The 56,972-nt window shown below is 43.6% G+C and carries 58 protein-coding genes, 11 tRNA genes and 4 rRNA genes (2 of these 73 cut by a window edge); 17 read left to right on the top strand and 56 right to left on the bottom strand.

Annotated features, from left to right (window positions below; genetic code table 11):
* The 24 genes from rpsE to J5X96_RS01980 form a co-directional block, all read right to left on the bottom strand.
* Positions 1–436: the 5' portion of a 30S ribosomal protein S5 gene (rpsE, locus tag J5X96_RS02095; RefSeq protein ID WP_021615545.1), read on the bottom strand. It extends 65 nt beyond the left edge of the window; 436 of the gene's 501 nt are visible here — the first part of the coding sequence; the start codon lies at positions 434–436; its stop codon lies beyond the left edge, outside the window.
* 15 nt (positions 437–451) lie between these two features.
* Positions 452–805 (bottom strand): 50S ribosomal protein L18, encoded by a 354-nt coding sequence (gene rplR / locus J5X96_RS02090; RefSeq protein WP_021615546.1) that lies wholly within the window; start codon positions 803–805, stop codon positions 452–454.
* A gap of 13 nt (positions 806–818) precedes the next feature.
* Positions 819–1,352, bottom strand: coding sequence for a 50S ribosomal protein L6 (gene rplF, locus J5X96_RS02085; RefSeq protein WP_005548778.1), 534 nt, complete (start codon positions 1,350–1,352; stop codon positions 819–821).
* Between the two features lie 15 nt (positions 1,353–1,367).
* Entirely contained in the window at positions 1,368–1,760 is a 393-nt protein-coding gene (gene rpsH, locus J5X96_RS02080; RefSeq protein ID WP_021615547.1) for a 30S ribosomal protein S8, read from the bottom strand.
* 36 nt (positions 1,761–1,796) lie between these two features.
* Entirely contained in the window at positions 1,797–2,102 is a 306-nt protein-coding gene (rpsN, locus tag J5X96_RS02075; RefSeq protein ID WP_005701877.1) for a 30S ribosomal protein S14, read from the bottom strand.
* 12 nt (positions 2,103–2,114) lie between these two features.
* Positions 2,115–2,654, bottom strand: a complete 540-nt coding sequence (rplE, locus tag J5X96_RS02070; RefSeq protein ID WP_021615548.1) for a 50S ribosomal protein L5 — start codon at positions 2,652–2,654, stop codon at positions 2,115–2,117.
* Positions 2,655–2,674: 20 nt separating this feature from the next.
* Positions 2,675–2,986, bottom strand: coding sequence for a 50S ribosomal protein L24 (gene rplX / locus J5X96_RS02065; protein ID WP_021615549.1), 312 nt, complete (start codon positions 2,984–2,986; stop codon positions 2,675–2,677).
* A 10-nt stretch (positions 2,987–2,996) separates the two neighbouring features.
* Positions 2,997–3,368: a 50S ribosomal protein L14 gene (rplN, locus tag J5X96_RS02060; protein ID WP_005619403.1), complete on the bottom strand. Its 372-nt coding sequence runs from the start codon at positions 3,366–3,368 to the stop codon at positions 2,997–2,999.
* Between the two features lie 244 nt (positions 3,369–3,612).
* Positions 3,613–4,296 carry a hypothetical protein gene (locus J5X96_RS02055; RefSeq protein ID WP_209364041.1) on the bottom strand — a complete coding sequence of 228 codons (684 nt, stop codon included), beginning with the start codon at positions 4,294–4,296 and terminating at the stop codon, positions 3,613–3,615.
* A 16-nt stretch (positions 4,297–4,312) separates the two neighbouring features.
* Entirely contained in the window at positions 4,313–5,245 is a 933-nt protein-coding gene (locus J5X96_RS02050) for a hypothetical protein (RefSeq protein ID WP_209364039.1), read from the bottom strand.
* Between the two features lie 214 nt (positions 5,246–5,459).
* Positions 5,460–5,717: a 30S ribosomal protein S17 gene (gene rpsQ, locus J5X96_RS02045; protein ID WP_005539352.1), complete on the bottom strand. Its 258-nt coding sequence runs from the start codon at positions 5,715–5,717 to the stop codon at positions 5,460–5,462.
* Positions 5,717–5,908, bottom strand: a complete 192-nt coding sequence (gene rpmC / locus J5X96_RS02040; RefSeq protein ID WP_005539356.1) for a 50S ribosomal protein L29 — start codon at positions 5,906–5,908, stop codon at positions 5,717–5,719. Before rpmC ends, rpsQ begins: the two co-directional genes overlap by 1 nt.
* Positions 5,908–6,318 (bottom strand): 50S ribosomal protein L16, encoded by a 411-nt coding sequence (gene rplP, locus J5X96_RS02035; protein WP_005715748.1) that lies wholly within the window; start codon positions 6,316–6,318, stop codon positions 5,908–5,910. The genes rpmC and rplP overlap by 1 nt, the downstream gene beginning before the upstream one ends.
* A 13-nt stretch (positions 6,319–6,331) precedes the next feature.
* Complete coding sequence (gene rpsC / locus J5X96_RS02030) at positions 6,332–7,039, bottom strand: 30S ribosomal protein S3 (RefSeq protein WP_005715746.1); 708 nt, start codon at positions 7,037–7,039, stop codon at positions 6,332–6,334.
* Positions 7,040–7,055: 16 nt separating this feature from the next.
* Positions 7,056–7,388: a 50S ribosomal protein L22 gene (gene rplV / locus J5X96_RS02025; protein WP_005539363.1), complete on the bottom strand. Its 333-nt coding sequence runs from the start codon at positions 7,386–7,388 to the stop codon at positions 7,056–7,058.
* A gap of 10 nt (positions 7,389–7,398) precedes the next feature.
* Complete coding sequence (gene rpsS / locus J5X96_RS02020; RefSeq protein ID WP_005539416.1) at positions 7,399–7,674, bottom strand: 30S ribosomal protein S19; 276 nt, start codon at positions 7,672–7,674, stop codon at positions 7,399–7,401.
* Between the two features lie 25 nt (positions 7,675–7,699).
* Positions 7,700–8,521 carry a 50S ribosomal protein L2 gene (gene rplB / locus J5X96_RS02015; RefSeq protein WP_005701883.1) on the bottom strand — a complete coding sequence of 274 codons (822 nt, stop codon included), beginning with the start codon at positions 8,519–8,521 and terminating at the stop codon, positions 7,700–7,702.
* 20 nt (positions 8,522–8,541) lie between these two features.
* Positions 8,542–8,844 (bottom strand): 50S ribosomal protein L23, encoded by a 303-nt coding sequence (gene rplW / locus J5X96_RS02010; protein ID WP_005701885.1) that lies wholly within the window; start codon positions 8,842–8,844, stop codon positions 8,542–8,544.
* Positions 8,841–9,443: a 50S ribosomal protein L4 gene (gene rplD / locus J5X96_RS02005; protein WP_209364037.1), complete on the bottom strand. Its 603-nt coding sequence runs from the start codon at positions 9,441–9,443 to the stop codon at positions 8,841–8,843. Before rplD ends, rplW begins: the two co-directional genes overlap by 4 nt.
* Before the next feature lie 15 nt (positions 9,444–9,458).
* Complete coding sequence (rplC, locus tag J5X96_RS02000) at positions 9,459–10,085, bottom strand: 50S ribosomal protein L3 (RefSeq protein ID WP_005704440.1); 627 nt, start codon at positions 10,083–10,085, stop codon at positions 9,459–9,461.
* 16 nt (positions 10,086–10,101) lie between these two features.
* Positions 10,102–10,413: a 30S ribosomal protein S10 gene (gene rpsJ / locus J5X96_RS01995; protein ID WP_001181005.1), complete on the bottom strand. Its 312-nt coding sequence runs from the start codon at positions 10,411–10,413 to the stop codon at positions 10,102–10,104.
* Positions 10,414–10,647: 234 nt separating this feature from the next.
* A complete protein-coding gene (locus tag J5X96_RS01990; protein WP_209364035.1) occupies positions 10,648–11,496 on the bottom strand; it encodes a patatin family protein in 849 nt (282 codons plus the stop codon).
* A complete protein-coding gene (locus tag J5X96_RS01985) occupies positions 11,496–12,383 on the bottom strand; it encodes a folate-binding protein YgfZ (RefSeq protein WP_209364033.1) in 888 nt (295 codons plus the stop codon). Before J5X96_RS01985 ends, J5X96_RS01990 begins: the two co-directional genes overlap by 1 nt.
* A gap of 28 nt (positions 12,384–12,411) precedes the next feature.
* A complete protein-coding gene (locus J5X96_RS01980; protein WP_209364031.1) occupies positions 12,412–13,275 on the bottom strand; it encodes a YicC/YloC family endoribonuclease in 864 nt (287 codons plus the stop codon).
* Between the two features lie 118 nt (positions 13,276–13,393).
* Between J5X96_RS01980 and rph the strand changes: the two genes are divergently transcribed.
* The 4 genes from rph to dusC all read left to right on the top strand — a co-directional run bounded on the left by rph (position 13,394) and on the right by dusC (position 16,651).
* The gene (gene rph / locus J5X96_RS01975; RefSeq protein ID WP_209364029.1) at positions 13,394–14,110 is read left to right on the top strand and encodes a ribonuclease PH; all 717 of its coding nucleotides are present in this window, start codon (positions 13,394–13,396) and stop codon (positions 14,108–14,110) included.
* Positions 14,111–14,120: 10 nt separating this feature from the next.
* The gene (pyrE, locus tag J5X96_RS01970; protein ID WP_109433038.1) at positions 14,121–14,765 is read left to right on the top strand and encodes an orotate phosphoribosyltransferase; all 645 of its coding nucleotides are present in this window, start codon (positions 14,121–14,123) and stop codon (positions 14,763–14,765) included.
* An 83-nt stretch (positions 14,766–14,848) separates the two neighbouring features.
* A complete protein-coding gene (gene djlA / locus J5X96_RS01965; RefSeq protein ID WP_209364027.1) occupies positions 14,849–15,709 on the top strand; it encodes a co-chaperone DjlA in 861 nt (286 codons plus the stop codon).
* Positions 15,710–15,712: 3 nt separating this feature from the next.
* Positions 15,713–16,651 (top strand): tRNA dihydrouridine(16) synthase DusC, encoded by a 939-nt coding sequence (dusC, locus tag J5X96_RS01960; RefSeq protein ID WP_209364025.1) that lies wholly within the window; start codon positions 15,713–15,715, stop codon positions 16,649–16,651.
* A 111-nt stretch (positions 16,652–16,762) separates the two neighbouring features.
* Here the strand turns inward: dusC and J5X96_RS01955 are convergent, their stop codons facing one another.
* Genes J5X96_RS01955 through dapF form a run of 3 tightly spaced genes read right to left on the bottom strand, consistent with a single transcriptional unit; the run spans position 16,763 to position 19,621 of the window.
* Complete coding sequence (locus tag J5X96_RS01955) at positions 16,763–17,833, bottom strand: ABC transporter ATP-binding protein (RefSeq protein WP_209364024.1); 1,071 nt, start codon at positions 17,831–17,833, stop codon at positions 16,763–16,765.
* Between the two features lie 56 nt (positions 17,834–17,889).
* On the bottom strand, positions 17,890–18,780 hold the full coding sequence (xerC, locus tag J5X96_RS01950) for a tyrosine recombinase XerC (RefSeq protein WP_209364022.1): 891 nt from the start codon (positions 18,778–18,780) through the stop codon (positions 17,890–17,892).
* Between the two features lie 16 nt (positions 18,781–18,796).
* A complete protein-coding gene (dapF, locus tag J5X96_RS01945) occupies positions 18,797–19,621 on the bottom strand; it encodes a diaminopimelate epimerase (RefSeq protein WP_005715797.1) in 825 nt (274 codons plus the stop codon).
* A 219-nt stretch (positions 19,622–19,840) separates the two neighbouring features.
* Here dapF and asd point away from each other — a divergent pair, with 219 nt between their 5' ends.
* Complete coding sequence (asd, locus tag J5X96_RS01940; RefSeq protein WP_209364020.1) at positions 19,841–20,953, top strand: aspartate-semialdehyde dehydrogenase; 1,113 nt, start codon at positions 19,841–19,843, stop codon at positions 20,951–20,953.
* Positions 20,954–21,040: 87 nt separating this feature from the next.
* Here the strand turns inward: asd and folD are convergent, their stop codons facing one another.
* Positions 21,041–21,901, bottom strand: a complete 861-nt coding sequence (folD, locus tag J5X96_RS01935; protein ID WP_209364018.1) for a bifunctional methylenetetrahydrofolate dehydrogenase/methenyltetrahydrofolate cyclohydrolase FolD — start codon at positions 21,899–21,901, stop codon at positions 21,041–21,043.
* 159 nt (positions 21,902–22,060) lie between these two features.
* Between folD and J5X96_RS01930 the strand changes: the two genes are divergently transcribed.
* Positions 22,061–22,137: transfer RNA gene (locus tag J5X96_RS01930), tRNA-Pro, on the top strand.
* Positions 22,138–22,170: 33 nt separating this feature from the next.
* A tRNA-Arg gene (locus tag J5X96_RS01925) sits at positions 22,171–22,247 on the top strand.
* A 47-nt stretch (positions 22,248–22,294) separates the two neighbouring features.
* On the opposite strand, the gene J5X96_RS01920 is transcribed toward J5X96_RS01925, so the two are convergent.
* Together J5X96_RS01920 and rluC are read right to left on the bottom strand one after the other, a co-directional pair.
* Positions 22,295–23,665, bottom strand: coding sequence for a patatin-like phospholipase family protein (locus J5X96_RS01920; RefSeq protein WP_209364016.1), 1,371 nt, complete (start codon positions 23,663–23,665; stop codon positions 22,295–22,297).
* Between the two features lie 169 nt (positions 23,666–23,834).
* Positions 23,835–24,794 carry a 23S rRNA pseudouridine(955/2504/2580) synthase RluC gene (gene rluC, locus J5X96_RS01915; RefSeq protein WP_209364745.1) on the bottom strand — a complete coding sequence of 320 codons (960 nt, stop codon included), beginning with the start codon at positions 24,792–24,794 and terminating at the stop codon, positions 23,835–23,837.
* A gap of 465 nt (positions 24,795–25,259) precedes the next feature.
* Here rluC and rne point away from each other — a divergent pair, with 465 nt between their 5' ends.
* On the top strand, positions 25,260–28,118 hold the full coding sequence (gene rne / locus J5X96_RS01910; protein ID WP_209364014.1) for a ribonuclease E: 2,859 nt from the start codon (positions 25,260–25,262) through the stop codon (positions 28,116–28,118).
* Between the two features lie 98 nt (positions 28,119–28,216).
* Positions 28,217–28,306, top strand: a tRNA-Ser gene (locus tag J5X96_RS01905).
* Between the two features lie 173 nt (positions 28,307–28,479).
* On the opposite strand, the gene J5X96_RS01900 is transcribed toward J5X96_RS01905, so the two are convergent.
* The 5 genes from J5X96_RS01900 to J5X96_RS01880 form a co-directional block, all read right to left on the bottom strand.
* Complete coding sequence (locus J5X96_RS01900) at positions 28,480–28,869, bottom strand: RidA family protein (protein WP_021615570.1); 390 nt, start codon at positions 28,867–28,869, stop codon at positions 28,480–28,482.
* A gap of 116 nt (positions 28,870–28,985) precedes the next feature.
* Positions 28,986–29,783, bottom strand: coding sequence for a serine O-acetyltransferase (gene cysE, locus J5X96_RS01895; RefSeq protein WP_021615572.1), 798 nt, complete (start codon positions 29,781–29,783; stop codon positions 28,986–28,988).
* A gap of 3 nt (positions 29,784–29,786) precedes the next feature.
* Positions 29,787–30,800, bottom strand: coding sequence for an NAD(P)H-dependent glycerol-3-phosphate dehydrogenase (gene gpsA, locus J5X96_RS01890; RefSeq protein ID WP_209364013.1), 1,014 nt, complete (start codon positions 30,798–30,800; stop codon positions 29,787–29,789).
* Positions 30,801–30,881: 81 nt separating this feature from the next.
* Entirely contained in the window at positions 30,882–31,385 is a 504-nt protein-coding gene (gene secB, locus J5X96_RS01885) for a protein-export chaperone SecB (RefSeq protein WP_209364011.1), read from the bottom strand.
* A 14-nt stretch (positions 31,386–31,399) separates the two neighbouring features.
* Positions 31,400–31,840 carry a rhodanese-like domain-containing protein gene (locus J5X96_RS01880; protein WP_209364743.1) on the bottom strand — a complete coding sequence of 147 codons (441 nt, stop codon included), beginning with the start codon at positions 31,838–31,840 and terminating at the stop codon, positions 31,400–31,402.
* Positions 31,841–32,161: 321 nt separating this feature from the next.
* Between J5X96_RS01880 and J5X96_RS01875 the strand changes: the two genes are divergently transcribed.
* Positions 32,162–33,484: an anaerobic C4-dicarboxylate transporter gene (locus J5X96_RS01875; protein ID WP_209364010.1), complete on the top strand. Its 1,323-nt coding sequence runs from the start codon at positions 32,162–32,164 to the stop codon at positions 33,482–33,484.
* A gap of 553 nt (positions 33,485–34,037) precedes the next feature.
* On the opposite strand, the gene J5X96_RS01870 is transcribed toward J5X96_RS01875, so the two are convergent.
* The 11 genes from J5X96_RS01870 to J5X96_RS01820 all read right to left on the bottom strand — a co-directional run bounded on the left by J5X96_RS01870 (position 34,038) and on the right by J5X96_RS01820 (position 42,709).
* Positions 34,038–34,113, bottom strand: a tRNA-Trp gene (locus J5X96_RS01870).
* Positions 34,114–34,142: 29 nt separating this feature from the next.
* Positions 34,143–34,219 (bottom strand) — tRNA-Asp (locus J5X96_RS01865).
* A 7-nt stretch (positions 34,220–34,226) separates the two neighbouring features.
* Positions 34,227–34,342, bottom strand: a 5S ribosomal RNA gene (gene rrf / locus J5X96_RS01860).
* A 47-nt stretch (positions 34,343–34,389) separates the two neighbouring features.
* Positions 34,390–34,505, bottom strand: a 5S ribosomal RNA gene (gene rrf / locus J5X96_RS01855).
* A gap of 172 nt (positions 34,506–34,677) precedes the next feature.
* Positions 34,678–37,574 (bottom strand): 23S ribosomal RNA (locus J5X96_RS01850).
* 313 nt (positions 37,575–37,887) lie between these two features.
* Positions 37,888–37,963, bottom strand: a tRNA-Ala gene (locus tag J5X96_RS01845).
* A gap of 97 nt (positions 37,964–38,060) precedes the next feature.
* Positions 38,061–38,137: transfer RNA gene (locus J5X96_RS01840), tRNA-Ile, on the bottom strand.
* Between the two features lie 90 nt (positions 38,138–38,227).
* A 16S ribosomal RNA gene (locus J5X96_RS01835) occupies positions 38,228–39,767 on the bottom strand.
* The 16S, 23S and 5S rRNA genes sit together here with 4 tRNA genes alongside, the layout of an rRNA operon.
* 340 nt (positions 39,768–40,107) lie before the next feature.
* Entirely contained in the window at positions 40,108–40,620 is a 513-nt protein-coding gene (gene hemG, locus J5X96_RS01830; protein WP_209364008.1) for a menaquinone-dependent protoporphyrinogen IX dehydrogenase, read from the bottom strand.
* Positions 40,620–42,086: a TrkH family potassium uptake protein gene (locus J5X96_RS01825; protein WP_209364006.1), complete on the bottom strand. Its 1,467-nt coding sequence runs from the start codon at positions 42,084–42,086 to the stop codon at positions 40,620–40,622. The genes hemG and J5X96_RS01825 overlap by 1 nt, the downstream gene beginning before the upstream one ends.
* A gap of 11 nt (positions 42,087–42,097) precedes the next feature.
* Complete coding sequence (locus tag J5X96_RS01820; RefSeq protein WP_209364004.1) at positions 42,098–42,709, bottom strand: YigZ family protein; 612 nt, start codon at positions 42,707–42,709, stop codon at positions 42,098–42,100.
* Positions 42,710–42,787: 78 nt separating this feature from the next.
* On the opposite strand from J5X96_RS01820, the gene tusA reads away from it, so the two are divergent.
* The 6 genes from tusA (at position 42,788) to tehA (ending at position 48,815) form a co-directional block, all read left to right on the top strand.
* Entirely contained in the window at positions 42,788–43,027 is a 240-nt protein-coding gene (tusA, locus tag J5X96_RS01815; protein WP_209364002.1) for a sulfurtransferase TusA, read from the top strand.
* A 105-nt stretch (positions 43,028–43,132) separates the two neighbouring features.
* Complete coding sequence (ilvA, locus tag J5X96_RS01810; protein ID WP_209364000.1) at positions 43,133–44,674, top strand: threonine ammonia-lyase, biosynthetic; 1,542 nt, start codon at positions 43,133–43,135, stop codon at positions 44,672–44,674.
* A gap of 105 nt (positions 44,675–44,779) precedes the next feature.
* A complete protein-coding gene (gene narQ, locus J5X96_RS01805) occupies positions 44,780–46,486 on the top strand; it encodes a nitrate/nitrite two-component system sensor histidine kinase NarQ (protein WP_209363998.1) in 1,707 nt (568 codons plus the stop codon).
* A gap of 12 nt (positions 46,487–46,498) precedes the next feature.
* A complete protein-coding gene (gene murB / locus J5X96_RS01800) occupies positions 46,499–47,524 on the top strand; it encodes a UDP-N-acetylmuramate dehydrogenase (RefSeq protein WP_209363996.1) in 1,026 nt (341 codons plus the stop codon).
* Positions 47,525–47,553: 29 nt separating this feature from the next.
* The gene (locus tag J5X96_RS01795; protein ID WP_209363989.1) at positions 47,554–47,862 is read left to right on the top strand and encodes a DUF2322 family protein; all 309 of its coding nucleotides are present in this window, start codon (positions 47,554–47,556) and stop codon (positions 47,860–47,862) included.
* Positions 47,862–48,815, top strand: a complete 954-nt coding sequence (gene tehA, locus J5X96_RS01790) for a dicarboxylate transporter/tellurite-resistance protein TehA (RefSeq protein WP_209363987.1) — start codon at positions 47,862–47,864, stop codon at positions 48,813–48,815. Before J5X96_RS01795 ends, tehA begins: the two co-directional genes overlap by 1 nt.
* A 51-nt stretch (positions 48,816–48,866) precedes the next feature.
* On the opposite strand, the gene lptD is transcribed toward tehA, so the two are convergent.
* The 9 genes from lptD to J5X96_RS01745 form a co-directional block, all read right to left on the bottom strand.
* Complete coding sequence (gene lptD, locus J5X96_RS01785) at positions 48,867–51,212, bottom strand: LPS assembly protein LptD (protein WP_209364740.1); 2,346 nt, start codon at positions 51,210–51,212, stop codon at positions 48,867–48,869.
* Positions 51,213–51,308: 96 nt separating this feature from the next.
* Entirely contained in the window at positions 51,309–51,857 is a 549-nt protein-coding gene (locus J5X96_RS01780) for a DNA-3-methyladenine glycosylase I (protein ID WP_209363985.1), read from the bottom strand.
* A 161-nt stretch (positions 51,858–52,018) separates the two neighbouring features.
* Positions 52,019–52,111: a methionine/alanine import family NSS transporter small subunit gene (locus tag J5X96_RS01775; RefSeq protein WP_209363984.1), complete on the bottom strand. Its 93-nt coding sequence runs from the start codon at positions 52,109–52,111 to the stop codon at positions 52,019–52,021.
* Positions 52,101–53,612 carry a sodium-dependent transporter gene (locus J5X96_RS01770; RefSeq protein WP_209363982.1) on the bottom strand — a complete coding sequence of 504 codons (1,512 nt, stop codon included), beginning with the start codon at positions 53,610–53,612 and terminating at the stop codon, positions 52,101–52,103. Before J5X96_RS01770 ends, J5X96_RS01775 begins: the two co-directional genes overlap by 11 nt.
* A gap of 251 nt (positions 53,613–53,863) precedes the next feature.
* A complete protein-coding gene (tuf, locus tag J5X96_RS01765; protein WP_109092123.1) occupies positions 53,864–55,048 on the bottom strand; it encodes an elongation factor Tu in 1,185 nt (394 codons plus the stop codon).
* A 93-nt stretch (positions 55,049–55,141) separates the two neighbouring features.
* Positions 55,142–55,217, bottom strand: a tRNA-Thr gene (locus J5X96_RS01760).
* Between the two features lie 3 nt (positions 55,218–55,220).
* Positions 55,221–55,295 (bottom strand) — tRNA-Gly (locus J5X96_RS01755).
* Positions 55,296–55,332: 37 nt separating this feature from the next.
* Positions 55,333–55,417 (bottom strand) — tRNA-Tyr (locus J5X96_RS01750).
* Positions 55,418–55,448: 31 nt separating this feature from the next.
* A tRNA-Thr gene (locus J5X96_RS01745) sits at positions 55,449–55,524 on the bottom strand.
* A 216-nt stretch (positions 55,525–55,740) separates the two neighbouring features.
* On the opposite strand from J5X96_RS01745, the gene coaA reads away from it, so the two are divergent.
* Entirely contained in the window at positions 55,741–56,694 is a 954-nt protein-coding gene (gene coaA, locus J5X96_RS01740; RefSeq protein ID WP_209363980.1) for a type I pantothenate kinase, read from the top strand.
* 64 nt (positions 56,695–56,758) lie between these two features.
* On the opposite strand, the gene crp is transcribed toward coaA, so the two are convergent.
* Positions 56,759–56,972: the 3' portion of a cAMP-activated global transcriptional regulator CRP gene (gene crp, locus J5X96_RS01735; RefSeq protein ID WP_021615125.1), read on the bottom strand. The gene runs 431 nt beyond the window's last position; the window shows 214 of its 645 coding nt (coding positions 432–645); its start codon lies off the right edge, out of view — the gene reads right to left on this strand; its stop codon occupies positions 56,759–56,761.

Here is a 56,972-nt window from a genome sequence, read left to right as displayed (position 1 = left end):
TTGCTAAAGCATCAATAGTTGCGCGAACAACATTGATTGGGTTAGTTGAACCATATGCTTTTGACAATACGTTACGGACTCCAGCAACCTCTAACACGGCACGCATCGCACCGCCGGCAATAATACCGGTACCCTCACTTGCCGGCTGCATAAAAACGCGCGAACCAGTATGAGTACCCTTAATAGGATGTTGTAACGTACCTTCTGTTAAAGCCACATTAACCATGTTACGACGTGCTTTTTCCATTGCTTTTTGAATCGCTGCAGGAACTTCACGTGCTTTACCATATCCAAAACCTACTCGGCCATTACCATCACCTACCACAGTCAATGCGGTAAAGCTCATGATACGACCACCCTTTACAGTTTTAGATACGCGGTTTACCGCAATTAGCTTCTCTTGCAGTTCACCAGCTTGTTTTTCGATGTTTGACATCTCAAATTACCTCAATTAGAACTGTAGACCAGCTTCACGGGCTGCATCCGCTAAAGATTGGATACGGCCATGATATTTAAAACCAGAACGATCAAAAGCTACGCCTTTAATGCCTTTTGCTAATGCTCTTTCTGCAACGGCCTTACCTACAACTGCAGCAGCATCTTTATTTCCGGTATATTTCACTTGCTCTTTAATTGCTTTCTCAACAGTAGAAGCAGCCGCAAGCACTTCCGAACCGTTTGGTGCGATGACTTGGGCGTAAATATGGCGTGGAGTACGGTGAACAACTAAACGAGTTACACCCTGCTCTCTCATCATATGACGCGCACGAGCCGCACGACGGATACGAGCTGATTTCTTATCCATAGTGTTACCTTAATTATTTCTTCTTAGCTTCTTTAATACGCACCACTTCATCAGCGTAGCGTACCCCTTTACCTTTATACGGCTCAGGGCGACGATAAGCACGAATATCTGCAGCAACTTGACCAATTAACTGTTTATCTGAACCTTTCAAAACAATTTCAGTTTGAGAAGGACATTCAGCAGTAATTCCTGCAGGTAAAACATGCTCAACAGGATGAGAAAATCCAAGACTTAAAGCAACAGCGTTTCCTTTAATTTGTGCTCTATAACCTACACCAACTAATTGTAGTTTTCTTGTAAATCCTTCAGTAACGCCAATAACCATAGAATTAACTAGCGCTCTCGCAGTACCAGACTGCGCATTACCGCCCTCAACACCCTCACGTGGTGAAAATGTCAATTCGTTATTTTCATGTTTAACTTCTACTGAATGATGAATAGAGCGAGATAACTCACCATTTTTACCTTTAATTGTTAGCAACTGTCCGTTAAGTTTTACCTCAACGCCGGCAGGAATACTAACAGGTGCTTTTGCAACACGAGACATTATCCTACCTCTCCATTAAGCTACATAACAAATGATCTCACCGCCTAAACCCGCTTGACGAGCTGCACGGTCAGTCATTACACCTTTAGATGTAGATACAACAGCAATACCTAAACCACCCATTACTTTCGGTAATTCGTCTTTACGTTTGTAAATACGAAGACCAGGGCGACTAATACGCTGAATACTCTCTACAACCGGTTTTCCTTGGAAATATTTTAACGTAATTTCCAATTCAGGTTTTACACCTTCAATTACTTTAACGCTCTCGATATAACCTTCGTCAGCTAATACATTGGCAATTGCCACTTTTAGCTTGGATGAAGGCATACTGATCGCAACTTTATTCGCAGCTTGACCGTTACGAATACGAGTCAACATATCTGCGATAGGATCTTGCATACTCATTGTGCTTTTACTCCGATTCCAAATTAAAGTGGTAAATTACCAACTTGCTTTCTTAAGACCCGGGATTTCGCCGCGCATAGCAGCTTCACGAACCTTAATACGACTTAAACCAAACTTACGAAGAACGCCGTGAGGACGTCCAGTTTGACGGCAACGGTTACGTTGACGACTAGGGCTAGAATCACGTGGTAAAGTTTGTAACTTTAACACAGCGTTCCAACGATCTTCGTCAGAGGCATTAACGTCAGAAATAATCTTTTTTAATTCTACACGTTTAGCATAGAATTTTTCAGCCAATTTCACGCGTTTTACATCGCGAGCTTTCATTGATTGTTTAGCCATTTGTAACCTGCCTTACTTACGGAATGGGAAATTAAAGGCAGCCAATAGTGCTCGACCTTCTTCATCACTCTTAGCTGTGGTTGTAATAGTAATATCTAAACCACGTACACGATCTACTTTATCGTAGTCGATTTCAGGGAAGATGATTTGCTCACGCACACCCATACTGTAATTTCCACGACCATCAAAAGATTTCGCGCTCAAACCGCGGAAGTCACGAATACGTGGAACAGCAATTGTAATTAAACGTTCTAAGAACTCCCACATACGTTCACCACGTAGTGTCACTTTACAACCGATTGGATATCCCTGACGGATTTTAAAGCCAGCAACAGATTTACGAGCTTTAGTAACCAAAGGTTTTTGACCGCTAATTGCTGCTAAATCTGCTACTGCATTATCTAGCAATTTTTTATCGGTCAATGCTTCACCCACACCCATATTCAGGGTTATCTTTTCGATTCGTGGGACTTGCATGACAGACGAGTAGTTGAATTTCGTTTTCAATTCATTTACTACTTGCTCTCTGTAGTAATCATGCAGTTTCGCCATCGCATTACTCCAGTTTATTATTAAATAATTTCATTGTTAGATTTGAAGAAACGTACTTTTTTGCCGTCTTCAAATCTAAAACCTACTCGGTCAGCTTTGTTTGTTTTCGGGTTAAAAATTGCAACATTTGATACATCAATTGCAGCTTCTTTCTTCACTAAACCACCCTCTTTGCCTAATGCAGGTACTGGTTTTTCATGTTTAGTGATGATATTTACACCTTCAACAATCACTTTACCGTTAGATAACACTTTTGTTACCTTACCGCGCTTACCTTTGCTTTTGCCGGTAAGCACAATTACTTCATCATTTTGACGGATTTTTGCAGCCATTACATTCTCCTTACAGTACTTCTGGAGCTAAAGAAATGATCTTCATGAATTTCTCAGAACGAAGTTCACGAGTCACCGGTCCAAAAATACGAGTACCGATTGGTTGCTCAGTGTTATTATTTAAAATGACACAAGCATTACCATCGAAACGAATAACTGATCCATCTGGGCGACGAACACCCTTCTTGGTGCGCACAACAACCGCTTTTAACACATCACCTTTTTTTACTTTACCGCGCGGAATTGCTTCTTTTACAGTAACTTTGATAATGTCGCCAATAGCAGCATAACGACGGTGCGATCCACCTAGAACCTTGATACACATTACGCTGCGAGCGCCTGAATTGTCAGCAACATCCAGCATAGTCTGTTCTTGGATCATATTAGTGCTCCGTTAAATTAAAAAACCACCCTTTCGGGACGAACCTGTCCGCACAGTCAAAAGAGAACGGCGGGCAGGTTGCGGATTCTATCAAAAGAAAAAGAGAAAGGCAACGATAATTTGCCTTCCTCTTCTTAAGCCGTTTGCTAAAAGTGCGGTTGAAATTTACCGCACTTTCAAGAGATTAAAAAGCCAAGATACTTCCTATTAGCTTTATTTCTATTCCTTAATGGAAACTAAAAACTTATCGGAATGAGTTATCTATTCCTGATTTTAGGTATCCTACCTGAAAGCCGTACATATCAATAATTTTTGCTTTTGAATAATGATATTTTGTCGGTTGCCCATTAAAATCGAACACCTTAGTTTCATTGCTTAATTTTTCAATTTCTTCTTTATTTTCTATATAAAATTGATAAATAATTTCCAAAGATTTTTTATTCGGCGTACTAAAACCACATTCATTCCCTGCAATATCACTAAATGAATCTCTAAAAAAACGATCGTATGCTGGAATAATAGCAAATACACCCAGTAGAACTTTTGTCACTAAAGTAACTGATTGATGATTTTTTCCTTTCAGAATATATTTTTCTGCTCCCTTATATAAATCTAGAACAGTTTGGCTATTTTCTTTATAGTTCTCAACATCAATATTCCATGTACTTAAAGATTGATCATAAATCCATTCAACAAGATCTTTTAAATAGGCTGGATTTTTCCATAATAAAAAACTAGATCCTCTCAGCATTCCCCAGCTTGCCAAATAACTCCATAATACTTGGCAACTTTTTTCAATATCAATTTTTCCACTTTCTTTCGAAGAACGAAAATGAAAATAACAAAAATCAAAACTATAATAGCGGTGCTGAATATCTTGTTGATCATTCTTAAATTTTGAAATTACTTCATTAATATTTCTTTTCATAAATTTATCCCTGTATTCATACTGTTCTCTCATAGTCATCAATTTCATCCATATCTATACAAGATGAAGGTCTTTCCACTGAATATTTAAATCTATTATTTTTTGAAATAGAATATTTATTAGCAACTCCATAAAAAATAATAGAAACTAGAGAACTTATAAATAATAAAGCAACAAACTCAAAATATTGATGCGAAAGTAATCCTAAAGCCGTTTCTTTTCCAATCGAAAACCATTCATGAGAAACAAAGCGATTTAATAAATTATTTATATAGTCAATTGCTATTATTTTATTATATCTAGTTATGTAAAGTGTACTAGCAATACAAATTATAAAAATTAAAGATATAAGTGATACCCATACCTTTCTATAAAATTTATCTTTTTCTCTTAATTTATTACTATCTGCTTTCCACTTATAATAAGGTGTTGAGGCGAGATCCTTGTATTCTTCCCAACACATAAGAGAGTAATCCTTTGCAAGATCTAATTCATTCTCTAGATTAGTAAGAGAATTTATTATTGATTTACCTACCTCGCTTCTTCTAGAATAACTACCATCAATATTTTTGCTTACACCTTGCTCATCAGCATAATCATGGAGTTTTTTAATTTTATCCTCAATTCTATTTTCTTCTTCCTTTGCATTTAACCAAGCTTGATAAAGAGACTTTAATTCTTCTTTCTCCTCTCTAGATAACCAATAATCCGAAATTGATTTTTTAACTTCTACTTTAATCTTATTCATTCCAACTAAATAGTAAGGAATAGATAGCAATAAAAACAAAGGAATACCTATTGCAATTGCTATAGCAATAGCACCTCCTACATAAAAGACTGCAGAAAATACAAGTGAAATAACAAAAGCAATGATAGCTAGAATAATTCCAAAACTCACTAGAAGGCCCAACACTTCCCCTTGATATCGAGCTTTACTTTTACGTCCCATAAAAAATCCTCTAAATATTGTAATGTTAAAATTTTTTATCAATATTGTTTTAGGTGTTATGTCAATAACACCTAAAAGAAGTATACTTCTTTGCGAAATCTAGTTCCTAAAAGAAAAGTGCGGTTAAAATTTATTAAATTTTAACCGCACTTTAAAAATAAAAAGCCAACAGCTTTACACTATTGGCTTTTATTTTATTACTTTTCGTTGTTAATTAAGCAATCACTGCTTTCTCAACTACACGAACTAAAGTCCATGATTTAGTTTTAGAAATCGGACGACATTCGCGAACTTCTACTAAATCACCTAATTTAGCTTCGTTATTTTCATCGTGCACATGTAGTTTAGTTGTGCGGCGGATAAACTTACCATAAAGTGGGTGTTTAACCTTGCGTTCAATAGCAACAACGAAAGATTTCTCCATCTTGTCACTTACTACACGACCTTGCACGCTACGAATTTTATCAGTCATTACTCACCCGCCTTTTCGGTTAGAACAGTTTTAATTTGTGCAATACTACGACGCACTTGTTTTAACTGATGGGTTTGTTGAAGCTGACCGGTGGCTGCTTGCATACGCAACTTGAATTGCTCACCTAACAAGTTAACCAATTCAGCATTCAGCTCTTCAACACTTTTTGTACGTAGTTCTTGAGCTTTCATTACATCACCGTCTTAGTTACGAAAGTGGTCTTAATTGGCAATTTAGCAGCTGCTAAAGCAAATGCTTCTCTTGCGATCTCTTCAGACACACCATCCATTTCATAGAGAACTTTACCCGGCTGGATTAAGGCTACCCAGTACTCAACGTTACCTTTACCTTTACCCATACGGACTTCTAATGGTTTTTCAGTAATTGGTTTATCCGGGAATACACGAATCCAGATTTTACCTTGACGTTTTACTGCACGTGTCATAGCACGACGAGCGGCTTCAATTTGACGCGCAGTTAAACGACCACGACCAACTGCTTTTAAACCGAAAGTACCGAAGCTAACTTCTGTACCGCCCGCGATACCACGGTTACGGCCTTTGTGAACTTTACGGAATTTTGTACGTTTTGGTTGCAACATTTAGCGATTCTCCTTACTTACGACCTTTACCGCGCGGAGCCTTTTTAGGCTTGTCGGCAGGTTGTTGTTCCGGTTGCGCTAGCGCAGCCATTCCACCAAGAATCTCACCTTTGAAGATCCATACTTTAACGCCGATTACGCCGTATGTAGTATGAGCTTCTGCAGTGTTATAGTCGATGTCCGCACGCAATGTATGTAGAGGCACGCGACCTTCACGATACCATTCAGAACGAGCAATTTCAGCCCCGCCCAAACGACCGCTAACTTCAACTTTGATACCTTTAGCGCCTAAACGCATTGCATTTTGTACCGCTTTCTTCATAGCACGACGGAACATAACACGACGTTCTAATTGTGAAGCGATGCTGTCTGCAACTAATTTTGCATCTAATTCAGGTTTTTTCACTTCAGCAATGTTGATTTGAGCAGGAACGCCGGCAATTTTTGCCACTGCATTACGCAATTTTTCAACATCTTCGCCTTTTTTACCAATAACGATACCTGGGCGAGCTGTGTGAATAGTAACACGAATACTTTTCGCAGGACGTTCAATAGTGATACGTGAAACGGAAGCATTCGCTAATTCTTTGTTTAAGAATTGACGTACTTTGAAATCGCCTTCAAGATTGTCAGCGAAGTCTTGTGTATTCGCAAACCAAGTAGAGCTCCAAGGTTTTACAATACCTAGGCGAATACCATGTGGATGTACTTTTTGACCCATTGTTATTCCTCTACGATTAACGATCTGACACAACCACAGTAATGTGGCTTGTACGTTTTAAAATACGATCTGCACGACCTTTAGCACGTGGCATAACACGTTTCATGCTTGGACCTTCATCTACGAAAATCTTCGCAACTTTAAGATCATCGATATCTGCACCGTCATTGTGCTCAGCATTAGCAATCGCTGACTCAAGAACTTTCTTCACTAAAGCAGATGCTTTTTTATTCGTGTAAGTAAGAATTTCTAATGCTTGAGCCACTTTCTTGCCACGGATTAAATCCGCAACTAAGCGAGCTTTTTGCGCTGAAGTGCGAGCGTAACGATGTTTTGCAATAGTTTCCATCTTTTACCCCTTACTTCTTAGCTTTCTTGTCCGCAGCGTGACCGCGGTAAGTACGAGTCGGTGCAAATTCGCCTAATTTATGACCGATCATTTCATCAGAAACATAAACAGGAACATGCTGACGACCATTATGGACTGCGATGGTCAATCCAATCATTGATGGAATGATCATTGAACGACGGGACCAAGTTTTAATTGGTTTTTTATCCCCGCTTTCCACCGCCTTCTCTACCTTCTTCAACAAGTGTAGGTCAAGGAAAGGACCTTTCTTGAGAGAACGTGGCATGGCTTATCCTCTTATTTAATTAAAATTATTTACCACGACGACGTACGATATATTTATCAGTACGTTTGTTATGGCGAGTTTTCTTACCTTTAGTTTGAACGCCCCAAGGTGTTACTGGGTGTTTACCAAAGTTACGACCTTCACCACCACCGTGTGGGTGATCTACTGGGTTCATTGCAGTACCACGAACTGTAGGGCGTACACCTCTCCAGCGGTTAGCACCGGCTTTACCCAATACGCGAAGCATATGCTCTGAGTTGCCTACTTCACCAATGGTGGCAGAACATTCAGCTAACACTTTACGCATCTCGCCAGAACGGAGACGTAAAGTCACATAGTTACCTTCGCGGGCAATGATCTGTACATAAGCACCAGCTGAACGAGCAATTTGACCGCCTTTACCTGGTTTTAATTCAACATTATGTACGGTAGAACCAACCGGGATATTACGCATTGGTAATGAGTTACCAACTTTAATTGGCGCATGTGCACCCGCTTGGATTTGATCACCTGCAGCCAAACCTTTTGGTGCTAAGATATAACGACGTTCACCGTCTTTATAAAGCACTAAAGCAATATTTGCAGAACGATTCGGATCGTATTCTAAACGTTCAACAACACCAGGAATGTCTAATTTATTACGTTTAAAATCAATTAAACGATAGTGTTGTTTGTGACCGCCACCGATGTGACGAGTAGTAATACGACCATAGTTGTTACGACCACCGGTTTTAGATTTAGTATCTAAAAGCGCAGCAAAAGGTTTACCTTTATGCAACTCAGGGTTAACAACTTTAACAACATGACGACGACCAGCGGAGGTCGGCTTACATTTAACGATAGCCATTATCTTCTACTCCTCCGTAATTACTCTGCTGCGCCTTCAACGAAGTCCAAAGATTGTCCTTCTTGAAGTGTAACATAAGCTTTTTTCCAGTCACTGCGACGTCCCATCTTAGCACCACGGCGTTTAGTTTTACCTTTCACCACAACGGTACGAACAGAATCCACTTTCACTTCAAAAAGTTGCTCTACTGCATTAGCAATTTCTACTTTATTCGCATCTAAAGCGACTTTGAAAACGATTGTGTTTGACTTCTCAGCGTTATTTGTTGCTTTCTCAGAGACATGTGGTGCTTTAAGCACTTTTAGCAAACGTTCTTGACTCATGCTAACATCTCCTCAATTTGCTTCACAGCATCCACAGTTACAACTACTTTATCGAAAGCAATTAAACTTACCGGATCGATACCTTGAGCATCACGAACATCTACTTTGTATAAGTTACGTGCTGCCAAGAACAGATTTTCATCTAAACTTGCTGTGATGATTAACACATCTTCAAGTGCTAATTCTTTTAATTTTTGTACTAATACTTTAGTTTTTGGCGCATCAATTTCAAATTTATCAACAACCACTAAACGATCTTGACGAACAAGCTCGGAAAGAATGCTCTTGATTGCACCACGGTACATTTTCTTGTTCACTTTTTGGCTGTGATCTTGTGGTTTCGCTGCAAAAGTGATACCACCTGAACGCCAGATTGGTGATTTAATATCACCGGAACGAGCGCGACCTGTACCTTTTTGACGCCAAGGTTTTTTACCTGAACCGGACACTTCAGCACGAGTTTTTTGTGCACGAGAACCTTGACGAGCACCTGCTGCGTAAGCAACAACAACTTGGTGAATCAATGCTTCGTTAAACTCACGGCCGAAGGTAGTTTCAGAAACAGTGAGTGCGTTCGCACCAACAACTTGTAATTCCATCTCTATCTCCTAGACCTATGCTTTAACTGCCGGCTTAACGATAACATCACTACCAGTAGCACCCGGAACGGCACCTTTTACTAATAGCAATTTACGCTCAGCATCTACACGAACGACTTCAAGGGATTGAACGGTTACACGCTCAGCACCTAAGTGTCCTGCCATTTTTTTACCTTTAAACACACGACCCGGAGTTTGGTTTTGACCAATAGAACCGAGAACACGATGTGATAAAGAGTTACCGTGGGTAGCATCTTGAGTACGGAAGTTCCAACGTTTAACACCACCTTGGAAACCTTTACCTTTAGAAGTACCGGTAACATCAACTTTTTTAACATCTGCAAAGATGTCAACGTTAATTTCTTGACCTAAAGTGAATTCTTCACCTTCAGTACGAAATTCCCATAAACCGCGACCAGCTTCAACGCCAGCTTTCACGAAATGACCCGCTTCAGGCTTCGTTACACGACTTGCTTTTTTAGAGCCAGTGGTAACTTGAACTGCAGTATAGCCATCGTTTTCAAGAGTTTTAACTTGAGTTACGCGGTTGGCTTCGATTTCGATAACGGTAACCGGTACAGACACGCCATCTTCATTGAAGATACGGGTCATACCGACTTTACGACCGACTAAACCAATCATTGTAATAACCTCTTAATTAACCTAGGCTGATCTGCACGTCAACGCCGGCAGCCAAGTCTAAACGCATTAAAGCATCAACAGTTTTTTCTGTTGGCTCAACAATATCAACTAAACGTTTGTGAGTACGGATTTCATATTGGTCACGCGCATCTTTGTTTACGTGTGGAGAAATCAATACTGTGAAACGCTCTTTACGAGTTGGTAAAGGAATCGGACCACGTACTTGCGCACCGGTACGTTTAGCTGTTTCAACGATCTCCGCTGTAGATTGATCGATCAAACGATGATCAAATGCTTTAAGGCGGATACGGATTCTTTGGTTCTGCATGAGACCAGAGCTCCAATAAATTTAGCTAATAAAAAAACTAACACCATCACAATTCTTACATCAAAACAACAAGAAAAGGAGGTGCAAGCTACCTGTTATATAGTCCCCAAATCGGAGACATTGTTAGTATTACATATCGTAATACCCGTTTAATAAATGATTACATTAAACGGCTTCTATAATTAAAGCCCGTGAATTCTACTAAAAGATAAGGCTCTACGCAAGTGTTATCTTCTAAAACGCCTCTGATAAATACTGTTTTAGCATCGGCATCGCCATTTTTGCATCCGCCACCCCTAAGTCATACATAGCCTGCACTTTGGCGACGTCTTTTTCAATACGGCGAATAGGCAGCGTAACAGAAGGGCGAATGACAAAGATTTCTCCTTGTTCGTTAAGACGAATCACGTCTTCCACCGCACGGTTATAGTCCGCGTAGCGGTTGCTCAGGCGTTCGACCAGTTTGGGGTAACGGCGATAAAAAGCCTTAAAAATCAGCGGATTGGTCGGCGTTTTGCGGTAATCCAATGGGCGGGTGAGCACGACGATGATTTTGTCGTAGCCCAACTGTTGACAGAAACGCAACGGAATACTGTCTGCAATGCCGCCGTCTAAATATTTTTTGCCATCGATTTCCACCATTTTTGACACGAAAGGCATAGCGGAGGTGGCACGCAGGGTTTCCATTTGCTCAAAGGCATCGTGGATTTTCACATATTCTGCTTCGCCGCTTTCCACATTGGTTAACACCGTGTAGAAGTCGATGCCGGAACGGGCGAATGCTGCTTGATCGAACACGTCCAATTCAAAAGGCAATTGATAGAAGGCGAAGTCTTTGTTGACGATATTGCCCGTGGTGAACAGGCTGTGCCAGCCCATGTAGCGTTTATCGTTGAGGTATTTTTTGTTGTAGCGCAGGACTCGCCCTTTTTGTTTAGAAGGGAAATTCACGCCGAACAAGGCTCCGGCAGACACACTAACGATGCCGTCAATGTGAATCTGTTCATCCAAGAAGACATCCAACACGCCGGCGGTGAACATCCCGCGCATGGCGCCGCCTTCCAATACCAATCCGACTTTCATCAGCTTAACTCATAAGACAAGGGTTGCATGTCGAGCAAGGTTTGGCAGTTCGGCAAGCGGAACGCCTGACCTTCTTCCAACGGCGTATTTAACACGGCCTGCAACCACAAAACGCCGTGAAAATTGACCGCACTTGTGATGCTGCCGGTGGCTCGCCAATTGTCGCCAAGTGCCATTTCTAATGCCGAACCGATGTCCGGCAGACTTTCCGTTTGCGCTGCGAAAATAAATAAAGCGCGTTTATTGGCACCACGATATTTGGCGCGCGCCACGGTTTCTTGCCCGATGTAACAACCTTTGTGGAAGGAAATCGCCTGTTCGACACTTTGTAGGTTTAACGCTTGCGGAATAAATTCTAGTTGAGTCGCTGCCGCTAAACCAGGCACGCCATCTTGAATATCCAATAAATCCCAAGCCTCTGCTTCAACAGTAGGTTCGAGGGCTAAGCAGGTTGGGTTGAGTAAAATCACGCGCGGTTGTTGCCCATTTACATCAATGCGAATTTGTGCAGAAAATTGACCGCACTTTTCGATGCCTTTTGTGCCAGCTGCGCCGAGAATTTGCCAATCTAACGAAGTAAAAGTGACTTTGGAAAACACCGCATATTTTTTCAGTTGATCTAGCGCCGATGGCAATAACGCACTTTTTAACAGCATATAAAAGGTCTGTTCATCTTGACGAATTAAACGGAACAGCGAGCTCATTTTGCCTTTCGGATCGCAATGGGCGGTAAGAGTGGATTCACCGGCTGCCAATTTGGTCACATCGCAAGTGAGTTGCCCCTGCAAATATTTTTCCGCCTCTGTGCCTTCAATTTGAATCAGCGAGTAGTGCGTTAACGGGCAAATAATGTCATCTTGTTGTGCCGTTAAAAGGGAATAGGCCATCGTACTTTCCTTAAAAAATATCAATCAATTACTCAAGATTTTGAATTTGTTCGCGCATTTGCTCAATTAACACTTTCAGCTCAATGGCGGAATTGGTTACATCGACATTGATGGATTTGGACGCCAAGGTGTTGGATTCACGATTGAGTTCTTGCATCATGAAATCCAGCTTGCGTCCTACTGCACCGCCTTTGCGCAGAATGTTTTGCGTTTCTTTGACGTGTAATTGCAAACGATCCAATTCTTCTGCCACATCAATGCGTTGTGCCAACATAATCAGCTCTTGTTCTAAACGTTGTGGATCCGGTTGCAGTTGGACTTCTTCAAAGCGTTGCAACATGCGCTCGCGTTGCCATTGTAAAATCTCCGGCATTTTGGACCGCACTTTTTGCTGTTCTTCATTGATGGCTTCAAGGCGTTGTGTCAGCAACGTATGGATTTTCTCCCCTTCGCGTTGACGCATAGCGATAAATTCGTCGACCACTTGGTCAAACGCCGCCAATAAATCTTGGCTGATTAAATCCACATCCTGTTCCGGCACTTCCACTACACCCGGGTAGCGTAATACATCGGTTAAATTGAGCTCACCTTCGCCTGCTTGCTGTTTCAGCCATTGCAAAGATTGCAATACTTGCGTGGCGAGTTCTTGATTAATGTGCAATTCTGTTGTGGCTTGCTTTTTATTATCAATACGCAGGGTACATTCGATTTTGCCACGAGTGAGTTTTTGACGCAGGGTTTCGCGTAAGGTGTTTTCTAAACTGCGGAATTGTTCCGGCAGGCGGAAAAAGGTTTCTAAATAACGTTGATTAACCGAACGGATTTCCCAAACTGCGTTTCCCCAGTCTTTTTTGATTTCTAAACTGGCGAATGCCGTCATGCTATAAATCATAATAATTCCTTCATTTTTAGGCGCTAAAATTTGCGTTCTATTGTACTGCCAAATTTCGTTTCTGTCAGTTTGCGTGCTAAAATGGCGCGATTTTTTATTGCTTAACGAGGAATTTTTCATGCGTCCGAATCAACGTGCCAACAACCAAACCCGCCCGATTAAAATCACCCGTCATTACACCAAACACGCGGAAGGTTCCGTGCTGGTGGAGTTTGGCGATACCAAAGTGTTGTGTACTGCCACCGTGGAAGATGGCGTGCCGCGCTTTTTAAAAGGACAGGGACAAGGTTGGGTCACCGCGGAATACGGCATGTTGCCACGTTCCACCCACAGCCGTATGCAACGTGAAGCGGCAAAAGGCAAGCAAGGCGGACGTACTTTAGAAATTCAGCGTTTAATTGCCCGTTCCTTACGCGCTATGGTGGATTTAGAAGCGCTTGGTGAACGTTGTGTAACCTTAGATTGTGATGTGATCCAAGCGGACGGCGGCACACGCACCGCTTCCATTACCGGCGCTTGCGTGGCGTTATGCGATGCGTTGAACGGCTTGGTGGCAAACGGCACATTAAGCAAAAATCCATTAAAAGGCTTGGTAGCGGCGATTTCTGTCGGCATCGTAAACGGCGAAGCAGTATGCGATTTGGAATATGTGGAAGATTCTGCCGCAGAAACAGACATGAACGTGGTGATGATGGAAGACGGCCGCATGATTGAAGTGCAAGGTACCGCAGAAGGCGAACCGTTCAGCCATGAGGAATTATTAACCTTATTAGATCTCGCCAAACAAGGCTGTGAGGTCATTTTCCAAACCCAACGTGCGGCATTGGCAGAATAAGGATAGGAAGATGGAAAACTACAAACAACAGTTTATTGAATTCGCCCTTGCCCGTCAGGTTTTAAAATTTGGTGAGTTCACCTTGAAATCCGGCCGTGTGAGCCCTTATTTCTTTAACGCCGGTTTGTTTAACCAAGGTGCCGATCTTGCCCGTTTAGGGGAATTTTATGCGGCAGCCTTACAAGATGCCGGTTTGCAATACGACATGATTTTTGGCCCGGCGTATAAAGGCATTCCTATTGCCACCGCGGTATCCATTGCGTTATTCAACCGCTTTGATATCAATAAACCGGTATGCTTTAACCGCAAAGAAACCAAAGATCACGGCGAGGGCGGCAATTTAATCGGTAGTCCGTTGCGCGGCAAGGTGTTGTTGGTGGATGATGTGATCACTGCCGGTACGGCAATTCGTGAATCCATGCAAATTATTCAAGCCAATGAAGCGCAATTAAGCGCCGTGTTAATTGCTTTGAATCGTCAAGAACGTGGCAATGGCGAGCTGTCTGCGATTCAAGAAGTCGAGCGCGATTACCAATGCGACGTGTTATCTATCATTGATTTTGCCGATTTGATGGCGTTCATTGAAACTCAACCGGAATACCAACAATATTTACCGGCAATGCGCGCTTATCGTGAGCAATACGGCATTAAATAAAGCAAAAGTGCGGTTGTTTTTCCACGCATTTTTCAATTGGTTGAGAAAAGCCACCGCACTTTTTTGACCCTAACGGAGCGACAATGAATTTTATTGGGAAATTTTTAGGCGCCTTAATCGGCTTTCGATTGGGCGGTTTTTTTGGCATGTTGGCAGGAGTGTTTCTAGGGCATCTTGCGGATAAAAAACTGTATGAACTGGGCACAGTCAATTCTTCTTTCTTCAAAACGAAAACCACCCGTCAACTGTTGTTTATGCAAACCACCTTTGCGGTGTTGGGGCATTTAAGCAAAGCCAAAGGACGTGTCACGGAAAATGACATTCTATTAGCGACCCATTTAATGGATCAAATGCAGCTGGACGATGCCGGTCGTCGTTTAGCGCAAGAGGCATTTAACCGCGGCAAACAGACAGATTTCCCGATTCGTCAGGTGATTCGTGAATTTCGTCTTGGTTGCGGACAACGTGCGGATTTATTACGGGCGTTTTTATCCGTACAAATTCAAGCCGCATTTTCTGACGATCATTTACATGACAATGAAAAAGACGTGCTCTTTATTGTTGCCGAAGAACTGGGGTTATCCCGCGTTCAATTTGAGCAAATGTTGGCAATGGAAATGGCGGCTCGTCATTTTGCGCGCGGCGGTTTCTATCAACAAGGCGGTCATTACGAACAACATTCCAGCTACCAAGGCGGCTATCAACAGCAATCTCAATCTTCTTCCGGCCCGACCTTAAATGATGCTTATCAAGTGCTTGGTGTTAGCGCGACAGACGATCAGCCCACAGTGAAACGTGCCTATCGTCGTTTGATGAATGAAAATCACCCGGATAAACTCGTCGCAAAAGGGTTGCCACCGGAAATGATGGAAATGGCGAAAGAGAAAACCCAGCAAATTCAAGCCGCATACGATTTGATTTGCAAAGCCAAAGGTTGGAAATAACCTTTGCGCGTCATTTTAGCCCCGATGCAGGGCGTGCTTGATCCTCTCGTACGTCAATTATTAACGGAAGTGAACGATTACGATTTGTGCATTTCCGAATTTGTCCGTGTGGTGGATCAACGCCTCCCGCCGAAAGTGTTTTATCGCCTTTGCCCTGAATTACTTCAACAGGGATGCACGCCAAGCGGTACGCCGGTACGTGTGCAACTGCTCGGACAACATCCTCAATGGCTGGCGGAAAATGCCAAACTTGCCATTCAATTAGGTTCCCACGGCGTTGATTTAAATTGTGGCTGTCCGTCCAAGACCGTCAACGGCAGCAACGGTGGCGCTTCTTTGTTAAAACAACCGGAACTTATTTACCAAGCCACCAAAGCCATTCGTCAAGCCGTCCCACCAGAACAGGTAGTGAGTGTCAAAGTGCGCTTAGGCTGGGATTCCACCAACTTTGCTTTCGACATTGCGGATGCGGTGCAACAAGGCGGCGCGACCGAAATTACGATTCACGGTCGTACCAAAGCGGATGGTTATCGCGCTGATCGTATCAATTGGCAAAAAATTGGTGAAATCCGCCAAAAACTCCATATTCCAGTGATCGCCAATGGCGAAATTTGGCGTTGGGAAGATGGGCAACGATGCTTAGAAATAACCGGCTGTGAAGATTTAATGGTTGGTCGTGGGGCGCTTAATATGCCTAATTTAAGCCGTGTGCTAAAACATAATAACGCGCCGTTAAGCTGGACTGAAATCCTACCGATTTTGCGCAAATACGCCACATTAGAAAATTGCCACGACAGCGGTTTTTACCACGTGGCGCGCATTAAGCAATGGCTACAGTATTTAAAATGTGAATATGAAGAAGCCACCGCGTTGTTCGAGGTGGTGAAGCGGTGCCATGATGGGGATGAGTTAAGGGTGTTGTTGAAAACGTACCTGGGATAGCTTGATGTTTGAAAAATAACTGAAAAATGCACCGCACTTTTTAACTCATGCACTCATTAATAGCGCTTTTTTTACCTATAACGTAAATTGCAACCGCCGTAAAGCCAACACTTATTCCCCATAAAACAAGCCCGTGCCATATAAATAAACGTCAACCTCATCTCCTACATACAACTCAATGCCATGGTGTTCCTCTAACTCAATGTCGAACCCGTTTATTTCAAGCCGAATCGCCGTAATTTTGCCTTTGAATTCCACGTTTTTTACCACTGCGTTAAAAAGTGCGGTCGGATTCTGAGGTGTTTTTAACAGGCTGAATTGTTCCGGACGGAGAAGTAACGTGCCGCGTTGTTGCCCTTGGCTTTTGTCTATCACGGCAATGTCACCTAATTGGCAATGCGCCGTTGAAGGTGAATTTAAGGTTGCCGGCAACACAATGCTTTCGCCGATAAAGGTGGCAGTGGAAAGGTGTTGTGGTGACCAATAAAGCGTACGCGGATTCGCGATTTGTAAGATTTCTCCATTTTGCAACACAGCGATTTTATCGGCATAACGCAAAGCCTCGTCGCGATCATGGGTGACAAAAATGGCGGAAGTACCACTTTGGCGAAGTGCTTGTAACATATCATGACGGATTTGTTGGCGCAGATGTTCATCTAAGGCACTGAACGGCTCATCCAATAAAATTAGTTCAGGATTTGGCGCAATGGCGCGTGCCAAGGCGACACGCTGCTGTTGCCCGCCGGAAAGTTGGTGTGGGAAACGGTCGGCGAGCGCACAAATGCCGGTGAGCGCCATCACTTCGTCAATGCGTTGTCGTTCTTCCGGGGAGCGACCTTTGCCATCGCCCAACCCGTAAGAAATATTGCGATACACATTCAAGTGTGGAAATAACACACCTTCTTGCACCACATAACCTAGCCGACGCTGTTGCGGTGGAATATTGCAATTTGCGCCAAAAATCAACCGCTCTTTTAGGTAAATTTCACCGTTATTAGGTTGTTCAAAACCGGCAATAGCACGTAGCAAAGTCGTTTTTCCACAACCGGAAGCACCGAGTAAAAACAAGATTTCGCCACTGTGCAATTCAAGGGATATATCACGTAGCACATGCGTCTGCCCGAAATGTTTATTGAGGCAGTGGATTTGTAACAAAGGGAGTGATTTTGGGGTTGTCTTCATTGGTGAAAATCCATTAAGTTAGGCTGAAAGTGCGGTAGAAAATCATCGTATTTTCCTTATTTTTTCCGTTTGGCTCGCGGATGCGCCGCATCATACACGTCTGCTAAATGTTGAAAATTTAAATGTGTATAAATTTGCGTTGTCGATAAATGACTGTGTCCGAGCAATTCTTGCACCGCGCGTAAATCCGAACTGGCTTCCAACATATGGGTGGCAAAAGAATGGCGAAGTCTATGCGGATTCAAATGGCTATTCAACCCTTGTCGAATGCCCCAGCGTTCCAAGCGCATTTGAATCGTGCGCGTGGACATGCGATTCCCCAACTGACTGACAAACAACGCGTCGTCTTTGGGGTTAAATAACAACCGCACTTTGAGCCATTGTTGAATGGCGTGGGAAGCATAACGTCCCAGTGGCACAATGCGCTCTTTGTTCCCTTTACCAATCACCCGCACTTCACGCACGCGAAGATTAATGCTGTTTAAGTTCAATCCTTGCAATTCCGACAAACGCAAACCGGAGCTGTAAAACAATTCAATCATGGCACGATCGCGGATATCAATGGGCTCTTTACTGTCATTAGCAAGTAATAGCTGAATTTGATCCGTATCGATGTTTTTGGGTAAATGTTTGGGTTGCTTAGGCGCGGAAACGCCGACAGCCGGATTCACCTTGAGCTGCCCTTGATACACCAAATAACTCAAAAAGCGGCGCAACGCAGAAAGGCGTAACGCCAAGCTTTTTTCTTTTAGGCCATCCTGTTTACTGCTTTGCGCCAACACATAGCGCACGATACTTGGCGTGACTTGTTGCCATTGTTGAATTCCGGCGTCCTGCAAAATGGCGATAACACGCACCAACTGATGTTGATAGTTGGTCAGCGTATGAGGGCTCACTTGACGCTCAATGCGCAAGTAAGTCAGGTATTTTTGCAGTTCGTTTTGCATCGCAGATGATCGAAAATTAGAGATAAATCACACCGTCATAGACGTGGGTGGCGCTACCGGTCATATACAGCGGATGCCCTTCGCCTTGCCATTCAATCAGCAAACTACCTCCGGGCAAATCTACCTGCACTTCATTGTCCAATACGCCTTGCATAATCCCCACAGCGACTGCTGCACAAGCACCGCTGCCACAGGCTTGGGTTTCGCCCGCGCCGCGCTCATGTACGCGTAATTTAATATGTTTGCGGTTCACCACCTGCATAAAACCGGCATTCACCCGTTCAGGAAAACGCTCATGGTTTTCAAGTAATGGCCCGAGCTGCGCTACGTTAGCCGTGTGAATATCATCCACCTGCACCACACAATGGGGATTCCCCATGGATACCGCGCCACAGAGTACCGTTTGAATTTCCGTGCGCAAAATATAATTTTTCTCGAATTTATTGGCGGTAAATGGAATTTTATTCGGCTCCCAAATGGGTTCGCCCATGTTCACACGCACGTTGTCGTCTTCCTTAACGGTCAACACCATTTTGCCGTTTTGTGTACTGACGGCGATATCTTTTTTGTTGGTTAAGCCTTTAAGCGTCACAAAACGGGCAAAACAACGAGCACCATTACCACATTGCGCCACTTCACTGCCGTCCGCATTAAAAATACGATAATGAAAATCCAATTCGGGATCATAAGGCGGCTCCACCACCAACAACTGATCAAAACCAATGCCACGATGACGATCGGCTAAACGTTTAATGGTGTCGGCAGGAAAATAAACGTTCTGCGTAACCGCATCCACCACCATAAAATCATTGCCGAGTCCGTGCATTTTAGAAAATTGCATAGTTATCCTTAAATAAATGAATTTTGCGGAATTATAACACACAAGGCACCACTTTCACTCGAGCCATTCGTTCCATTATCGATAGAAATGAAAAACAAAGTGCGGTCTATTTTTCAATTATTTTTAATAACAAAAAAATATCGGAAAAATACTTGCTTTTGAGCGTGATCTCTTGCTATTAATTAATCCCTCAAATTTTCTCTAATAAAGGATACACTTATGAAAAACGTTGGTTTTATCGGTTGGCGCGGAATGGTGGGTTCCGTTTTAATGGAACGTATGCAGCAAGAAAATGATTTTGCGAACATCAATCCGGTTTTCTTTACCACCTCTCAAGCCGGCCAAGCGGCACCGACTTTTGCCGGCAAAGACGCAGGCACGTTGAAAGATGCGTTTGATATTAACGAATTGAAAAAATTAGACATTATTGTCACTTGCCAAGGCGGTGATTACACCAACGACGTGTATCCGAAATTAAAAGCCACCGGCTGGGATGGCTATTGGGTGGATGCCGCCTCTGCATTGCGTATGGAAAAAGACGCTATCATCGTCTTAGATCCGGTAAACCAACATGTGATTAGCGAAGGCTTGAAAAACGGCATAAAAACCTACGTGGGCGGTAACTGTACGGTGAGTCTGATGTTAATGGCGTTAGGCGGTCTATTTAAACAGGATTTAGTGGAATGGATTTCCGTGGCAACTTACCAAGCCGCCAGTGGTGCAGGCGCTAAAAATATGCGTGAGTTGTTGGTGCAAATGGGCGAACTCAATGGCGAAGTCAAAGCGTTATTGGCACAACCGCATTCTTCTATTTTAGACATTGAACGCGCCGTAACAGCAAAAATGCGCAACAGTGATTTCCCAATTGATAACTTCGGCGCACCATTGGCCGGCAGCTTGATTCCATGGATCGATAAACTTTGGGAAAACGGACAAACCAAAGAAGAATGGAAAGGCTACGCAGAAACCAACAAAATTCTTGGCTTAAGCGACAACCCGATTCCGGTTGATGGTTTATGCGTGCGTATTGGGGCTTTACGTTGCCACAGCCAAGCCTTCACCATCAAATTGAAACGCGATATTCCGTTAGCGGAAATCGAGCAAATTTTAGCCTCTCACAACGAATGGGTGAAAGTGATTCCGAACGACAAAGAAACCACATTGCGTGAGTTAACGCCAACCAAAGTCACCGGCACATTAAGCGTTCCGGTCGGCCGTTTACGCAAACTCAATATGGGGCCGGAATACTTAGCAGCGTTCAGCGTGGGCGACCAATTATTATGGGGTGCAGCAGAGCCGATTCGTCGTATTTTGGTACAGTTGACTGCCTAAAATAAACAATGAAAAAATCCACCGCACTTCCGATGTAAAATCGATTTAAAGTGCGGTGGATTTTTTATATCTTTTTTAAGGAAGATGCTACGCTGCTTCCCCCTGTTGTTTTTCATAAGCGGAAAGGGTGTTTTGCATCAACATCGCCACCGTCATCGGGCCCACGCCCCCCGGCACTGGAGTAATATAGGACGCACGCTGTGCCGCCACATCAAATTCCACATCGCCCACAAGTTTACCCTCAAGGCGGTTAATGCCCACATCCACCACTACCGCGCCTTCTTTAATCCATTCGCCTTTAATAAATTTCGGTTTGCCCACCGCCACCACTAAAATATCCGCTTGACGAATATGACTCGCCAAATCTTCGGTGAAACGGTGTGTTACGGTCACGGTGCAACCGGCTAACAGCAATTCAAGTGCCATCGGACGACCGACAATATTAGAGGCGCCCACAATGACTGCGTGTTTGCCATAGAAAGAAATGCCGGTGGTCTCTAATAATTTCATCACGCCGTAAGGAGTACACGCACGCAATGTGGGAATACGTTGGCACAACCGCCCAACATTGTAGGGATGAAAACCGTCCACATCTTTTTCCGGGGAAATTTGCTCAATCACTTTGGTGCTATCAATGTGTTTCGGCAACGGCAACTGCACCAAAATGCCATTAATCTCGGCATCTTGATTCAACTCTTCAATCAGTTCCAATAACGCCTGTTCCGTTGTGGTTTCCGGTAAATCATAGGATTTTGATACGATACCGATTTCAGTACAGCTTTTCCGTTTACTGCCCACATACACTTGCGAGGCAGGATCCGCCCCCACCAAAATCACCGCTAAGCCCGGCGCGCGTTTTCCCTGAGCGACATACTGTGAAATTTGTTGAGCAACATTCGATTTAATTTGACTGGCTAATTGCGTTCCGGAAATAATTTGAGCGGTCATTGGCGTCTCCGATGAAAAAGAAAATACAAACGTTTGCTATTTTGTCAGAAAAGCTCCTTTTATGTAAGCCGGATTGCAATAAATTTAGGCATTCAATGGCAAAATAAAAAAAACTTATTGACTGAATAAGAAAGAAAACTATAATGCTACACATCTTTTCGGCGAGTAGCGCAGTTTGGTAGCGCAACTGGTTTGGGACCAGTGGGTCGTAGGTTCAAATCCTATCTCGCCGACCACTCTCTCTACTTCTTTACTGTTCCTTTTACAATGCGCCCTTAGCTCAGCTGGATAGAGCAACGCCCTTCTAAGGCGTGGGTCAAAGGTTCGAATCCTTTAGGGCGTGCCATTTACCCTCAACATCCACCGCACTTTGCTGATCTCATCTCATTCGTCTCACTGTTGTAATGCATTTAATGCAGCATGATAGGCCTTTGATTGCATTAACAAAATCTTGGCAGCCTCACGTAACTTATCCACATCAGATTCCGGCAAATAAAAGGACGTTCCAATATTTAATACGTCTTTTTTTAGTTGCCCCTCCGGCAAATCTTTTAAACTTAAATTCACAAAATAAATGTGAATTTTTGCTCCCTTTTGGCGTTTAGCATAGGCATTCCATTGATTTACAAATGTTTGTGAATATTGCACGGTCGATTCTGTCGCCTTATCAATCGGCACATTAATCACGGCATTCACCACATCTCTTGCACTCGGCACCTCTGCCGATTTATCAATAAGAGGGGTTCGTTCATTTTGCGCATTCACACTCACCACAATGATATGGCGTAAATGCGATTTTTTGAGTTCTGAATAGAGTTTGCGCATACTCAGCAAATTCGACACGTCCAGCAAACTCACCAACCCTACATTATCCGTTAAACCGCCATCCACTAAATGCAAATAAGGTTGTTCTATACTATCTTGATAACGCGCTAACCGCTTTTGCATAGCATCAAAATAGCTTAACGATAAATGATTGTGTGGCTGTGTTTGCATCAGAAACGCTTTTTTACTTTCAGCGTGGCAAAAGCCGCCATGATTATTCAGTGTTATTGGTGAAAAAATTAATGGCACGGCACTGGATGCCGCCACCGCACGCGCAATTTCAATATCATTCAAATCCACGCAAAGCCAATCAAAGAAGTCTTGCGTAAACGACACTTTCTGTCCTGCTGTCATATCAGTGGCGTTAATCACCGCAAACGGCCCTTTACGCTGCTGCGCCAAATCGGCAAACGTCTTCCCATGATATAACGCCAAATTCAGTTGCTCTTGCAATAAATCGCTCCGCCCGAATTGCGGCGACGTCAGCCGAGGCACATTGCTCAAAGAAAACACTTCGTTAATGACTTTTTTTTGGAAATTTTTCTTGAGAAAAAATGCCTTAAATTTAGGGATCGTCTTTTGCCCCTCCAAGGCAAAATAAGCCGCCAATACCGAACCGCCGGAAACACCATACACCACATCAATATTTTGTAACAACGTATCGCCTTTTTCTGTTGGGCGTACCGCTGTCTGCTGAAACTGTTCTAGTACACCATATCCCAAAGACGCTGCCCGTGAACCGCCACCGGAAAAAGTGACAATCACTAAATTTTCTTTTTCCAGCGCTTGTTGCATGGTCTTTTCTAAACGGTACCCCTTTTCCGGATCAATTTGGCTGAGGGTTTTCGCGGGTTGGTAAAGGATGGAATGGCACGCCGTCAGCAATACCATGCTACTTGCCAGTAAGGTTCTATTCAAAAGAAGCGTCACACGTTTCATAACCTATCCTAGACGTTGATGGGATAAGATTGATTCTACAACGCTTAAAGATAAAGGGGGAAGTGCGGTCAATTTTTTCGCTGTTTTTATTTGAGAAATGTGATCAACACGGCAAAAGTGCGGTCATTTTTTTCAGTATTTTCAAAATGCACGGAAAATCCACCGCACTTTACTTCATCTCTCGCAAGCGTTTTAAAATCCCTTTCATTTTCTCATCCAACTGAGCCGTTAAACGCAACGTTTCACCACTATGCGGATGTTCAAAACGAATAGAATAAGCATGCAAGAATAAACGATTCAAACCAAATTCTGTCATTTGTTGATCGAATACCTTGTCGCCATATTTGCTATCTAAAGCAATAGGATGTCCGGCATATTGCGTATGCACGCGGATTTGGTGGGTTCGGCCTGTAACCGGCGAAGCTTTCACTAACGTGGCATTCTCGTAACGCTCTTCCACAGAAAAACGGGTTTCCGACGGTTTACCTTGCTCACTGACTTTCACAATGCGCTCGCCGCTCGACAGCTCATTTTTTAACAACGGTGCCTGCACCACTTTACAGTGTGATTGCCACTGCCCACGCACAAGGGCTAAATACTCTTTTTGAATCGTTTTTTCACGCAACTGTTCATGTAAATGACGCAACGCAGAACGTTTTTTCGCTACCAATAAAATCCCCGAAGTATCGCGATCCAAACGATGAACCAATTCCAAGAAACGCGCCTCCGGACGAAGCGCACGTAATGCCTCAATCACGCCAAAATCAAGCCCACTGCCCCCATGTACGGCAATACCGGAAGGCTTATTAAGCACCAATAAATAATTGTCTTCAAAAATAATGTGTTGTTCTAATTGGGCGACTTTGGTGAGTTTATGAGAAACGGTGTCCTGTGCTTTTTCTGCCACACGTACCGGTGGAATTCGCACCACATCCTCGGCTTGTAATTTATATTCCGGCTTAATTCTGCCTTTATTCACCCGCACTTCGCCTTTGCGTACAATGCGATAAATCAGGCTTTTAGGCACCCCTTTTAAGCGCGCAAGGAGAAAATTATCTAATCTTTGACCAGCTTCATCATCGCTTATCGTGAGAAATTGCACGTTCGGGTTAACTATTTTTTCATTCATTTTGTGTTTATTACGATCTTTTACATAAAAATTGGCGCGCATCATAGCATATTGCACGGCGAGTTTGAATGTCGCAAAGAATCTTCCACAAAGGGTGAAACGCCTTGCTAAAAATCCCCATTCAAGCGATAATAACGCGCCTTTTTGAGTCATAAAAAAGGCTTTAAAATAAACAGGTTATCATTGATAGAATACAATGCAGCATTCGGCATAAGACGTTGTTATTGCAATGATTTTTAACCATCAATATGAGCGACAGCTTGCAAACCATTTTTTAACCGGTTTTGTTTTTATTCACATATCAAGATGATATGAGTGTGAATAAGGTTGCCAATGCACCCAGCAGATGACAGTCGGGAAGACGGACATTCTGCGACAGACACGAGGTCGGCGACTAAGCAAAGTGCGGTCATTTTTGATGACGTATTTTTAGGGCATAAACCCTTTCGATAAAAGAGAAAACGAATGAAAAGAATGTTAATCAACGCAACTCAAAAAGAAGAGTTGCGCGTTGCGTTAGTCGATGGACAACGCTTATTTGACTTGGACATCGAAAGTCCTGGTCACGAACAGAAAAAAGCCAATATTTACAAAGGGAAAATCACTCGCGTTGAACCGAGTTTAGAAGCCGCTTTTGTGGATTATGGCGCAGAACGTCACGGTTTTTTACCGTTAAAAGAAATTGCACGTGAATATTTCCCGGCGGATTATGTCTATCAAGGTCGCCCGAATATTCGCGATATTATTTCTGAAGGACAAGAAGTTATCGTTCAAGTGAACAAAGAAGAGCGCGGCAATAAAGGTGCTGCGTTGACAACCTTTGTTTCCTTGGCAGGAAGTTATTTGGTGATCATGCCAAACAACCCACGTGCGGGTGGCATTTCTCGCCGCATTGAGGGCGATGAGCGTTTGGAGTTAAAAGATGCTTTGAGTTCTTTAGATGTGCCTGAAGGTGTAGGTTTAATCGTGCGTACCGCCGGTGTAGGTAAATCGCCGGAAGAATTACAATGGGACTTGAAAGTGCTATTGCACCATTGGGAGGCGATCAAACAAGCCTCAGAAAGCCGCCCTGCGCCGTTCTTAATTCACCAAGAAAGTGATGTTATCGTGCGTGCGATTCGCGACTATTTGCGTCGTGATATCGGCGAAATTCTGATTGATAGCCCGAAAGTCTATGAAAAAGCGAAAGCACACATCAAATTAGTGCGTCCGGATTTCATTAATCGAGTGAAATTATATCAAGGCGAAGTACCGCTATTCAGTCATTACCAAATCGAATCCCAAATTGAATCCGCTTTCCAACGTGAAGTGCGTTTACCTTCCGGGGGTTCTATTGTCATTGACGCCACTGAAGCTTTAACAGCCATTGATATTAACTCCGCACGTTCTACCCGTGGCGGTGATATCGAAGAAACCGCATTAAACACTAACCTTGAAGCCGCAGATGAAATTGCGCGTCAATTACGTTTACGCGACTTGGGCGGTTTAATTGTGATCGACTTTATCGATATGACGCCGGTGCGCCATCAGCGTGAAGTGGAAAACCGCATCCGTGATGCCGTACGCCAAGATCGTGCACGTATTCAAATTAGTCGTATTTCTCGCTTCGGTTTGTTGGAAATGTCACGCCAACGTTTGAGTCCGTCATTAGGTGAATCCTCTCATCACGTCTGCCCGCGTTGCCAAGGCACCGGTAAAATCCGTGATAACGAATCACTTTCACTTTCTATCTTGCGTTTATTGGAAGAAGAAGCATTAAAAGAAAATACCAAACAGGTTCACACCATCGTTCCGGTACAAATTGCTTCTTACTTATTAAACGAAAAACGTAAAGCCATTCATAGCATCGAAAAACGCCATGATGTCGATATCATCGTGGTGCCAAACGAAGCGATGGAAACACCGAACTTCAGTGTATTTCGTGTTCGTGATGGCCAAGAAGTGAATGAGTTAAGCTACAATTTGGCAAAATTACATCAAGATCAAGATGAAACCTTTGCTGCTGAGGAATCATTGGTTTCCCGCAATATTGAAGCGACACCGGCAGAAACCCCGGCGGTGGAAAGTGCGGCCGTTTCATTGGCGATTACCATGCCGGCGCCGGCACCGATTGAGCGCAAAGAACCCAAAGCGCCATCGTTGTTAAGCCGTTTATTCGCTGCGTTAAAAGGTTTATTTGCTTCTGAGCCAAAACCGGAAGAGAAAAACAAAAAAGCTCGCCCAAACAACAGAAACATGAACAACCGTAATCGTCGCAATCAAGATCGTCGTAACAACCGTCGTGTTCGCAACGAAAATACGGAAAACGTGATTGAAGAACAAAGTGCGGATAAATCTGAGATTAGAAGCCGTAATCAAGAACGCAATAATAAGCGCAGCCGAAAACCTGAGGTCACTGAAGAAATTGTTAAATCTAGCATTTCTGCGCCGGTTAACGAAGAAAAGGCTGAACCAACACAACGTCGCCAACGTCGAGATTTACACAAAAAAGTTCGTGTTTATGACGAAGCCACAGACAATCCAATACCGCAAGCAGAAAATATGGCACTTGCTGAAAACATCAATGAGCCTCGCCATGTAGAAGCGCCTGTGATTTCGACAAATGCAGCTGATGTCTCAAATGAACCTGAACGCAGTCGTGATAATGCTCGTCAACGTCGTTTACCACGTCATTTACGTGTAAATAATCAACGCCGTCGTCGTCCACAAGAAAAATCACCTATGCCGTTATTTGCTGCAGTGGCGTCTCCGGAGCTTGCTAGCGGTAAAGTCTGGATCGATATGGCGCAAGTCAATCAACCGAAAGAAAAAGAAAATGCGTTCTTATCTGTTGATGAGCTACTTGAACAACAAAATCAATCAAGTGCAGAAACCGAGAAGAGCCTTACTGTGCCAGCCTTGGATATGATTGTTGAGAAAGCTAAAAATGACGTTCAACCATTAACTGAATTTATTGCTCAGCCGGCAAATGATTCTGTTGAGAAGAAAATTCAGGCATCTTTAGAACGTTTAAATCATAACGTGACGTCAGAACCCACTGCGGCAGTAGCTGAACAGGTTGAGCCGAAAACAGCACATGAAGTGAAATTCATGGCTGAAACCGACCGCACTTATGTGTTCAACGGACGAATTGGAACATTCTCTGCAGTCGCGCATACCAAAGCAGAGGCGACATTAGCCAAAGCCTCGGATACGCCAATCGTTGCTTATCCAATCACTGAATGGACAAAATCGCGTTATTATTTCTACGGAAAAGGCGCGGCAGGTCATCACATGGCCATCAGCCATGTTTATGCGGAGCCAACGAAAGCGGAAGTAAAATAATACTATCGACTGAAAATAAAGCAGTTAAATGATTTCTTTTATTTAACTGCTTGACTTAAATAGCAAGAGTCCGTATTATTCACGTCACTTCAACACACGGAGGAATGGTCGAGCGGTTGAAGGCACCGGTCTTGAAAACCGGCGAGGGTTTACGCCCTCCCTGGGTTCGAATCCCAGTTCCTCCGCCATATTCAGAAGAGGCGCTAAGTTTTTACTTAGCGCTTTTTTGTTACATTAAAATAATGCCTAACAATAGAATCAATGCGTCACCTAAATGCGCCATGGTGTAACAAACCAAGAAAAAAGGCCAAACCTCTGTGTAACAAAGGTTTGACCTTAAGAAGTCATATTCACTAAAGAATTATGATCTAACAGCAATCGCTTCGATTTCTAATCCAACATCTTTCGGCAAACGCGCGACTTCGACACAAGAACGTGCCGGAAAACTTGGATGATGATGTGCCTTGAAAAAGGCTTCATACTCTGCGTTAACTGTTGCAAAATCTTTTAAATCTTTCACAAATACCGTGGTTTTCACAATATCTTTCACGCCTAAACCGGCTTGTTCTAAAATGGCTTTAATATTTTCTAAAGACTGTCTCGCTTGTTGAGCAATATCTGTCGGAATCTCGCCAGTTTGCGGGTTCACCGGAATTTGTCCGGAGGTGAACACCAAATTCCCCAAATCAACGGCTTGAACATAAGGGCCGATGGCTGCCGGTGCTTTATCGGTATGAATTACGTTTGTCATTTTTTACCTCATTTTCTCCTGGTTACGACTTTTCTCACGACAGTTTCTAGAGAAACCAGAAACCATCATCAGAAAAGTGCGGTCAATTTTTATGATGTTTTTACTGATGGTGTGTGCTAAATGTTTAATTCCATGCCCAGATCAATAAAATTTTGGTCCATCTCAAATGCCGGTTTGGCATCTTTGTCTTTGCCTATAATGCGTGCCGGTACGCCGGCGGCGGTGGCATAGTCCGGAACCGGTTGTAGGACCACTGAATTAGCACCGATTTTAGCGTATTTGCCGACTTCGATATTGCCTAAAATCTTCGCGCCGGCACCGATCATCACACCTTCATGAATTTTCGGATGGCGATCGCCACATTCTTTACCGGTTCCGCCAAGCGTAACGCCTTGCAAAATAGACACGTTATTTTCAATCACGGACGTTTCCCCTACCACAATACCGGTGGCATGGTCAAACATAATGCCATGACCGATTTTTGCTGCCGGGTGAATATCCACATCAAACGCCACAGAAATCTGATTTTGCAGGTAAATCGCAAGTGCTTTGCGATTTTGTTGCCATAAATAGTGTGTAATACGATAACTTTGAATGGCATGAAACCCTTTTAAATAAAGCAATGGTGTTGACCAAAGCTCCACTGCCGGATCGCGCTGACGCACCGCTTGAATGTCACAGGCAGCACATTCAATGATGCTTGGTTTTTCCTGATAGGTTTCTTCAATAATCTCACGCAAGGCAATTGCCGGCATAATCGTATTGGCTAATTTGTTCGCTAAAATATAACTTAACGCGCTGCCTAAGTTATGGTGTTTTAAAATGGTGGAATGGAAAAAACTGGCAAGCATAGGTTCATTCTCTACCAACTCTTTCGCTTCCTGACGAATAGATTGCCAAACCGTTGATGACATGAATTATTCCTCTTTACGTTCTCTGCCTAATAAATTTACTGCCGCTTCTTTTGCATTTTTACCACAAAATAGCACTTGATAAATTTGCTCCGTGATAGGCATTTCGATACCGTGCCGTTGCGCAAGCAAATGCGCTTCTTTTGTATTATAAAAGCCCTCCACGACCTGACCGATGTTATCCATTGCCGTTTGAGCAGAAAAGCCCTGCCCCAACATAATACCAAAGCGACGGTTGCGGGATTGATTGTCAGTACAGGTTAAAACAAGATCACCTAACCCCGACATTCCCATAAATGTATTCGGGTTTGCCCCAAGTGCGGTGCCTAAACGGGATATTTCGGCAATGCCACGCGTAATCAGCGCTGTTCTGGCGTTTGCGCCAAATCCCATGCCATCGGAAATGCCTGCACCGATAGCAATCACGTTTTTAATCGCTCCACCCAACTGCACACCAAGCATATCGTTGTTAATATACACACGAAAATGTTTACTGCAATGAATACGCGCCTGAAACTGCAACGCAAATTCTTCGTTATTCGACGCTAAAGTAATTGCTGTAGGAAGCCCTGATGCCAGCTCTTTAGCAAAGGTTGGCCCGGAAAGCACGGCTAACGGATAGTGGTTGCCCAATTTTTCCTTAATCACCTCTTCTAACAAACGACCCGTATCCCGCTCCAAGCCTTTCGTTGCCCAAATGATACGGCTGTCAGGACGTAAGTGCGGTCGAATTTGTGAGAGAATGTCACCAAAACAATGACTTGGAACCGCCAACAATAAATCCCGTGAGGCTTGAATCGCTTTCGCTAAATCGGCTTCCAGAGATAACGTCTCAGGGAAAAGAATATCCGGCAAAAATTCTGCATTTTGTCGCTCAGCATTCAGTTTCTGCATTTTTTGCGGATTGTGCCCCCAAAGGTAAGTGGGATGTCCATTACGTGAAAATGCAATGGCTAATGCCGTACCGAAAGAACCGGCGCCTAACACAGTAATTGAAGAATGGGTCAAAGTCGTATTCATCATTAACTCCTTGAATGGCGAAAAAGACGGTAACGAAAAAAATAAACCCGCTTTATCACTTAATGAAGCGGGTTTTGCAGATTAGTTCACGCTTGGTTGCTCTTCGGATTCTTGCTCTTGTTGTTGACGTTGTAAATACTCAACAAATAATGCATCGAAGTTCACCGGAGAAAGGTTTAATGCTGGGAATGTGCCACGATTAACTAAGTTAGAGACTAATTCGCGCGCATATGGGAATAGCATATTTGGGCATTGCGCTGTTAAACAATGCGCCATTTGCATATCATCTAAACCACTAATCGTGAATACACCGGCTTGTTTAACTTCACAAATAAACGCTACATCACCGGAATCTTCCAATGTGGTTTCAACGGAAAGATTTAAACACACTTCATATAAATCATCGCCTAATTTTACGGTTTCGGTAGATAAATCAAACGACAATTTCGGTTTCCATTCTTGATGGAAAATATGTGGAAGATTTGGCGCTTCAAAAGAAATATCTTTGACATAGATACGTTGAATTTGAAGTACGCCTTGAGGCTCTTGCTCTTCGTTCATCACGTCTTTTTTTTCTTCGGTCATATTGGAGTCCTTATTTATTTTCTAACTAAAGGTAAGCTTGCTGCACGCCAGCCTGCTAGGCCATCTTTTAATGTATATACATGATTAAAGCCTTGTTTTGCCAAAATCTCGGCAGAGGTTGTCGAGGTTACCCCATTTGTACACACTAAAATCACCGGTGTGTCTTTATGTTGTTCAATTTTGCCAATGTTGTGATTTTTAATTTCGGTAGGCAACAGGTTGAGGCTATTGATAATATGTCCATTGGTAAACTCATCAATAGAACGCAAGTCAATAACCACGGCATTTTGATTGTTAATTAAGGCAATTGCTTCAGCGTTATCAATCACCTTTGTTTTACTGGTGGCGGCTTTAATAAAGCTGAAAATCACCATAATAAACACAGCCACCCAAGCAACAACAATGAGTGTATGATTTTTGGCAAACGCCGTTGCCATCGGCATAAATTCTTCCATTTGTTTCTCAATCATTAGGTTTAAAAAGAAAGCTAGAGTATAACTTTACTTTCGCCATTTATCAAAAATTATTGTTTTTATTCCAAGGCAGAACTTGCTCAAATAACAATCATTTATTGATTTAAAATGTGACCTAGATCATAAATCAATCAGAACATCAAATCTCTTACATACTCACTATTACGTAATTCTTATATAATTAAATCGATTTTTGAGTTACGACATCTTGATTTATCTTAAATAAGGTAGGTCTATCAAATATCGCTGAGTATAATTTCTTATACCCCATACAAGTTTTATGTTTTACTTAAAGGAGGCAGTATGTCTGCTATGTTTTTACTTCAGTTCGCCATCGTGTTGCTCTGTATTTTAGTCGGTGCGCGCGTGGGTGGTATCGGTTTGGGTGTCTTTGGCGGCTTGGGGCTGGCTATCTTATCTTTCGGTTTCGGCTTAAAACCGGCGGGTTTGCCAATTGACGTGATGTTTATGATTATGGCAGTAGTTTCTGCGGCAGCAGCAATGCAAGCGTCAGGTGGTTTAGATTACATGATCAAAATTGCGACAAATATTTTACGTCGCAATCCAAAGCATATTACATTTATCGCCCCTGCAGTGACTTGGACCTTTACGCTATTAGCCGGTACGGGCCACGTTGCCTATTCTGTATTACCGGTAATTGCCGAAGTGAGTCGTCAAAATGGCGTCCGTCCTGAACGTCCAATGTCCATGGCGGTTATCGCCTCTCAATTTGCGATTGTTGCCAGTCCGATTGCTGCCGCTGTAGTTGCAGTTGTCGCGTATCTTGAACCGCAAGGCATTCATTTAGGGGATGTGTTAATCGTTACAATTCCTTCTACTATTCTGGGAATTTTCTGCGCTTGTCTATTTGTCAATAAAATGGGTAAAGAATTAAAAGATGATCCGGAATATCAACGTCGTTTACACGATCCAAAATATGCGGAAGCCTTTAATTCAACTGTTGTCGGTAAAGAGCTTGAAATTAGTAAATCCGCCAAAATCTCCGTATCCCTTTTCTTATTTGGTTCGTTACTTGTTGTGTTAATGGGGGCTATGCCTTCTCTTCGTCCGGTATTTGATGGCAAACCAATGGGTATGGCGCATACCATTGAGATCATCATGCTATCTATCGGTGCGTTAATTATCTTAACCTGTAAACCGGATGGCACTGAAATTACTAAAGGTTCTGTATTCCACGCCGGTATGCGTGCGGTAATCGCTATTTTCGGTATTGCATGGTTAGGTGATACCTTAATGCAAGCCCATATGGAAGAAGTTAAAGGTTTAGTAAAAGGTTTAGTCGAAACCGCACCTTGGACATTTGCTTTAGCACTATTCGTCCTTTCTGTGTTAGTCAACAGCCAAGGCGCAACAGTAGCAACGTTATTCCCGCTTGGTATCGCACTTGGTATTCCACCGGCTATCTTGATTGGCGTATTTGTAGCAGTAAACGGTTATTTCTTTATTCCGAACTACGGCCCAATCATTGCTTCAATTGACTTTGACACAACCGGTACAACACGAATCGGTAAATACATTTTTAACCATAGTTTCATGCTACCCGGCTTATTAAGCATGGCATTTTGTTTAGGTTTTGGCTTATTATTTGCCAATATCTTGCTATAACAACATCCCTTAACAACATATAGCGCCTGATATCAGGCGCTATTTTTTTAATAATTCGCACGAAATAACGTCAAAAATGACCGCACTTTATTTCTCATCGCACAATCGGCAAAACGAAACTTTCCTTCCCAACAAGCTAAGGGAGAACCTATGAAAACAATAGCATTAGGTAAAGGGATAATATTATGCCAAAACAAAATACACAAAATGCTCTTTAAAGACGACATTTTATTGTTGACTAGATGATTAGATAAAGATTTGAAGGCGTTATAATGTCTAGTGTAACAAGGTCTATAAACAACCACTACCAATATTCATTGGTCATCAATGTAAAAAAGAGTGTACTACTCGCTCAATCTTTTTATAAAGCACATAAGATATATAGAATGCTCTACATTCTCAAAAACGGGAAACAAACTGTCAAACTATTTACTGTTTAGTATTTGCCTGAACAATTACAGTTAAACTAAAACAAGATATTCACGCGAAATTTAAATAGAATTTATAAAAAGATAGAATATTTTGATGGGATATATAACGAGGGTATAATCAATGGCAGGGGCGGAGAGGCTCGAACTCCCAACACCCGGTTTTGGAGACCGGTGCTCTACCAATTGAACTACGCCCCTATTGGTATGTAACTTTAGATAACTGAAATTGGCGGAATGGACGGGACTCGAACCCGCGACCCCCTGCGTGACAGGCAGGTATTCTAACCAGCTGAACTACCACTCCTAATAGGGATTAGCAGTGACCTACTCTCACATGGGAACATCCCACACTACCATCGGCATAACAGCATTTCACTTCTGAGTTCGGTATGGAATCAGGTGGGCCTACTGCATTATGACTGCTAAAAAATTTATTACTTGAATAAACTAACATTTAATTTACTCAAGTAATAAACTTGGCGGTGACCTACTCTCACATGGGAACATCCCACACTACCATCGGCATAACAGCGTTTCACTTCTGAGTTCGGTATGGAATCAGGTGGGTCCACCGCATTATCGCCGCCAAAAATCGGTCGATGATATTCTTCTCTTTCTCTCTTATCTCTTTCTTTTTATTTCTCTGTCTTCTTCAAACTAAAACAAGCTGACTCTCCACTTTCTCTTCTTCGTCTCGTCTCTTAACTGTTACCTTCTACTTCGCTCCATGCTCCAGGTCTCCCCAAAACACTTGAGCGTTGTATGGCTAAGCCTCTCGGGCAATTAGTATGCGTTAGCTCAATGTATCACTACACTTACACACCGCACCTATCTACGTCTTAGTCTTAAACAACCCTTACACACTTGATGTGTGGGAGAACTCATCTCTTGGCAAGTTTCGTGCTTAGATGCTTTCAGCACTTATCTCTTCCGCATGTAGCTACCCGGCAATGCGTCTGGCGACACAACCGGAACACCAGTGATGCGTCCACTCCGGTCCTCTCGTACTAGGAGCAGCCCCAATCAATTCTCCAACGCCCACGGCAGATAGGGACCGAACTGTCTCACGACGTTCTAAACCCAGCTCGCGTACCACTTTAAATGGCGAACAGCCATACCCTTGGGACCTACTTCAGCCCCAGGATGTGATGAGCCGACATCGAGGTGCCAAACACCGCCGTCGATATGAACTCTTGGGCGGTATCAGCCTGTTATCCCCGGAGTACCTTTTATCCGTTGAGCGATGGCCCTTCCATGCAGAACCACCGGATCACTATGACCTACTTTCGTACCTGCTCGACTTGTCTGTCTCGCAGTTAAGCTTGCTTATACCATTGCACTAACCTCACGATGTCCGACCGTGATTAGCAAACCTTCGTGCTCCTCCGTTACGCTTTGGGAGGAGACCGCCCCAGTCAAACTACCCACCAGACACTGTCCGAGACCACGTTTCGCAATCTTCGTTAGAACATCAAACGTTAAAGGGTGGTATTTCAAGGACGACTCCATAATCACTGGCGTGACTACTTCAAAGTCTCCCACCTATCCTACACATCAAAATTCAATGTTCAGTGTCAAGCTATAGTAAAGGTTCACGGGGTCTTTCCGTCTAGCCGCGGGTACACCGCATCTTCACGGCGATTTCAATTTCACTGAGTCTCGGGTGGAGACAGCCTGGCCATCATTATGCCATTCGTGCAGGTCGGAACTTACCCGACAAGGAATTTCGCTACCTTAGGACCGTTATAGTTACGGCCGCCGTTTACTGGGGCTTCGATCAGGAGCTTCTCTTTCGATTACACCATCAATTAACCTTCCAGCACCGGGCAGGCATCACACCCTATACGTCCACTTTCGTGTTTGCAGAGTGCTGTGTTTTTAATAAACAGTTGCAGCCAGCTGGTATCTTCGACCGGTTCAACCTTCGCCCGCAAGGGACTACAATCTACGCCGGCGCACCTTCTCCCGAAGTTACGGTGCTATTTTGCCTAGTTCCTTCACCCGAGTTCTCTCAAGCGCCTGAGTATTCTCTACCTGACCACCTGTGTCGGTTTTCAGTACGGTTTAGTAAAGCCTTTCGCTTAGTGGCTTTTCCTGGAAGTGTGGTATCAGTTACTTCAGCTCCGTAGAGCCTCGTCATCATCTCTCAGTGTTAAGGAAGTCCGGATTTGCCTAAACTTCCCACCTACCAACTTAAACGTACATATCCAACAGTACGCTAACCTAACCTGCTCCGTCCCCACATCGCAGCTTTACCAAGTACGGGAATATTAACCCGTTTCCCATCGACTACGCTTTTCAGCCTCGCCTTAGGGGCCGACTCACCCTGCCCCGATTAACGTTGGACAGGAACCCTTGGTCTTCCGGCGAACGGGTTTTTCACCCGTTTTATCGTTACTTATGTCAGCATTCGCACTTGTGATACGTCCAACAGCCCTCTCGAACCATCTTCATCCGCTTACACAACGCTCCCCTACCCAACAGACTTTCGTCTGATGCCGCAGCTTCGGTGCTATATTTGAGCCCCGTTACATCTTCCGCGCAGGCCGACTCGACTAGTGAGCTATTACGCTTTCTTTAAATGATGGCTGCTTCTAAGCCAACATCCTAGCTGTCTAAGCCTTCCCACTTCGTTTCCCACTTAATATAGACTTTGGGACCTTAGCTGGCGGTCTGGGTTGTTTCCCTCTCCACGACGGACGTTAGCACCCGCCGTGTGTCTCCTGAGTATCACTCTTCGGTATTCGTAGTTTGCATCGGGTTGGTAATCCGGGATGGACCCCTAGCCGAAACAGTGCTCTACCCCCGAAGGTGTCCGCTCAAGGCTCTACCTAAATAGATTTCGGGGAGAACCAGCTATCTCCCGGTTTGATTGGCCTTTCACCCCCAGCCACAAGTCATCCGCTAATTTTTCAACATTAGTCGGTTCGGTCCTCCAGTTAGTGTTACCCAACCTTCAACCTGCCCATGGCTAGATCACCGGGTTTCGGGTCTATACCTTGCAACTCAACGCCCAGTTAAGACTCGGTTTCCCTTCGGCTCCCCTATTCGGTTAACCTCGCTACAAAATATAAGTCGCTGACCCATTATACAAAAGGTACGCAGTCACCCTTGCGGGCTCCCACTGCTTGTACGTACAAGGTTTCAGGTTCTATTTCACTCCCCTCACCGGGGTTCTTTTCGCCTTTCCTTCACAGTACTGGTTCACTATCGGTCAATCAGGAGTATTTAGCCTTGGAGGATGGTCCCCCCATCTTCAAACAGGATATCACGTGTCCCGCCCTACTTCTCGTTAGCTTAGTACCACGACCTGGACTTCGAGTACGGGGCTATCACCCTGTGTCGCCAAGCTTCCCAGCTTGTTCCTCTGTCTCTATCGCTATCACTAACAGGCTCTTTCGCTTTCGCTCGCCGCTACTCACAAAATCTCGGTTGATTTCTTTTCCTCGGGGTACTTAGATGTTTCAGTTCTCCCGGTTCGCCTCACTTACCTATGAATTCAGTAAGTGATAGTAGATTCTTCATCTACTGGGTTTCCCCATTCGGACATCTTGGATTAAACGCCTCTTATCGACTCATCCAAGCTTTTCGCAGATTAGCACGTCCTTCTTCGCCTCTGATTGCCAAGGCATCCACCTTGTACGCTTTGTCACTTAGCCATACAACCTCAAGTATTCTTAGGATGAACAATCTGATGAAGATAAAATGGAATTTAAAGTTAAAATTCACTTTACATCATAGATTGATGCTAAAAACACGTTAGGTTTGTCAGCCGTAACAGTTAATTTATTCAGAATCATTGCCTTTTATCAATGACCCTTACTCAGACTTTCTTGAAAGTCTCGTTTTCAGCTTGTTTCTAGTTTGTTAAAGAACAGTTTATAAAGAAAGTTATCTCTTTATATCATCATAGTTAAATCAACTTTATCGTTCACTTATGATTTATCGTAATAAACTTAACTATGATGATATTGGTGGAGATAAGCGGGATCGAACCGCTGACCTCCTGCGTGCAAGGCAGGCGCTCTCCCAGCTGAGCTATATCCCCAATCACATCCTTTGGTTTTCACTCATACACAGTGTGTTTGATATTTTCGTTGTCAACGTTAATTTACTAACATAATTTATCAAATCACCGGTCTAAGTGGTGGGTCTGAGTGGACTTGAACCACCGACCTCACCCTTATCAGGGGTGCGCTCTAACCACCTGAGCTACAGACCCAATAGGATTTATTTTCGATACGTTTATTCTTCTTTTGTTTACAATCATCAGCCAAACTGTGTGGACACTTAAAGTCAATTCTATCTTTGGTAAGGAGGTGATCCAACCGCAGGTTCCCCTACGGTTACCTTGTTACGACTTCACCCCAGTCATGAATCATACCGTGGTAAACGCCCTCCCGAAGGTTAAGCTATCTACTTCTGGTACAACCCACTCCCATGGTGTGACGGGCGGTGTGTACAAGGCCCGGGAACGTATTCACCGCGACATTCTGATTCGCGATTACTAGCGATTCCGACTTCATGGAGTCGAGTTGCAGACTCCAATCCGGACTTAGACGTACTTTCTGAGATTCACTCCACCTCGCGGCTTCGTCACCCTCTGTATACGCCATTGTAGCACGTGTGTAGCCCTACTCGTAAGGGCCATGATGACTTGACGTCATCCCCACCTTCCTCCGGTTTATCACCGGCAGTCTCCTTTGAGTTCCCGACCGAATCGCTGGCAACAAAGGATAAGGGTTGCGCTCGTTGCGGGACTTAACCCAACATTTCACAACACGAGCTGACGACAGCCATGCAGCACCTGTCTCATGGTTCCCGAAGGCACTCCCGTATCTCTACAAGATTCCATGGATGTCAAGAGTAGGTAAGGTTCTTCGCGTTGCATCGAATTAAACCACATGCTCCACCGCTTGTGCGGGCCCCCGTCAATTCATTTGAGTTTTAACCTTGCGGCCGTACTCCCCAGGCGGTCGATTTATCACGTTAGCTACGGGCACCAAGCTTAAAGCTCAATCCCCAAATCGACAGCGTTTACAGCGTGGACTACCAGGGTATCTAATCCTGTTTGCTCCCCACGCTTTCGCACATGAGCGTCAGTACATTCCCAAGGGGCTGCCTTCGCCTTCGGTATTCCTCCACATCTCTACGCATTTCACCGCTACACGTGGAATTCTACCCCTCCCTAAAGTACTCTAGCTACCCAGTCTGAAATGCAATTCCCAGGTTAAGCCCGGGGATTTCACACCTCACTTAAATAGCCGCCTGCGTGCCCTTTACGCCCAGTTATTCCGATTAACGCTCGCACCCTCCGTATTACCGCGGCTGCTGGCACGGAGTTAGCCGGTGCTTCTTCTGTGATTAACGTCAATTTGTTGCGCTATTAACACAACAACCTTCCTCGTCACCGAAAGAACTTTACAACCCGAAGGCCTTCTTCATTCACGCGGCATGGCTGCGTCAGGGTTGCCCCCATTGCGCAATATTCCCCACTGCTGCCTCCCGTAGGAGTCCGGGCCGTGTCTCAGTCCCGGTGTGGCTGGTCATCCTCTCAGACCAGCTAGAGATCGTCGGCTTGGTAGGCCTTTACCCCACCAACTACCTAATCCCACTTGGGCTCATCTCATGGCATGTGGCCTTGCGGTCCCACACTTTCATCTCTCGATTCTACGCGGTATTAGCGACAGTTTCCCGTCGTTATCCCCCTCCATAAGCCAGATTCCCAAGCATTACTCACCCGTCCGCCACTCGTCAGCAAGAAAGCAAGCTTTCTCCTGTTACCGTTCGACTTGCATGTGTTAAGCCTGCCGCCAGCGTTCAATCTGAGCCATGATCAAACTCTTCAATTCAAAAAGTTTAATCGCTCAATACTGCTGACTTAATTAATCATCTATATAAATAAACGAATCTTCGTAGCACTATTCAGTTCAATTTTAAAATTCTTTAATGATAAAAACGAATCTTCAAGTGCCCACACAGTTTGTCTGATTGATTGTTAAAGAACATTTGCACTAAGCAAGGTTGATAATTTTAACTTCTCATTATTTTATCGTCAAGAAAAATTTTCAAGAATTTTTCTTTTTGTTTGCTACCCTTGCGGTGCGGAGGCGTATTATAGAGATTCGATCTTGAGGATCAAGTGTTTTTTTTCAAAAAAATGTTTGATAGGTTAGAAAAAATACAATTTGCTTATTTGATCTGCAAAAACGCCTCAGAAAATGACCGCACTTTCTGCCAATCTGTATATTCGATTTCTTTTGTCGGATCTGTTTCTCCGCCAGTGATGCGCATAATCAATTGGATCATAATGCGATCGAAAAACTTATAGCGCGGATAAAGCAGCGCGCCGGCAAACACTGCCGATATCGTCGGCTTCCATGTCATCCGTTGCAAAAATTTACGCACATATACGTTCGTTTCCGGTGTGGATTTTTCAGGTTTTCGCGCCGTTAAATTGACGCCGAAAAATGCCGTCGTCTTCTGATTTAAAAGTGCGGTGTGTTTTTCTAACATTTTATACAGCTGTTTATTAAAATGCCCGTAGCGGATCGAGGCGCCAATCATAATACGATCATAGGCTTGAAGATCGAATTCATCATGAATTGACTTAACCTCCACGTTTTCTTTAATCACATTTGCAATAAAACTGGCTATTTTTTGGGTTTGTCCATCATGTGTGGAATAGAGAATGAGCGTTTTCATTAAGATTTCCAAAATGTCGGTGTAAATAGAACTAAAAGTGAGAAGATTTCTAAACGTCCGCACACCATCGCTAACGTGAGAACCCATTTGGCACTGTCGGGAATATCAACAAAATTACTGCTGACCGACCCTAGTGCCGGTCCAAGATTATTTAAGCAAGCAATGACGGCATTGAATGCGTCAAACGTCTCAACGCCACAGCTAATCACGCCTAGTAAACAAATGACAAAGACCAATAAATAGGCAGAAAAAAACGCCCAAATACTTTGAATCACCCTTTCATCCAATACGCGTTTACCCAATTTTATCGGATAGACTAAATTCGGATGAATTAAGCGATTAAGCTCTCGTTTACCTTGTAAATAAAGCACAAGTACGCGCACGACTTTCAATCCGCCACCAGTCGATCCTGCACAACCGCCGATAAAAGAGGCGAATAATAATAAGATCGGAAGAAATAATGGCCACTGATCGAAACTTGAGGTGGTATAACCTGCGGTTGTCGAAATGGAAACCGATTGGAATGCCGATTGTTCAAGATTTTGTAGCCAATCATCATTAAAACGATGATGCCCAAGCAACATCACAAAACATACCGCAATAAGCACCAATTGAATAAAAATAAAAAAGCGAAATTCCGGATCACGAAAATAGCTCGACAGGATATTGCCTTTGCCGATTTGAGAAAATGCATTGAAATGCAAGGCGTAGTTGCAACCTGAAATCAGCAAAAATGCAATCGTAATTACGTTGACGGCGGAACTATTAAAATAAGCCATACTGCTATCATGCGTAGAAAAGCCACCAATAGAAACAGTTGAGAAACTGTGGCTAATTGCATCAAATGGCGACATTCCGGCTAGCCAATAAGCCATTGCGCACAGTGTCGTTAATGAAGCATAAATGAACCATAATGTTTTCGCTGTTTCGGTAATTCTCGGGCGCATTTTATTTTCTTTGACCGGCCCGGAAATTTCCGCACGATATAGCGACATTCCCCCGATGCCGAGTAACGGAATAATGGCGACAGCCAGCACAATAATTCCCATGCCACCTAACCATTGCAAAAACTGACGATAAAATAAAATAGCTTTAGGCAGCTTGTCTAAGCCAATAATATTGGTTGCGCCTGTCGTGGTTAATCCGGAAAAAGATTCAAAAAATGCAGAGGCAATCGTCAAATCGGGATCTTCAAATAAAATAAATGGAATCGCCCCCAAACTTCCCATTACCACCCAAAAGGCCACAACAATTAAAAACCCCTCACGTGATCGCAGTTCTTCTTTGTGATGATGGCACGCCCACCACAAAATAGCGCCGGCGATAGCGCTAATCACAAAAGATTGAATAAAGGCTTTACCGCCACCGTCTCCGTAAAGCAGGGCGACAAATGCCGGCAATAACATTGTGCCTGAAAAGCACATCACAAGAATGCCGACAATCCGTAAAATAGATAGAAAATGCACAAAAAACTCTCTTACTCACTCTGTTCCAAAGATAATCTACCGGCAGATTTTTCGGTCAATTCCCGTTCAAATGCCTGCAATTTATCTAAGCGAACCCCTAACATCACTGTAACTTCAGCCTGAAAATCTTGCTCGATAACCGCCACATCATATTTTTCGCACAATGCTTGTAGCCACTGAATTTGGCTGTAATCACACCGCACTTGATAGCGCAAATAGTCCACTTTGGTCGTGACGTCCAACCGCTTTAACGCTTGTTGAACACCGCCGCCATAAGCCCGAACCAAGCCGCCGGTCCCCAGCAAAATGCCACCATAATACCGAACCGTTACTGCGCAAATTTCACCTAATCCGCTTCCTTGTAAAGCCGCCAACATCGGTTTTCCTGCCGTTCCCGCCGGTTCGCCGTCATCCGAAAAACCAAGCTGTTGTGAATCATTGGGCTTGCCCGCCACCGTTGCCCAACACCAATGCCGGGCATTCGGGTGCAATACCTTAATTTCATGCCAGAAGGCTTTCGCCTCAGCCAAACCTTCCGTGTGGCGCAAATAGGTAATAAAACGGCTTTTTTTAATTTCTTCGGTAAAATCCACCGCACTTTTAGGAATGCTATATTCAATCATACCATTAAGGAATTTTGCTGATTTTATACTGTGTTTTATTGTATTATAACCTGCAATTTTTCATAACAAATAGCCAAAATGAAGAACATCACAATCACCCAAACACTGGATACTATCGGGCTGCGATGCCCTGAGCCGGTCATGTTAATCCGCAAGCATATTCGCCATTTAGAAAACGGTGATGTGCTTTTAATGTTAGCCGATGATCCGGCCACAACGCGAGACATCCCCAGTTTTTGCCAATTTATGGAGCACACCCTGTTGCATAGCGAAACCGAACAACTTCCCTATCGCTACTGGGTAAAAAAAGGAAAATGATAATAACAAAAAGTGCGGTGAATTTTAAAAGCATTTCTAAAATCCACCGCACTTTCACTTATTTGCCATCACAATCATACTCGACATCTACGATATAATATCATCATGAAAAACTTATTAACCACCCCTCATCCCACCCAAAACGATTACATTAACGCCATCGTCAAATTGGGCTCACGTGTTTACGAAGCGGCACAGGTAACACCATTACAAAAAATGAATAAGTTATCTGAGCGCCTGCATAATGCGATTTGGATCAAACGTGAAGATCGCCAGCCGGTTAACAGCTTCAAGCTGCGTGGTGCGTATGCCATGATTTCCAGTCTATCGGCAGAACAAAAAGCCGCAGGTGTGATTGCCGCCTCTGCCGGCAACCATGCACAAGGCGTGGCGTTATCAGCAAAACAGCTTGGCTTAAAAGCCCTTATCGTGATGCCACAAAACACCCCAAGTATTAAAGTGGATGCGGTGCGTGGTTTCGGCGGCGAAGTGTTATTACACGGTGCCAATTTCGATGAAGCCAAGGCTAAGGCTATTGCGCTTTCCAAAGAAAAAAACATGACGTTTATTCCGCCTTTCGACCATCCGTTAGTCATTGCCGGGCAAGGCACCTTAGCAATGGAAATGTTGCAGCAAGTGTCCGATTTGGATTATGTTTTCGTCCAAGTTGGGGGCGGTGGTTTAGCCGCCGGTGTGGCAATTTTACTCAAACAATTTATGCCGGAAATTAAGGTTATCGGTGTGGAATCCAAAGATTCTGCCTGCTTAAAAGCCGCCTTAGATAACGGCAAACCGACGGATTTAGCACACGTTGGCTTATTCGCCGACGGCGTAGCGGTAAAACGTATCGGTGATGAAACCTTCCGCCTATGCCAACAATACCTCGACGACATGGTACTGGTGGACAGCGACGAAGTCTGTGCCGCGATGAAAGATTTATTTGAAAACGTGCGCGCCGTCTCTGAACCCTCAGGCGCCTTAGGCTTAGCCGGTCTGAAAAAATACGTCAAACAGCACAATATTCAGGGCAAAAATATGGCGGCGATTTTATCCGGCGCCAACTTGAATTTCCATACGCTCCGATATGTATCCGAACGTTGCGAAATCGGTGAAAATCGCGAAGCTTTACTTGCCGTGACGATGCCGGAACAGCCGGGCAGCTTCTTAAAATTCGTCCATACGCTTGGTGCGCGTGCAGTGACCGAATTTAGCTACCGCTACGCAAATGACCAAAAAGCCTGTATTTTCGCCGGGGTTCGCACCGCGAATGAGGCCGAAAAAACAGAAATTATCGCAGAGTTAACACAAAACGGCTTCGATGTAGAAGATATGTCCGATGATGACATCGCCAAAACCCATGTGCGTTATTTAATGGGCGGACGGGTTGCCGATCACAGCGAACGCCTTTATACCTTCAAATTCCCTGAGCAAAAAGGCGCATTATTAAAATTCCTTGAAACGCTGGGTGGTCGCTGGAACATTTCTCTTTTTCACTACCGCGCTCACGGTGCCGACTACGGCAATATCCTCGCCGGATTCCAATTGGAACAACGCGATACCGGCGAATTTGAACACGCTTTGAAAACCTTAGGTTATGTCTATCAAGATGTTACCGACAGTAAATCCTACCGCTATTTCTTGCGTTAAAAATACAACGAAAAATGACCGCACTTCATGCTCTCCTCATCGTCCTATCCAAATGGGGAGAGCCTGTGCAGTCGAAACCTCGCAACGTACTTAGACAGATATTCTATGGTTAAAATTAAACACTCCGTTTCTACCCGCATAGCCAACTATCTCATTGTGATTATTATCTTTGTTGGTGTTATTGCCTCTTTAAGCTTCACGTTAATGGCGGGCAATAGATCGTATGCCGAAGCCATTAATGTCTCCGGCTCATTGCGTATGCAAAGTTATCGCCTATTGTACGACATGGAACATCAACCGGAATTAGTGGAAAAAGGCTTGCAGCAATACCGTGAAAGTCTGTATTCACAATCGCTACAGAATATCCACCACCAGTTTTTTGTGTCTGAAGACGTGAAATCCTCTTACGACAATCTCATTATGCGTTGGGAGAAAATGGAGTCATTCGCGCGACAAAAGAATTTCATTGAATATCAACGTGATATTGCCGACTATGTGGCGCAAGTGGATCAATTTGTCTCTGCATTGCAATATTCCGCCGAACAGCGTTGGATTTTGGCAGTATGGGTAATTGCTTTGTCATTATTGTTGATTTTTGTGATGGTTTCGTATGTGAATTGGTACACCCGTAAGGCAGTTGTGCGCCCATTGGAACAGCTGACACAAGCCAGTATCCAAGTGCAAATGGGGCAATTTAAACATATTCCATTAGATGTAGATAAAGAAGATGAAATCGGCAATTTAGCGCGCACATTCACCAAGATGTCCTCTGAATTGGGTAAGTTATATTCCAGTCTTGAAGCAACGGTAAATGAAAAAACACAAAAGTTGCAACAAACCAACCGCTCTTTAACTACGCTATACCACTGTTCACAACTGGTTACCACCAACAATATTGACGGCAAGATTTTGCAAACGGTGATGCAAAATATTATGAGCAGCGAACACTTGCGTTATTTAGAACTAAAAGTGTTGGATGCGGAACATTGGAATATTTGCTTGGGAACCAAACAACCGTTAATCGAATGTCAGCAAACAGATGTGAGTATGGAAGGGGAAACTTTGGCAATTCTGCATTGGCAAGCGGGGTTGCCTTGTCCGGATTTGCGCACCATGAATAACTTGGCGCAAATGCTTAGCCGTTCGCTCTACTTCCACAAAACCCAACGTCAGCAAGAGCAACTATTGTTGATGGAAGAGCGTTCTATTATCGCCCGTGAGCTACATGACTCTTTGGCGCAGGTGTTGGCTTTTTTACAAATTCAATTAACCCTGTTAAAACACAATTTGCACAAAGACGAACCGGATTCCAAAAAGAAAAGCTTGTCGATTATTCAGCAATTTGAACAAGCCCTGAGCGATGGTTACAGTCAATTACGCGAACTGTTGGCAACCTTCCGTTTAACCATTCAGGAAGCAAATTTAAAACTGGCATTGGAGCAAGTCATTGATTCTTTACGCAATCAAACCGACATGCAAATGAGCGTGGATTGTACGTTACCATCGCAAAGTTTTAATGCGCCGCAGTTAGTGAATGCCTTGCAAATTGTGCGTGAAGCGGTATTAAATGCCATTAAACATTCACAAGGCACGTTAATTGAAGTGATTGCGCACACAAACGAAGATGGCGAATACGAACTCATTGTACGCGACAACGGTGTGGGCATTCCTAGTTTGGAAGAACCTGACGGGCATTACGGCTTAAACATCATGCAAGAACGCAGCACACAACTCAATGCCAAATTAACAATTTCTCGTCGAGCAAGTGGCGGCACGGAAGTGAAAGTCACACTGGCTCACGCCTTATCTTAAAAGGACGAATACATGCAAAATTTACAACCTTTTCATACCTTTTCTCTTCCTGCAAAAGCTAAAAAAATCATCGAGATTCACTCGATTCCGGCATTGCAACAGGCTTGGCAAGACTGCTTGGCAGAACAGTTGCCGGTGCTTTTTTTAGGACAAGGCAGCAATGTGCTTTTTGTAGAGGATTTTGATGGCGCTGTCTTGCTAAATCGCCTACTTGGCATTGAACATCGGGAAGATGCGGATTTTCATTATTTACATGTTAATGGTGGCGAAGTCTGGCATGACTTGGTGAGATGGAGCATCGAGCAGGGGTATTATGGCTTGGAAAATCTGGCGCTCATTCCCGGCTGTGCAGGATCGGCGCCGATTCAAAATATCGGCGCTTATGGCGTGGAATTTAAAGATGTATGTGATTATGTGGAGGTGATGAATCTTCACTCCGGCGAATTGTTCCGCCTCACCAATGCCGAATGCGAATTCGGTTATCGGGAAAGCATCTTTAAGCATCAATATGCGCAAGGTTATGTGATAACTGCCGTTGGCTTAAAATTGGCGAAGGCGTGGAAACCGGTGTTGAAATACGGCAATTTAGCTAATCTGGATAAAAGTGCGGTCACTTCTGCGGATGTTTTTGCCGAAATTTGTGCCGTGCGTCAAAGTAAATTGCCGGATCCGAACGTGTTTGGCAACGCAGGCAGTTTCTTCAAGAACCCCGTGGTTTCAGCTCAACAATTTGAGCGATTACAACAAAACTATGCGACGATCCCACATTTTCCTCAAGCGGACGGCAGCATAAAATTAGCCACAGGTTGGCTTATCGATCAATGCGGCTTGAAAGGCTTCCAAATCGGCGGCGCCGCAGTGCATCAGCAACAAGCGTTAGTATTGATTAATCAAGGCAATGCTACGGCATCTGATGTCGTGGAACTTGCCCATCATATTTATCAGCTTGTGGCGCTACGTTTTGATATTCACTTGCAACCGGAAGTCCGCTTTATCGGCAAGCAGGGCGAAATCGATAGTCAACAAGCCATTCGTTAGTTTTTTAACCGATGACCGAAGGAAATTTTATGGATTTTAAAACAATATTAGAGACACTACCCTCTATTGATCATCTTTCCGGATTAACTATCTTGGATAACGGCACGGTGATTCATCACATTCCTGCCGTAGCCGGCAAATTAGGTTCACTGCGCGTGTACAATGCCTTAGCGCAAAAATTTAACGGAAAATTAGACCGCACTTCAGCACAAAAAGGCTTACAACTTTTCGCCGAACATACGCAAGATGCGCGCGAAAATGTCGGGAAACATCCCAATATTGATTTGTTGTTGCGCGTAATTGAACAAGACTTGTGTTATCAAATTGAGGCAAATTAATGGAACAGCAAAAACCTTTTCCTATTCCGGTCAATTATTTCAGTATCGTTTTAGGTTTAGCCGCATTAGGCTTAGCTTGGCGTTATGGTGCTCACACTGTGGCACTGCCGGCATGGGTCGGTGAAACCTTGCTTGGTTTAGCCACGATAATTTGGTTGATTTTTATCACCGCGTATGGCGTGAAATGGTGGCGTTTTCCACATCAGGCTAAAGAAGAATTACATCACGTCATTCAGTGTTGTTTTATCAGCTTGATTCCGATTACCACCATGTTAATTGGTTTAGCGGCGTTGCCGTATGAAATCGCTTTGTCTGTTGGGTTAATTACATTGGGCATCATCGGGCAGTTAGCTTTTGCTGCTTACCGTGCAGCAGGATTGTGGCGCGGCATTCATAAAGCGGAAGCCGCCACACCGATTATGTACTTACCAACGGTGGCAACCAATTTTGTCAGTGGCACAGCATTAGGCTATTTAGGTTACAACGAAGTTGGTATGCTCTTTTTCGGTGCCGGTGTATTTTCATGGCTCAGTCTAGAACCGGCAATTTTGCAACGATTACGCAATTTAGAGCCGCTCGCACCTGCCGTTCGTCCGGTTATTGGCATTCAGCTTGCGCCGGCATTCGTGGGTTGTTCTACTTATTTGGCGTTAAATGGTGGCGAAATCGATTTATTGGTGAAGCTACTTATCGGTTACGGTGTGTTGCAATTATTGTTCTTAATTCGTTTACTGCCTTGGATTTTCCAAAATGGTTTCACCGTTTCATTTTGGGCATTCTCGTTTGGACTGGCATCCATGGCAAACGTGGGATTGCATTTATACCAAGGTACGGCAGATATGCTGCTTAGCGTGCTCGGTTTATCCCTGTTCTGGTTTGCCTCCATCATGATTGGATTGTTGATACTAGGCACGCTTTACCTCATGATGCGCAGACGTTTCTTTGCCGCTTAAACGCTCTCTCAAACAAAAAAATGCCCTGATCATGTCAGGGCATTCTCATCATTAGTAAAGGCTAAACGCCTGCAAATAAGGCAATTTGCCTTTTTTCATCATATTCTCTATACCGGTTTTATGATCATGGCTAAACCCACGTAGTTCAAAGGTGACGCCAACTCCGTGATCATAGAAAATGTCATCATTTTTTTGATTCTGACGACTGGTAACATAACGTCTTGCGCCGACACCAACACTCCAACAACAGGTGTTATACTGCACGCCGAGGTATTGCTCCACCGGGTTTTTAAGGGCTAAATCTTGATAATAACGGCCTGCAATCGCCCAATGATCACTTAATTCCCAACCGACTTGAACGCCAAGTTGCTTAATATCTTGATTATAGCGATTCGCTTCTGCCGTTAAATTTTGGTTAATATATTCTTTACTGGCATAGCGATAATTTAACTGCACCACGTTATTTTTTGTCGGGTTATATTCTATTCCGGTGTTCGCCAGAGAAACCTGCCCCAGCTGAGGATCGTATTGATAACCTCCCCGCCAACGCATCAGATCATTGATTTTCCAGTTCGCTTCAATCGCCCATGAAGAAGACGATCCTTCGGTTCGGTTATCACGGTTCTCATCAATTCGTGACGGTTCAAGGTAATAAGTTTGCCCAACGGCGATATTAAACCGCTCCTCTTTATTTTCATCAAAGAATCGACTGGTTCCCCCTAGCGTCACTTGATTGGCTGACGCAATTCTATCCAAGCCGCTATAACGACGTGAATTAAACAGCGAAAAATAATCTTGTTGTAATAGCGAAGAATCGTAACCGAATCCTAAATACTGTGAATTCAGTTTAGAACCGATATTGCTTTGATCTTTATAAGGGCGGAACAAATACTGCGCACGCGGCTCAAGGGTTTGTGTATAGCCCGAAATAAAGGTTTGGTTAGAGGCTAAAACACTCTGCAAGTCAATTTTTAATTGTGGCAAGATACGATTGACGCTCGATTCAATGTCCTCTGCCTTATCTGACCGCCCTTTCTTTTGCTGATACTGGGTGGCATAAAGCTTCGCTTCCAAATTCATACTGCCATAGCGATTTGACAAGGTGGTATTGACACTCGGTTCACCATGGAAACGCCACGCCGTCGGCATTTGCGCACTATCATTGTCAAAACGGACTGCTTGAGAAAAAAGTTTAAAATCCACTTTATTACCGAATAATCCATTTTGATAATAATTAAAGTCGATTTGAGGCAAAGCGCGATAAGGGCCAATAACCACTTCATCAAAAATTTGGAATTGCTTAACGAACATCGCAATATTGTAATTGGGTTGATAATACGCAATTCGCCCGGTTTGATCCGCATACCCATCAGTGCTGCTGCCATAAGCAGAGTCAAAGTCGTTAAAATAACGCTTATCACTCACCTTGGTGTAATTCAAATCCAAACGCCAATCTCGTGCAAAAGCCGCATTATGCTTCCAATAGAATAAATGACGCTTACGATTTTCGCTGTCATAATCTTTTAATCGATCATCGCCCAAATATTCACCGGCAACTTGTCCCTCGCCCAACGTCGTTAAATAGCGGAATTCACTGTTCAACTGCCAACCACGATGAGACATATATTTCGGCGTTAACGTGGCATCTAAATTCGGGGCAATATTCCAATACACCGGCTGAGCATAAAAATAGCCATCCCGACTGCCATGTCCCAAGGTTGGAATCAATAACCCGGAACGACGGCGGTCGCCTATCGGCAACTGCAAATACGGCGTGTAGAACACCGGCACGCCCTGTACTTTAAAACGGGCATGCCACATTTCTGCATACTCTTCTTTAACGTGTTGACGCATTTCATCGGCATAAATCGACCAAGAATGATCATCTTGCAAACAAGAGGTGAATATCGCATTTTTCATCACACGATAGTCATCGCGCAATTCCACGCTTTCTGCCGACCCACGGCCTTGGCGATCCACTAATTGATAATGTGCATTGCGAACATCCGTATCTTTGGTATTTAAATGAATTTTGGCATCATCGCCCAGCAAATTGATTTGGTTGTCTCGATAATCAAATCCGCCACGGGCAAACGCGTAACGCTGCACATTATCACCGCTTCCCTGTTGTTGCACCTCAACTTCCGCCGATTGTAAATGACGATTGCCTTGTTTAACATCCACACGGCCTTTATAAATCCCACTGCGAGGCTGCGTTATCTCCGCCTGATCCGCCTCAATATACACCGGCAAATCGTTCGGATTTCCGCTCACCACTTCACCGGTAAAATGCGGCACACCGTATAAGCACTGCTTCGCTAAATCAGCCGTGCTTTCGGCGCTATAAAGTGCGGTCAAAATTGACAACGAAATTAACGTGTAGGTATTTTTATTCATCATAAGATTAGACAACCATTTTCCCAATCAAAGGTGGCGAGATTATACTGTAAAATAGGTTAAATCGCATGAGTTAATCAGCGTTATTTATGCGTCCTATTTGCAACAACACTGATTCCAATGATCATTCACCAAGCCCATCGATTGCATAAAAGCATAACACGTGGTCGGGCCGACAAACACAAAACCGCGCCTTTTTAACGCCTTGGATAACGCCACGGAAACAGCCGTCTGGGCAGGCACCATGGCTAAATCGGGCACATCATTCACCTGCGGTTGGCCATCCACAAAAGACCAAATAAAACGACTAAAATTTTCACCGCACTTTTCCATCGCCAAATACGCCTTGGCATTTTTCACAATCGCCTCCAATTTTGCCCGATGACGAATCAAACCGGCATTTTGCATACACTGATTTATGTCTTCATCTGTCATCTGCGCAATTTTTTGCGGATCAAAATGGTAAAACGCCTGCCGATAATTTTCCCGCTTTTGTAACACCGTAATCCACGACAACCCCGCCTGCTGTCCTTCTAAACAGAGTTTCTCAAATAATTTCTGACTATCAAATTGCGGCTTCCCCCACTCGTGATCATGATAATCCCGATACAATGGCGAACCCTCCGCCCACGCACAACGTGCCATTTTCTTTTCCTTTTAATATCACCGATTAACTTTTTAGGAATAATAAAATTTGGGTCATTAGCTAAATAAAATACCTAAATATTCACTTTATTTTCATTCTATAAAATCAAATAAAAACAGCATCTCAATCAATAGACTAAGATGCTGTTTGGGGAGTACCGTTACTCTTTTGGTAAACGTATAACGGAAAGTAGCAACCCGCCCCAGATGATGATGAGCGCGATCGCCATCATGATAATTGCATTAGTTGTCATGATTTTCTCCTTGTTTTTGTGTCAAGTGCTTCCACGGCAAACGGGAAAGTAAAAAACTGATAATGACTAAGCCGGCAGCCATGCCCCAGCCGAAGGTGTTGACAAACCATTGTGGGTAACCTTCGTAGCCGTTTGCCAATACTTTAGAGGCTTCTTTGTAAAGCATGAAGGCTAAAACGCCGGTAGTAACGACAATACAAGCTTTCCAGATTGCACCAACGTTGAAAGAGCTGGTTTCGTTCAGGTGTTCACCAAGTTCTTTTAATCGGCCGGTCACGATAATGGAAAGCAAAGAGAAGAACGCCACAGCAACGATACCAAACATGTTGACGAAGTTGTCCATAGTATCAAGCATCGGTAAGCCGGCTGCCGTACCAAACAATAAGGTGGATGCAAGCATCATTGGTAAACCAACTAAAAATGTGGCGTGCACGCGGCGTAAGCGTAATTTATCTTGTACCGCCGCAATAATAACTTCTAATACGGAAATAAAAGAAGTTAAACCGGCAAACACTAAGGAACCAAAAAATAATACGCCAAGTAACTGTCCTAGCGGTGCTTGATTAATAATCGTTGGGAACGCAAAGAATGCCAAACCAATTCCGCCCTTAGCCACGTCGCTGACTTCTTGTCCGTTTGCCATAGCAATGAAACCTAACGCCGAGAATACGCCGATACCTGCCAATACTTCAAAGCTACTATTAGCAAAGCCAACCACTAAACCTGCGCCGGTTAAATCCGATTCTTTTTTCAAGTAAGAGGCATACGTCAGCATGATACCGAAGCAAATGGAAAGCGAGAAAAAGATTTGTCCATAGGCGGCAATCCAAACACTTGGATCGGTTAATTTGTCCCAGTTTGGTGAGAATAACGCATCAAGACCTTTTGCTGCACCCGGTAGAAATAAAGAATAAACCACCAAAGCAATAAACATAATCACCAAAATCGGCATAAAGATGACGGAAGAACGTGCAACACCTTTTTGTACGCCAAAAGAGAGAATTAATAACGTGATGATCCAGACAGCAAGCAATGGGCCGACAACTGTACCAACAAAATCAAAACTTAAAGCAACCTCACTAGCCATTTTGATGTGTTCATGTAAGAAGAAATCGACCGGGTTACTCCCCCATGCAGAGCTGAAAGAATAATAAGTATAACTTGCCGCCCAACCGAGAATAACCGCATAGTAAAGACCGATAATGACATTGATCATCACTTGCCACCAACCAAAGGTTTCAAACATAGTTTTGAGTTTACGATAAGCCAACGGCGGGGATGCGCGGAATTTATGACCTAACGCATAATCCAAGAAAAGTAATGGAATACCTGCAGTTAATAGGGCAACAATATAGGGAATAATAAAGGCTCCCCCGCCATTTTCGTAAGTAACATAAGGGAAACGCCAAATATTCCCCAACCCGACCGCGGAGCCGATCGCCGCAAAAATAAAGGCTCTCCGCCCAGAGAACGTTTCTCGTTTATGTGTGGTTTGTGTCATATGAACACCTGTTAAAAGTTAAAAAATGAAAGAATGCTACTATAACCGAATAAAAAGGCTGTTCATAGCTACAAAACAATTATTCATGTTAAGAACAGAAGGCTATTTTATCTATCCAGAAATGTCATCACACAAAATTGATTTGAAAATGTGATTCCTTGATAAAAGCCATAAAAAAAGTGAGTATTGTCATAACAACACTCACTCTTTATAAACTTCAAGTATTTTGCCAATATGGCGTTTTATTATACTTACTTGATAATTTTAGCTACCACGCCAGCGCCTACTGTACGGCCACCTTCACGGATAGCAAAACGTAAACCTTGGTCCATCGCGATAGGGTGGATTAAGGATACAGTCATTTTGATGTTGTCGCCAGGCATTACCATTTCCACGCCTTCCGGTAATTCAATAGTACCGGTTACGTCAGTTGTACGGAAATAGAATTGTGGGCGGTAACCTTTGAAGAATGGAGTATGACGACCACCTTCTTCTTTGGATAATACGTACACTTCAGATTCGAAATCTGTGTGTGGAGTAATTGAACCCGGTTTCGCTAATACTTGACCACGTTCGATTTCTTCACGTTTGGTACCACGTAATAATGCACCGATGTTTTCACCTGCACGACCTTCGTCAAGTAATTTACGGAACATTTCAACACCGGTTACGGTTGTTTTCGCAGTTGGTTTGATACCTACGATTTCAACTTCATCACCGGTACGGATGATACCACGCTCTACACGACCGGTTACTACTGTACCACGACCGGAAATAGAGAACACGTCTTCAATTGGAAGAAGGAACGGTTGGTCGATTGCACGCTCAGGTTCAGGAATGTAAGTATCTAATGCTTGAGCTAATTCAAGGATTTTTTCTTCCCATTCTGCTACGCCGTTTAACGCTTGTAATGCAGAACCACGAATGATTGGAGTATCATCACCTGGGAAGTCATATTGAGAAAGAAGTTCACGAACTTCCATTTCAACTAATTCTAATAACTCTTCGTCATCTACCATGTCGCATTTGTTTAAGAATACGATGATGTAAGGTACACCTACTTGGCGACCTAATAAGATGTGCTCACGAGTTTGTGGCATAGGACCATCAGTTGCTGCTACTACTAAGATAGCACCATCCATTTGCGCCGCACCGGTAATCATGTTTTTAACATAGTCGGCGTGTCCCGGACAGTCAACGTGTGCATAGTGACGGGTTGGTGTGTCGTATTCAACGTGGGATGTGTTGATGGTGATACCACGCGCTTTTTCTTCCGGCGCGTTATCGATTTGGTCGAATGCACGAGCTGCACCACCGTAGTGTTTTGCTAATACGGTGGTGATTGCTGCTGTTAAAGTGGTTTTACCATGGTCAACGTGGCCGATTGTACCCACGTTAACGTGCGGTTTTGTACGTTCAAATTTTTCTTTAGACATTGATTGTCCCTCTAAACAAACACGGTTATCGATGGTTCAATTTACCAGATTAACCAAAGTATTAAAATTTGTAATGGAGAGATTATTAAGAAGTGGTGCTGATAGGCAGATTCGAACTGCCGACCTCACCCTTACCAAGGGTGCGCTCTACCAACTGAGCTATATCAGCGCTTGGAGCGGGCAGCGGGAATCGAACCCGCGTCATTAGCTTGGAAGGCTAAGGTAATAGCCATTATACGATGCCCGCCGTTCTTAATTCATCTGTCCCATCAGTCGCTTAGAAATGGTGGAGGGAGAAGGATTCGAACCTTCGAAGGCTGAGCCGGCAGATTTACAGTCTGCTCCCTTTGGCCGCTCGGGAATCCCTCCACGCTAATTTGGGGCTTATCACACGAGATAATGGTGCCGACTATCGGAATCGAACTGATGACCTACTGATTACAAGTCAGTTGCTCTACCTACTGAGCTAAGTCGGCCTCGTGAACAAGTGAGGCGTATTATAGGGATTTTTTTATACCTGACAAGTCTTTTTTTTTATAAATCGTTTTTTTTTAATTATTCGTTTAATTATCAAACAAAAGAGAATACTGATTTGCTTAATTTATAAGCACAACTAAATTTTTACTGCGCATCCTTTCATTTATAAGGTATATTTCACCCATTATTTTACTCAACGGAAGCGCAATTTAATCGTGAAATATCCAATTTCTGACACTTTTTCAGACAAATTAACCCCTTTCTTATCCTTTGAACGACAGCACTGGGCTGCCTTACGCAAATCCGTGCCATTAAAATTGACCGAGCAAGATCTTAAACCGCTACTGGGTTTTAATGAAGAATTGTCGCTGGATGAAGTACGTACGATTTACCTGCCACTCACCCGCCTGATTAACTACTATATAGAAGAAAACATTCGTCGCCAGAATGTTCTTCACCGTTTCCTTGGCGGAGAAAGCCCCAAAGTGCCGTACATTATTAGCATTGCCGGCAGTGTTGCCGTTGGCAAAAGCACCTCGGCACGCATTTTACAATCTCTTCTTAGCCATTGGCCAAGTGAACGGAAAGTGGATTTAATTACTACCGATGGTTTTTTGCATCCGCTTTCTTATTTACAAAAGCATCAACTATTACAAAAGAAAGGTTTTCCGATTTCTTACGATACACCAAAATTAATTCATTTCTTAGCTGATATCAAATCCGGTAAACACCCGGTGAAAGCACCAATTTATTCTCATTTAACTTATGACATTATTCCTGAACAGTTTAATGTTATTGATCAACCGGATATTCTGATATTAGAAGGACTCAACGTTCTCCAACCTAATGACAATCGCGCAAATCAAACTTTCGTGTCGGATTTTGTGGATTTTTCGATTTATGTGGATGCAGAAGAAAGCTTACTGAAAGAGTGGTATATTCGTCGATTCCTAAAATTTCGCCAAAGTGCGTTTACCGATCCGAATTCCTACTTTAAGCATTATGCCAATCTTTCCGAACAAGAAGCCATTGCAACAGCCAGTCGTATTTGGGATGACATCAACGGATTAAATTTAAGAGAAAATATTTTGCCGACGCGTGAACGTGCCAATCTCATCTTGAAGAAAGGGGTTAATCATGAAGTCGAGTTAGTCAAACTGCGAAAATAAGGCAAAAAGAGACCGCACTTAATTCAGCAAGACATAAAAAGTGCGGTCGTTTTTCTTTCTATTTCTATCGAGTCCCATGAATCACGATTGTTTTACCATGGGCTGTAATCAAATGTTGCTCTTCTAACATTCTCATAATCCGCCCCACTGTTTCACGGGAGCATCCCACCATCTGTCCGATTTCCTGACGGGTAATTTTAATTTGCATCCCGTCCGGATGCGTCATGGCGTCCGGCATTTTGGCTAAATTTAACAAGGTCTGCGCAATGCGCCCGGTG

Source organism: Aggregatibacter sp. 2125159857, from assembly GCF_017798005.1.
In the GTDB taxonomy this organism is placed as follows: Bacteria; Pseudomonadota; Gammaproteobacteria; order Enterobacterales; family Pasteurellaceae; genus Aggregatibacter.
This window is presented reverse-complemented; position numbering and strand designations above follow the sequence as displayed.

Coding starts and splice junctions, on each gene's coding strand:
- rplR (WP_021615546.1), bottom strand. CDS start 805: ATGGATAAGAAATCAGCTCGTATCCGTCGTGCGGCTCGTGCGCGTCAT.
- rplF (WP_005548778.1), bottom strand. CDS start 1,352: ATGTCTCGTGTTGCAAAAGCACCTGTTAGTATTCCTGCCGGCGTTGAG.
- rpsH (WP_021615547.1), bottom strand. CDS start 1,760: ATGAGTATGCAAGATCCTATCGCAGATATGTTGACTCGTATTCGTAAC.
- rpsN (WP_005701877.1), bottom strand. CDS start 2,102: ATGGCTAAACAATCAATGAAAGCTCGCGATGTAAAACGCGTGAAATTG.
- rplE (WP_021615548.1), bottom strand. CDS start 2,654: ATGGCGAAACTGCATGATTACTACAGAGAGCAAGTAGTAAATGAATTG.
- rplX (WP_021615549.1), bottom strand. CDS start 2,986: ATGGCTGCAAAAATCCGTCAAAATGATGAAGTAATTGTGCTTACCGGC.
- rplN (WP_005619403.1), bottom strand. CDS start 3,368: ATGATCCAAGAACAGACTATGCTGGATGTTGCTGACAATTCAGGCGCT.
- J5X96_RS02055 (WP_209364041.1), bottom strand. CDS start 4,296: ATGAAAAGAAATATTAATGAAGTAATTTCAAAATTTAAGAATGATCAA.
- J5X96_RS02050 (WP_209364039.1), bottom strand. CDS start 5,245: ATGGGACGTAAAAGTAAAGCTCGATATCAAGGGGAAGTGTTGGGCCTT.
- rpsQ (WP_005539352.1), bottom strand. CDS start 5,717: ATGACTGATAAAATTCGTAGCGTGCAAGGTCGTGTAGTAAGTGACAAG.
- rpmC (WP_005539356.1), bottom strand. CDS start 5,908: ATGAAAGCTCAAGAACTACGTACAAAAAGTGTTGAAGAGCTGAATGCT.
- rplP (WP_005715748.1), bottom strand. CDS start 6,318: ATGTTGCAACCAAAACGTACAAAATTCCGTAAAGTTCACAAAGGCCGT.
- rpsC (WP_005715746.1), bottom strand. CDS start 7,039: ATGGGTCAAAAAGTACATCCACATGGTATTCGCCTAGGTATTGTAAAA.
- rplV (WP_005539363.1), bottom strand. CDS start 7,388: ATGGAAACTATTGCAAAACATCGTTACGCTCGCACTTCAGCGCAAAAA.
- rpsS (WP_005539416.1), bottom strand. CDS start 7,674: ATGCCACGTTCTCTCAAGAAAGGTCCTTTCCTTGACCTACACTTGTTG.
- rplB (WP_005701883.1), bottom strand. CDS start 8,521: ATGGCTATCGTTAAATGTAAGCCGACCTCCGCTGGTCGTCGTCATGTT.
- rplW (WP_005701885.1), bottom strand. CDS start 8,844: ATGAGTCAAGAACGTTTGCTAAAAGTGCTTAAAGCACCACATGTCTCT.
- rplD (WP_209364037.1), bottom strand. CDS start 9,443: ATGGAATTACAAGTTGTTGGTGCGAACGCACTCACTGTTTCTGAAACT.
- rplC (WP_005704440.1), bottom strand. CDS start 10,085: ATGATTGGTTTAGTCGGTCGTAAAGTCGGTATGACCCGTATCTTCAAT.
- rpsJ (WP_001181005.1), bottom strand. CDS start 10,413: ATGCAGAACCAAAGAATCCGTATCCGCCTTAAAGCATTTGATCATCGT.
- J5X96_RS01990 (WP_209364035.1), bottom strand. CDS start 11,496: ATGAAAGTCGGATTGGTATTGGAAGGCGGCGCCATGCGCGGGATGTTC.
- J5X96_RS01985 (WP_209364033.1), bottom strand. CDS start 12,383: ATGGCCTATTCCCTTTTAACGGCACAACAAGATGACATTATTTGCCCG.
- J5X96_RS01980 (WP_209364031.1), bottom strand. CDS start 13,275: ATGATTTATAGCATGACGGCATTCGCCAGTTTAGAAATCAAAAAAGAC.
- rph (WP_209364029.1), top strand. CDS start 13,394: ATGCGTCCGAATCAACGTGCCAACAACCAAACCCGCCCGATTAAAATC.
- pyrE (WP_109433038.1), top strand. CDS start 14,121: ATGGAAAACTACAAACAACAGTTTATTGAATTCGCCCTTGCCCGTCAG.
- djlA (WP_209364027.1), top strand. CDS start 14,849: ATGAATTTTATTGGGAAATTTTTAGGCGCCTTAATCGGCTTTCGATTG.
- J5X96_RS01955 (WP_209364024.1), bottom strand. CDS start 17,833: ATGAAGACAACCCCAAAATCACTCCCTTTGTTACAAATCCACTGCCTC.
- xerC (WP_209364022.1), bottom strand. CDS start 18,780: ATGCAAAACGAACTGCAAAAATACCTGACTTACTTGCGCATTGAGCGT.
- dapF (WP_005715797.1), bottom strand. CDS start 19,621: ATGCAATTTTCTAAAATGCACGGACTCGGCAATGATTTTATGGTGGTG.
- asd (WP_209364020.1), top strand. CDS start 19,841: ATGAAAAACGTTGGTTTTATCGGTTGGCGCGGAATGGTGGGTTCCGTT.
- folD (WP_209364018.1), bottom strand. CDS start 21,901: ATGACCGCTCAAATTATTTCCGGAACGCAATTAGCCAGTCAAATTAAA.
- J5X96_RS01920 (WP_209364016.1), bottom strand. CDS start 23,665: ATGAAACGTGTGACGCTTCTTTTGAATAGAACCTTACTGGCAAGTAGC.
- rluC (WP_209364745.1), bottom strand. CDS start 24,794: ATGAATGAAAAAATAGTTAACCCGAACGTGCAATTTCTCACGATAAGC.
- rne (WP_209364014.1), top strand. CDS start 25,260: ATGAAAAGAATGTTAATCAACGCAACTCAAAAAGAAGAGTTGCGCGTT.
- J5X96_RS01900 (WP_021615570.1), bottom strand. CDS start 28,869: ATGACAAACGTAATTCATACCGATAAAGCACCGGCAGCCATCGGCCCT.
- cysE (WP_021615572.1), bottom strand. CDS start 29,783: ATGTCATCAACGGTTTGGCAATCTATTCGTCAGGAAGCGAAAGAGTTG.
- gpsA (WP_209364013.1), bottom strand. CDS start 30,800: ATGAATACGACTTTGACCCATTCTTCAATTACTGTGTTAGGCGCCGGT.
- secB (WP_209364011.1), bottom strand. CDS start 31,385: ATGACCGAAGAAAAAAAAGACGTGATGAACGAAGAGCAAGAGCCTCAA.
- J5X96_RS01880 (WP_209364743.1), bottom strand. CDS start 31,840: ATGGAAGAATTTATGCCGATGGCAACGGCGTTTGCCAAAAATCATACA.
- J5X96_RS01875 (WP_209364010.1), top strand. CDS start 32,162: ATGTCTGCTATGTTTTTACTTCAGTTCGCCATCGTGTTGCTCTGTATT.
- hemG (WP_209364008.1), bottom strand. CDS start 40,620: ATGAAAACGCTCATTCTCTATTCCACACATGATGGACAAACCCAAAAA.
- J5X96_RS01820 (WP_209364004.1), bottom strand. CDS start 42,709: ATGATTGAATATAGCATTCCTAAAAGTGCGGTGGATTTTACCGAAGAA.
- tusA (WP_209364002.1), top strand. CDS start 42,788: ATGAAGAACATCACAATCACCCAAACACTGGATACTATCGGGCTGCGA.
- ilvA (WP_209364000.1), top strand. CDS start 43,133: ATGAAAAACTTATTAACCACCCCTCATCCCACCCAAAACGATTACATT.
- narQ (WP_209363998.1), top strand. CDS start 44,780: ATGGTTAAAATTAAACACTCCGTTTCTACCCGCATAGCCAACTATCTC.
- murB (WP_209363996.1), top strand. CDS start 46,499: ATGCAAAATTTACAACCTTTTCATACCTTTTCTCTTCCTGCAAAAGCT.
- J5X96_RS01795 (WP_209363989.1), top strand. CDS start 47,554: ATGGATTTTAAAACAATATTAGAGACACTACCCTCTATTGATCATCTT.
- tehA (WP_209363987.1), top strand. CDS start 47,862: ATGGAACAGCAAAAACCTTTTCCTATTCCGGTCAATTATTTCAGTATC.
- lptD (WP_209364740.1), bottom strand. CDS start 51,212: ATGAATAAAAATACCTACACGTTAATTTCGTTGTCAATTTTGACCGCA.
- J5X96_RS01780 (WP_209363985.1), bottom strand. CDS start 51,857: ATGGCACGTTGTGCGTGGGCGGAGGGTTCGCCATTGTATCGGGATTAT.
- J5X96_RS01775 (WP_209363984.1), bottom strand. CDS start 52,111: ATGACAACTAATGCAATTATCATGATGGCGATCGCGCTCATCATCATC.
- J5X96_RS01770 (WP_209363982.1), bottom strand. CDS start 53,612: ATGACACAAACCACACATAAACGAGAAACGTTCTCTGGGCGGAGAGCC.
- tuf (WP_109092123.1), bottom strand. CDS start 55,048: ATGTCTAAAGAAAAATTTGAACGTACAAAACCGCACGTTAACGTGGGT.